General features: G+C 68.8%; 49 protein-coding genes, 1 tRNA gene and 1 pseudogene (1 of these 51 running past the window's edge). 25 read left to right on the top strand and 26 right to left on the bottom strand.

The genetic code is table 11. The features are described 5' to 3' along the window. The 3 genes from galA to ACS5PM_RS18100 form a co-directional block, all read left to right on the top strand. A protein-coding gene (galA, locus tag ACS5PM_RS18110; protein ID WP_439389072.1) for a beta-galactosidase GalA crosses the window boundary here: on the top strand, window positions 1-1,876 show its 3' portion. The gene continues 986 nt to the left of window position 1, outside the view; the window shows 1,876 of its 2,862 coding nt (coding positions 987-2,862); its start codon lies beyond the left edge, outside the window; its stop codon occupies window positions 1,874-1,876. Between the two features lie 84 nt (window positions 1,877-1,960). Then, window positions 1,961-2,653, top strand: coding sequence for a FadR/GntR family transcriptional regulator (locus ACS5PM_RS18105; protein WP_439389071.1), 693 nt, complete (start codon window positions 1,961-1,963; stop codon window positions 2,651-2,653). Window positions 2,654-2,721: 68 nt separating this feature from the next. After that, a complete protein-coding gene (locus tag ACS5PM_RS18100; protein ID WP_439389070.1) occupies window positions 2,722-3,651 on the top strand; it encodes an alpha/beta hydrolase in 930 nt (309 codons plus the stop codon). 66 nt (window positions 3,652-3,717) lie between these two features. Here the strand turns inward: ACS5PM_RS18100 and ACS5PM_RS18095 are convergent, their stop codons facing one another. The 6 genes from ACS5PM_RS18095 to ACS5PM_RS18070 all read right to left on the bottom strand — a co-directional run bounded on the left by ACS5PM_RS18095 (window position 3,718) and on the right by ACS5PM_RS18070 (window position 11,058). Continuing rightward, on the bottom strand, window positions 3,718-5,082 hold the full coding sequence (locus ACS5PM_RS18095; protein ID WP_439389069.1) for an alpha-L-fucosidase: 1,365 nt from the start codon (window positions 5,080-5,082) through the stop codon (window positions 3,718-3,720). Further along, window positions 5,079-6,608 carry an alpha-N-arabinofuranosidase gene (locus ACS5PM_RS18090; RefSeq protein WP_439389068.1) on the bottom strand — a complete coding sequence of 510 codons (1,530 nt, stop codon included), beginning with the start codon at window positions 6,606-6,608 and terminating at the stop codon, window positions 5,079-5,081. Before ACS5PM_RS18090 ends, ACS5PM_RS18095 begins: the two co-directional genes overlap by 4 nt. A 37-nt stretch (window positions 6,609-6,645) precedes the next feature. Beyond that, a complete protein-coding gene (locus ACS5PM_RS18085) occupies window positions 6,646-8,274 on the bottom strand; it encodes an alpha-L-fucosidase (RefSeq protein WP_439389067.1) in 1,629 nt (542 codons plus the stop codon). Between the two features lie 514 nt (window positions 8,275-8,788). Then, entirely contained in the window at window positions 8,789-10,102 is a 1,314-nt protein-coding gene (locus ACS5PM_RS18080; RefSeq protein ID WP_439389066.1) for a cytochrome-c peroxidase, read from the bottom strand. 28 nt (window positions 10,103-10,130) lie between these two features. Then, on the bottom strand, window positions 10,131-10,574 hold the full coding sequence (locus ACS5PM_RS18075) for a FixH family protein (RefSeq protein ID WP_439389065.1): 444 nt from the start codon (window positions 10,572-10,574) through the stop codon (window positions 10,131-10,133). A gap of 109 nt (window positions 10,575-10,683) precedes the next feature. Next, window positions 10,684-11,058 carry a DUF3703 domain-containing protein gene (locus ACS5PM_RS18070; protein WP_439389064.1) on the bottom strand — a complete coding sequence of 125 codons (375 nt, stop codon included), beginning with the start codon at window positions 11,056-11,058 and terminating at the stop codon, window positions 10,684-10,686. A gap of 98 nt (window positions 11,059-11,156) precedes the next feature. Between ACS5PM_RS18070 and ACS5PM_RS18065 the strand changes: the two genes are divergently transcribed. After that, complete coding sequence (locus ACS5PM_RS18065; protein ID WP_439389063.1) at window positions 11,157-11,984, top strand: helix-turn-helix domain-containing protein; 828 nt, start codon at window positions 11,157-11,159, stop codon at window positions 11,982-11,984. 16 nt (window positions 11,985-12,000) lie between these two features. On the opposite strand, the gene ACS5PM_RS18060 is transcribed toward ACS5PM_RS18065, so the two are convergent. Then, complete coding sequence (locus ACS5PM_RS18060) at window positions 12,001-12,861, bottom strand: histidine kinase (protein ID WP_439389062.1); 861 nt, start codon at window positions 12,859-12,861, stop codon at window positions 12,001-12,003. A 425-nt stretch (window positions 12,862-13,286) separates the two neighbouring features. Here ACS5PM_RS18060 and ACS5PM_RS18055 point away from each other — a divergent pair, with 425 nt between their 5' ends. Further along, window positions 13,287-13,772, top strand: a complete 486-nt coding sequence (locus tag ACS5PM_RS18055; protein WP_439389061.1) for a citrate synthase family protein — start codon at window positions 13,287-13,289, stop codon at window positions 13,770-13,772. 33 nt (window positions 13,773-13,805) lie between these two features. Here ACS5PM_RS18055 and ACS5PM_RS18050 read toward each other — a convergent pair whose 3' ends face one another. Beyond that, window positions 13,806-13,976, bottom strand: a complete 171-nt coding sequence (locus ACS5PM_RS18050; RefSeq protein WP_439389060.1) for a hypothetical protein — start codon at window positions 13,974-13,976, stop codon at window positions 13,806-13,808. A gap of 124 nt (window positions 13,977-14,100) precedes the next feature. On the opposite strand from ACS5PM_RS18050, the gene ACS5PM_RS18045 reads away from it, so the two are divergent. From ACS5PM_RS18045 to ACS5PM_RS18030, 4 genes are all read left to right on the top strand, one after another. Then, window positions 14,101-15,003, top strand: a complete 903-nt coding sequence (locus ACS5PM_RS18045) for a LysR substrate-binding domain-containing protein (RefSeq protein WP_439389059.1) — start codon at window positions 14,101-14,103, stop codon at window positions 15,001-15,003. 131 nt (window positions 15,004-15,134) lie between these two features. Beyond that, window positions 15,135-16,349 (top strand): CaiB/BaiF CoA transferase family protein, encoded by a 1,215-nt coding sequence (locus tag ACS5PM_RS18040; RefSeq protein ID WP_439389058.1) that lies wholly within the window; start codon window positions 15,135-15,137, stop codon window positions 16,347-16,349. Next, window positions 16,346-17,326: a hydroxymethylglutaryl-CoA lyase gene (locus tag ACS5PM_RS18035; protein WP_439389057.1), complete on the top strand. Its 981-nt coding sequence runs from the start codon at window positions 16,346-16,348 to the stop codon at window positions 17,324-17,326. The genes ACS5PM_RS18040 and ACS5PM_RS18035 overlap by 4 nt, the downstream gene beginning before the upstream one ends. 41 nt (window positions 17,327-17,367) lie before the next feature. Then, entirely contained in the window at window positions 17,368-18,342 is a 975-nt protein-coding gene (locus ACS5PM_RS18030) for a Bug family tripartite tricarboxylate transporter substrate binding protein (RefSeq protein ID WP_439389056.1), read from the top strand. A 27-nt stretch (window positions 18,343-18,369) separates the two neighbouring features. On the opposite strand, the gene ACS5PM_RS18025 is transcribed toward ACS5PM_RS18030, so the two are convergent. The 3 genes from ACS5PM_RS18025 to ACS5PM_RS18015 form a co-directional block, all read right to left on the bottom strand. Then, entirely contained in the window at window positions 18,370-19,227 is an 858-nt protein-coding gene (locus ACS5PM_RS18025) for a sensor histidine kinase (RefSeq protein ID WP_439389055.1), read from the bottom strand. Between the two features lie 97 nt (window positions 19,228-19,324). Continuing rightward, window positions 19,325-19,915: an excisionase family DNA-binding protein gene (locus ACS5PM_RS18020; RefSeq protein ID WP_439389054.1), complete on the bottom strand. Its 591-nt coding sequence runs from the start codon at window positions 19,913-19,915 to the stop codon at window positions 19,325-19,327. Between the two features lie 83 nt (window positions 19,916-19,998). Beyond that, the gene (locus ACS5PM_RS18015; RefSeq protein WP_439389053.1) at window positions 19,999-21,705 is read right to left on the bottom strand and encodes a methyl-accepting chemotaxis protein; all 1,707 of its coding nucleotides are present in this window, start codon (window positions 21,703-21,705) and stop codon (window positions 19,999-20,001) included. Window positions 21,706-22,255: 550 nt separating this feature from the next. Here ACS5PM_RS18015 and ACS5PM_RS18010 point away from each other — a divergent pair. The 5 genes from ACS5PM_RS18010 (at window position 22,256) to ACS5PM_RS17990 (ending at window position 28,343) form a co-directional block, all read left to right on the top strand. After that, on the top strand, window positions 22,256-24,481 hold the full coding sequence (locus tag ACS5PM_RS18010) for a M4 family metallopeptidase (protein ID WP_439389052.1): 2,226 nt from the start codon (window positions 22,256-22,258) through the stop codon (window positions 24,479-24,481). A 641-nt stretch (window positions 24,482-25,122) separates the two neighbouring features. Beyond that, a complete protein-coding gene (locus ACS5PM_RS18005; RefSeq protein WP_439389051.1) occupies window positions 25,123-25,788 on the top strand; it encodes a hypothetical protein in 666 nt (221 codons plus the stop codon). A 41-nt stretch (window positions 25,789-25,829) separates the two neighbouring features. Next, window positions 25,830-26,522 carry a hypothetical protein gene (locus ACS5PM_RS18000; RefSeq protein ID WP_439389050.1) on the top strand — a complete coding sequence of 231 codons (693 nt, stop codon included), beginning with the start codon at window positions 25,830-25,832 and terminating at the stop codon, window positions 26,520-26,522. Next, a complete protein-coding gene (locus tag ACS5PM_RS17995) occupies window positions 26,506-27,573 on the top strand; it encodes a sensor histidine kinase (protein ID WP_439389049.1) in 1,068 nt (355 codons plus the stop codon). Before ACS5PM_RS18000 ends, ACS5PM_RS17995 begins: the two co-directional genes overlap by 17 nt. Next, entirely contained in the window at window positions 27,570-28,343 is a 774-nt protein-coding gene (locus ACS5PM_RS17990) for a LytR/AlgR family response regulator transcription factor (RefSeq protein ID WP_439389048.1), read from the top strand. Before ACS5PM_RS17995 ends, ACS5PM_RS17990 begins: the two co-directional genes overlap by 4 nt. 361 nt (window positions 28,344-28,704) lie before the next feature. Here ACS5PM_RS17990 and ACS5PM_RS17985 read toward each other — a convergent pair whose 3' ends face one another. From ACS5PM_RS17985 to ACS5PM_RS17975, 3 genes are all read right to left on the bottom strand, one after another. Beyond that, a complete protein-coding gene (locus ACS5PM_RS17985) occupies window positions 28,705-29,364 on the bottom strand; it encodes a CE1 family esterase (protein WP_439389047.1) in 660 nt (219 codons plus the stop codon). Window positions 29,365-29,912: 548 nt separating this feature from the next. Beyond that, entirely contained in the window at window positions 29,913-32,417 is a 2,505-nt protein-coding gene (locus ACS5PM_RS17980) for a dockerin (protein ID WP_439389046.1), read from the bottom strand. A 273-nt stretch (window positions 32,418-32,690) separates the two neighbouring features. Further along, entirely contained in the window at window positions 32,691-33,614 is a 924-nt protein-coding gene (locus tag ACS5PM_RS17975; protein ID WP_439389045.1) for a LysR family transcriptional regulator, read from the bottom strand. Window positions 33,615-33,722: 108 nt separating this feature from the next. On the opposite strand from ACS5PM_RS17975, the gene ACS5PM_RS17970 reads away from it, so the two are divergent. The 4 genes and pseudogenes from ACS5PM_RS17970 to ACS5PM_RS17955 all read left to right on the top strand — a co-directional run bounded on the left by ACS5PM_RS17970 (window position 33,723) and on the right by ACS5PM_RS17955 (window position 36,543). Next, window positions 33,723-34,577 (top strand): NmrA family NAD(P)-binding protein, encoded by an 855-nt coding sequence (locus ACS5PM_RS17970; RefSeq protein WP_439389367.1) that lies wholly within the window; start codon window positions 33,723-33,725, stop codon window positions 34,575-34,577. A gap of 11 nt (window positions 34,578-34,588) precedes the next feature. Further along, window positions 34,589-35,041, top strand: a pseudogene (locus ACS5PM_RS17965) (transposase); the annotation flags it as partial. After that, window positions 35,038-36,189 carry a low temperature requirement protein A gene (locus ACS5PM_RS17960; protein ID WP_439389044.1) on the top strand — a complete coding sequence of 384 codons (1,152 nt, stop codon included), beginning with the start codon at window positions 35,038-35,040 and terminating at the stop codon, window positions 36,187-36,189. The pseudogene ACS5PM_RS17965 and the gene ACS5PM_RS17960, both read left to right, overlap by 4 nt. 162 nt (window positions 36,190-36,351) lie before the next feature. Then, window positions 36,352-36,543: an acyl-CoA dehydrogenase family protein gene (locus ACS5PM_RS17955; RefSeq protein ID WP_439389043.1), complete on the top strand. Its 192-nt coding sequence runs from the start codon at window positions 36,352-36,354 to the stop codon at window positions 36,541-36,543. A gap of 91 nt (window positions 36,544-36,634) precedes the next feature. Here ACS5PM_RS17955 and ACS5PM_RS17950 read toward each other — a convergent pair whose 3' ends face one another. Beyond that, window positions 36,635-36,910: a hypothetical protein gene (locus ACS5PM_RS17950; protein WP_439389042.1), complete on the bottom strand. Its 276-nt coding sequence runs from the start codon at window positions 36,908-36,910 to the stop codon at window positions 36,635-36,637. Window positions 36,911-37,175: 265 nt separating this feature from the next. Here ACS5PM_RS17950 and ACS5PM_RS17945 point away from each other — a divergent pair, with 265 nt between their 5' ends. Then, on the top strand, window positions 37,176-39,683 hold the full coding sequence (locus ACS5PM_RS17945) for an FG-GAP repeat domain-containing protein (RefSeq protein WP_439389366.1): 2,508 nt from the start codon (window positions 37,176-37,178) through the stop codon (window positions 39,681-39,683). Here ACS5PM_RS17945 and ACS5PM_RS17940 read toward each other — a convergent pair. Both ACS5PM_RS17940 and ACS5PM_RS17935 read right to left on the bottom strand, forming a co-directional pair. After that, a tRNA-Arg gene (locus tag ACS5PM_RS17940) sits at window positions 39,642-39,718 on the bottom strand. The two genes, ACS5PM_RS17945 and ACS5PM_RS17940, sit on opposite strands and share 42 nt — an antisense overlap. 33 nt (window positions 39,719-39,751) lie before the next feature. Continuing rightward, window positions 39,752-40,444, bottom strand: coding sequence for a glutathione S-transferase N-terminal domain-containing protein (locus ACS5PM_RS17935; RefSeq protein WP_439389041.1), 693 nt, complete (start codon window positions 40,442-40,444; stop codon window positions 39,752-39,754). 45 nt (window positions 40,445-40,489) lie between these two features. On the opposite strand from ACS5PM_RS17935, the gene ACS5PM_RS17930 reads away from it, so the two are divergent. After that, complete coding sequence (locus ACS5PM_RS17930) at window positions 40,490-41,179, top strand: hypothetical protein (protein ID WP_439389040.1); 690 nt, start codon at window positions 40,490-40,492, stop codon at window positions 41,177-41,179. 5 nt (window positions 41,180-41,184) lie between these two features. Here ACS5PM_RS17930 and ACS5PM_RS17925 read toward each other — a convergent pair whose 3' ends face one another. From ACS5PM_RS17925 to ACS5PM_RS17915, 3 genes are read right to left on the bottom strand one after another with little or no spacing between them, the layout of a single operon-like run. Further along, on the bottom strand, window positions 41,185-42,408 hold the full coding sequence (locus ACS5PM_RS17925) for an acyl-CoA dehydrogenase family protein (RefSeq protein ID WP_439389039.1): 1,224 nt from the start codon (window positions 42,406-42,408) through the stop codon (window positions 41,185-41,187). Window positions 42,409-42,435: 27 nt separating this feature from the next. Further along, window positions 42,436-43,512: a phosphotransferase family protein gene (locus ACS5PM_RS17920; RefSeq protein WP_439389038.1), complete on the bottom strand. Its 1,077-nt coding sequence runs from the start codon at window positions 43,510-43,512 to the stop codon at window positions 42,436-42,438. A gap of 36 nt (window positions 43,513-43,548) precedes the next feature. Beyond that, the gene (locus tag ACS5PM_RS17915; protein ID WP_439389037.1) at window positions 43,549-44,253 is read right to left on the bottom strand and encodes a Crp/Fnr family transcriptional regulator; all 705 of its coding nucleotides are present in this window, start codon (window positions 44,251-44,253) and stop codon (window positions 43,549-43,551) included. Window positions 44,254-44,408: 155 nt separating this feature from the next. Here ACS5PM_RS17915 and ACS5PM_RS17910 point away from each other — a divergent pair, with 155 nt between their 5' ends. Further along, entirely contained in the window at window positions 44,409-45,176 is a 768-nt protein-coding gene (locus ACS5PM_RS17910; protein ID WP_439389036.1) for a class II aldolase/adducin family protein, read from the top strand. 6 nt (window positions 45,177-45,182) lie between these two features. On the opposite strand, the gene ACS5PM_RS17905 is transcribed toward ACS5PM_RS17910, so the two are convergent. Next, window positions 45,183-45,962 (bottom strand): oxepin-CoA hydrolase, alternative type, encoded by a 780-nt coding sequence (locus ACS5PM_RS17905; protein ID WP_439389035.1) that lies wholly within the window; start codon window positions 45,960-45,962, stop codon window positions 45,183-45,185. Window positions 45,963-46,069: 107 nt separating this feature from the next. Here ACS5PM_RS17905 and ACS5PM_RS17900 point away from each other — a divergent pair, with 107 nt between their 5' ends. After that, window positions 46,070-47,896 carry a type IV pilus assembly protein FimV gene (locus ACS5PM_RS17900; RefSeq protein ID WP_439389034.1) on the top strand — a complete coding sequence of 609 codons (1,827 nt, stop codon included), beginning with the start codon at window positions 46,070-46,072 and terminating at the stop codon, window positions 47,894-47,896. Between the two features lie 7 nt (window positions 47,897-47,903). Here the strand turns inward: ACS5PM_RS17900 and ACS5PM_RS17895 are convergent, their stop codons facing one another. Genes ACS5PM_RS17895 through lptF form a run of 5 tightly spaced genes read right to left on the bottom strand, consistent with a single transcriptional unit; the run spans window position 47,904 to window position 52,667 of the window. After that, the gene (locus ACS5PM_RS17895; protein WP_439389033.1) at window positions 47,904-49,121 is read right to left on the bottom strand and encodes a pyridoxal phosphate-dependent aminotransferase; all 1,218 of its coding nucleotides are present in this window, start codon (window positions 49,119-49,121) and stop codon (window positions 47,904-47,906) included. Further along, the gene (locus ACS5PM_RS17890) at window positions 49,111-50,055 is read right to left on the bottom strand and encodes a CysB family HTH-type transcriptional regulator (protein ID WP_439389032.1); all 945 of its coding nucleotides are present in this window, start codon (window positions 50,053-50,055) and stop codon (window positions 49,111-49,113) included. Before ACS5PM_RS17890 ends, ACS5PM_RS17895 begins: the two co-directional genes overlap by 11 nt. Then, a complete protein-coding gene (locus tag ACS5PM_RS17885) occupies window positions 50,052-50,432 on the bottom strand; it encodes a sirohydrochlorin chelatase (RefSeq protein WP_439389031.1) in 381 nt (126 codons plus the stop codon). The genes ACS5PM_RS17890 and ACS5PM_RS17885 overlap by 4 nt, the downstream gene beginning before the upstream one ends. 4 nt (window positions 50,433-50,436) lie before the next feature. Continuing rightward, window positions 50,437-51,549: an LPS export ABC transporter permease LptG gene (lptG, locus tag ACS5PM_RS17880; RefSeq protein ID WP_439389030.1), complete on the bottom strand. Its 1,113-nt coding sequence runs from the start codon at window positions 51,547-51,549 to the stop codon at window positions 50,437-50,439. Then, a complete protein-coding gene (gene lptF, locus ACS5PM_RS17875) occupies window positions 51,546-52,667 on the bottom strand; it encodes an LPS export ABC transporter permease LptF (protein WP_439389029.1) in 1,122 nt (373 codons plus the stop codon). Before lptF ends, lptG begins: the two co-directional genes overlap by 4 nt. 29 nt (window positions 52,668-52,696) lie before the next feature. Between lptF and ACS5PM_RS17870 the strand changes: the two genes are divergently transcribed. The 3 genes from ACS5PM_RS17870 (at window position 52,697) to ACS5PM_RS17860 (ending at window position 55,951) form a co-directional block, all read left to right on the top strand. Further along, window positions 52,697-54,163: a leucyl aminopeptidase gene (locus tag ACS5PM_RS17870; protein ID WP_439389028.1), complete on the top strand. Its 1,467-nt coding sequence runs from the start codon at window positions 52,697-52,699 to the stop codon at window positions 54,161-54,163. 15 nt (window positions 54,164-54,178) lie between these two features. Continuing rightward, entirely contained in the window at window positions 54,179-54,613 is a 435-nt protein-coding gene (locus ACS5PM_RS17865) for a DNA polymerase III subunit chi (protein ID WP_439389027.1), read from the top strand. Window positions 54,614-54,808: 195 nt separating this feature from the next. Continuing rightward, window positions 54,809-55,951: a branched-chain amino acid ABC transporter substrate-binding protein gene (locus tag ACS5PM_RS17860; RefSeq protein WP_439389026.1), complete on the top strand. Its 1,143-nt coding sequence runs from the start codon at window positions 54,809-54,811 to the stop codon at window positions 55,949-55,951. Window positions 55,952-56,123: the final 172 nt, after the last annotated feature.

Genomic DNA, 56,123 nt, shown 5'->3' with positions numbered 1-56,123 from the left:
CAAGGGGTTCTTCCTCAACGGCCAGCACGTCAAGCTGCACGGCACGAACAACCACCAGGACCATGCCGGCATCGGCATCGCGCTGCCCGACGGCATGCACGAGGTGCGGCTGAAGATGCTCAAGGCGATGGGCGTGAACGCCATCCGCTCGGCCCACCATCCGGCCACGCCGGAACTGCTGCAGGCCTGCGACCGTCTCGGCGTGCTGGTCCTCGACGAGCACCGGATGATGGGGACGGCGCCGCAGATCCGCGACGAACTGGAGCGCATGGTGCGACGCGACCGCAACCATCCCTCCATCGTGCTGTGGTCGGTGGGCAACGAGGAGTGGGCGATCGAGAACACCGAGATCGGCACCCGACTGGCGCGCCAGATGCAGGCCATCGTCAAGCGCATGGACCCGACGCGCCCGGCGACGCTGGCGGCGTCGAGCTCGGGCCAGGCCGAGGGCACCTCCGTCGGCTCCGAGGTGCTGGGCTTCAACTACAAGGCGCAGCACGACATCGACGCGATGCATCGCCGCTTCCCCGACCGTGCGGTCGTCGTGACCGAGGAGGGCCTCACCCACGCCACGCGGGGGATCTACGCCGACGACCCGGCGCACGTGCACATCGCCGCCTACGACCGGCGCTCGGGCGGCGAATCGACCGCGTCGCTCGAGCAGGCGTGGCGCTTCAACGCCGAGCGCCCGTACATCGCCGGCATGTTCGTCTGGACGGGCTTCGACTACCGCGGCGAGACCACGCCCTTCGGCTGGCCCGCCATCTCGTCGCAGTTCGGCATGATGGACACGACCGGTGCCCTCAAGGACAGCGGCTACTACCTGAAGGCCGCGTGGACCGACCAGCCGATGGTGCACCTGCTGCCGCACTGGAACTGGCCGGGCCGCGAGGGCCAGCCGATCGACGTGCGCGCCTATGCCAACACCGAGGAGGTGGAGCTGCTGCTCAACGGGCGGCCGCTCGGCCGCAAGCGCATGGAACGCCATGGCCACCTGCAATGGAGCGTGCCGTACGAGCCGGGCAGCCTGACCGCGCGCGGCTTCCAGGCCGGCAAGGTGGTCGCCGAGGAGACGGTGGCCACCACGGGCGATGGCAAGGCGGTGAGGCTCACGGTGGACCGGTCGCGCATCCGGGCAGACGGCACGGACGTGGCGGTGGTCAGTGTGGAGGTCGTCGATGCCGAGGGCCGCGTGGTGCCCACTGCCCAGCAGCGCATCGCCTTCGAGGTCTCGGGCTCTGCACGGTTGATCGGGATGGGCAACGGTGACCCGGGCTCGCACGAGGCCGACAAGCCGGCCGAGATGCATCGCTACGCCGCCCCGGTCGGCTGGCGTCACCGGTCCGCTGCCGGAGCCGAGGAAGCAGCCGCCCTGGTGGCCGAGAAGAGCGCGGCCGGCTGGCGTGATGCGTTCGCCTGGGTGCCGCCCGAGCAGCTTCCCGCCGACGGTGCATGGAACGTGGTGCGCGCCACCTTCAAGCGCCCGGCAGCGCCGGCCGGCGAGCGCGTGGTGCTGTTCCTCGGCGACATCGCCCCCGGCCAGCAGGTCTTCGTCAACGGCCGCGCGGTGACGCCGCGGCGCGACGAGGGCCAGGGCGCCATCGACCTCGACCCGGCCCGGCTGGAGGAGAACAACGAGCTCGCCTTCGTCTTCGCGACGCCGCCAGCCGGCACGCGCAAGCTGTTCGACGAAGCGCAGGAGGGTCGCCGCTGGGCCACGCTTCGCATGACCACGCCTGCCGTGCCCTGGCAGCGCAGCGTGTTCAACGGGCATGCGCAGGTGATCCTGCAGTCCACGGGCGCGGGTGGCCCGGCCACGCTGCGCGCCACCAGCGATGGCCTGACCGCCGCCAGCATCAGGGTCGACGCCTACTGAACGGACCGGACACCGGGGCCGAGGCTCGGTTAAGCTTCGGCCGGATCTGGCCTGACCAATTTCCCGGGCCACGCAGGAGCCCCGATGCCCAACGCCAAGCAAGCCGAGCCGCGCCGGCTTTACCACCAGGTTGCCGACCAGATCCGTGTCGTGATCGAACAGGGAGGGTTCGGCCCCGGCACCCGGCTGCCGCCGGAGCGCGAACTGGCGCTGCAGCTCGGTGTCTCGCGCCCTTCGCTGCGGGAGGCGCTGCTGGCGCTCGAGATCCAGGGCCGGGTGGAGATCCGCATGGGGTCGGGCGTGTACGTCTGCGCGGCCCCCACCGCAAGCACCTCCGAGCCGATCGCCCTCGGCGACAGCCCCAGCGAGCTGATGCAGGCGCGTTCGGTGTTTGAAGGCTCGGTCATCAACCTGGCGCTGGCGCGGGTCACGAAGGCGGGCCTGGATCGGGTGAAGTCCTTCCTCGAGACGATGCGGCAGGACGTGCGGCGCGGGCAATCGTCGGTGGAGGCCGACCGGGGCTTTCACGTGGCGATCGCGGAGATGACGGGCAATTCGGTGCTGGTGCGCATCGTGGGCGAGTTGTACGACGGCCGGCATGGCCTGATCTCGTCGCGCATGACGGACCGTGCCGAGAGCGCACGGACCTGGGCCGCGGCGCTGCGTGAGCACGAAGCGATCTACCAGGCGCTCGAGGCTCGCGATCCGCAGGAGGCCGTGGCCGCCATGTTCTGGCACCTGACGGCGTCGCGCGAACGCTGGACCGACGAGGGCTAGACCGAAGGTTCGCCTCAAGTCGGGTGACGGCGTCGACGTCACTGGCCGCCACCCTGCGAATGCATTGAATGACCCGCCAGCTCCTCCTCGCCCGACACGCGGGCGCCGTCGCCCTGATCGCCCTGGCCAGCGCCACGCACGCGCAAGAGGGCGCTGCCGGCAATCCCGAGCGGCCGCGGGCGCCCGTCTCGGCGCCTCTGCCTCTGGCGCCCGATGACGTGCGTGCCCTGCCCGAGGCGCCTGCCGGCTTTGCCGACGTGCGGCCCGGCATAGCCCACGGTCGGGTCGAGGAGTTCAGCTACGACTCAGGCGTCACCGGCACGCGGCGCAAGGCTGCGGTGTACCTGCCGGCAGGCTATTCGGCGGACCGCCGGTACCCGGTGCTCTACCTGCTGCACGGCATCGCCGGCAACCACGACGAGTGGCGCGGCTACGTGCGCGCGAGCACGATCGTCGACAACCTCCTGGCCGACGGGCGGGCTCAGCCGATGATCATCGTGATGCCCAACGGCCGGGCGCTGCCCGACGACCGCCCGCCGCCGGCCGATCGCACCTTCACGCCCGAGCACGTGGCCGGCTTCGCCCACTTCGAGCGCGACCTGCTGGATTTCCTGCTCCCCGCCGTCGAGGCGAAGTACTCGAGCTTCGGCGACCGGCAGCACCGGGCCATCGCCGGGCTCTCGATGGGCGGAGGACAGGCGCTGAATTTCGGCTTGCGCCATCTCGAGCATTTCGCGTGGGTGGGCGGCTTCTCCGCCGCCCCCAACACCTTGCCTGCCGCCGAGCTGGTGCCTGATCCCGGCGCCACGCGGCGGCAGCTTGCCTTGCTCTACCTCTCGTGCGGCAGCCAGGACGGCCTGTTCGGCGTCTCGCAGACGCTGCACCGCGCCCTCAAGCAGCAGGGCGTCCCCCACGTCTGGAACGTCGATGGCCATGGCCACGACCGCGAAAGCTGGGCGGACAACCTCTACCAGTTCGCCCAGCTGATCTTCCGCTGAGCCGCCGCCCACACCTCGCCTGCACGCCCGGCGTGGCGGCGGTCTGCCGCCCGCCGGTCGGCAACCTCAGCCCGCGGCGGCCAGCGTGAGTTCGATCACCGTCACCGGGGCTCCGCGATCCTGCGGCGCCACCGTGATGGCCAGGCCGCGCTCGTGTTCGCGCCAGGCGAGGCTGGCGCCCGAAAGGTTTCGTGCCGCACGCACCGGGCGCGGCAGGGCAGGCAGTTGCAGCTCCTCGGTGGGCCAGCGCAGCACATGCACGTAGACGCGGTCCGCTCGCTGCGTCGTGCCCCAGATGCCGTCCACCGGCTGCAAAGGCCCGGCGCGCGTGCCTTGCACCGCCTCGCCGTACTGGCGCATCCATGCGCCGAGCTCGCGCAGCGTGCGCTGCTGCGGCGCGGGGATCCGGCCATCGGCATCGGGGCTCACGTTGGGCAGCAGGTTGCCGCCGCGCACGACGGTCTCGACGAGACGCACGATCACGTCGTCGCCGCTCAGCGTGTTCTCGCCCTGCGTGTAGCCCCATGCCGACCGGTTGATGGAGAAGCACTGCTCCCAGGCGCGCTCGCGGATGGGGCCGGTCACGATCCGGTCGCCCTCGGTGATGTCGAAGTCGCCCTGCCAGCCGGAGCGGGGGCTGATGACCACCTTCGGCTGGTGCTTGCGCACCATGCGGTTCAGGCGGTCGGATTCCCAGAACCATGCCGCGTCGGCGTCCGTGCCCTGGTGCGCCAGCCATCCGCCGTCGTACCAGAGGATGTCGATGCGGCCATAGCGGCTCATGAGCTCCTCGACCTGCCCGTAGCACTGGCGCTTCATGGCCGCGGCGTTGGCGGCCAGCTCGCGCGGGCGGAAGTAGCCGGGGAAGCGCCAGTCCATCGGCGAGTAGTACAGGCCGGCGTGCAGGCCCGCGCGCCGTACCGCCGCGGTGAAGGGCGCGACCAGGTCGCGCCGCGCCGCGGCGTGGCGGGCGTCGAAGCGGCCGAAGCTGGCCGGGCTGTCCCACAGCGCAAAGCCGTCGTGGTGACGTGCGGTGAGCACCATGTAGCGCGCACCGGCCTGCGCCGCGAGGGAGGCCCAGGCCTCGGGGTCGTAGTGCTTCGGGTCGAAGCGCCGCGCCAGTTGCGCATAGCGCTGCGCCGGCACCTTCTCGTTGAACATGTACCACTCGCCCCGGGCGGGAATGGCATACAGGCCCCAGTGGACGAAGACGCCGAGCTTGGCGTCGCGCCACCAGGCCAGGTCGGCTTCAGGCAGCAGAAGGTCGGGCGCGAGCGTCGGGTCGGCATTGGCCTGCTTGAGCGCCGAGCGCTGCTCGTCGCTGGGCGCCGGCGCCTGCGACAGGGCGCTCGCGCCCGCCAAGGCCAGGCCGGCGCCGATGGCGGCTCGGCGGGTGGTGCCCCCGTGAATGAGGTTGGACGGGCGGCTCATGGCGTCATCCTCACCACGATGACCGACTTCGGCGGCAGGTCGAGCGCCAGCGGCGCGCCGCTCTTGCCGGCCTTGTACGGGGCCGGCACCAGCGCATTCGGTTCGGCAAAGGTGTTGTGAGCATCCATCGCCCCGGCCGTCAGCACGCGGCCGGTCGCCTGGCCGCTGAGGTTGGTCTGCACCCGGGCGGCGCGCTTCGGATCGAGGTTGACAAGCGCGAGCACCGTGCTGCCGTCGGCCGCCCGCGCCACGGAGGCGTCCACGGCCGGCAGCTCGACCTCGCCCTCGCGCCAGCGCGGCGTCTGCAGGTCCGCCTTGAGCGGAGTGGCGCCGCGGAAGGGCTTGTAGAGGTCGAAGGCATGGTAGGTCGGCGTCAGCAGCATGCGCGGTCCGTCGGTGAGCGCCATGGCCTGCAGCACATTGACCATCTGCGCGATGTTGGCCATCTTCACGCGCTCGGTGTGGCGGTGGAAAGCATTGAAGGACAGCGCCGCGACCAGTGCATCCCGCAACGAGTTCTGCTGCTGCAGGAAGCCGGGGTTGGTGCCGGGTTCGCCGTCGTACCAGGTGCCCCACTCGTCCACGTACAGCGCGATGCGCTTCGCGGAATCGTGCTTGTCCATCAAGCGGATGACGCCCTCGATGCGGGGCCCGATGCCCATGGCGCTCTTCAGCGTCGTTGCCCACTCCTGCGTGTTGAAGCCGATGGCGCTCCCATGCTTCGACCAGTCGCCCGGTATGGTGTAGTAGTGCAGCGTCAAGGCATCCATGTGCGAGCCCGAGCGCTCCATCAGCACCTCGATGAGGTGGTCGTTGCCCTGGCCGTCGCCCGAGGCCACGCGCACCACCGGCGCGTGCAGGAAGGTCTCGTACTGGTTGTGCAGGTCGGCCTGGTACTCGGGCCGCATGTTGCCGCCGCAGCCCCAGCTCTCGTTGCCGATGCCGAAGTACTTGACCTTCCAAGGCTTGTCACGGCCGTTGCGGCGGCGTTCCTGGGCCAGGGCGGACTGGCTGTCGGAGGTCATGTACTCGAGCCACTGGCCCATCGCGCGCGGCGGCATCGAGCCCATGTTGCCGGCGAGGTAGGCCTCGCTGCCGAGCTGGTCCACCAGGTCCATGAACTCGTGCGTGCCCACGCTGTTGGGCTCGATCACGTTGCCCCAGATCTTGTTGAGCCGGGCAGGGCGCCTGGCCGGATCGCCGATGCCGTCGCGCCAGTCGTAGTCGTCGGCGAAGCAGCCGCCGGGCCAGCGTACGACGGGCACCTCCAGCTTGCGCAGAGCCTGCACCACGTCGTTGCGCCAGCCGCGCGTGTTGGGGATCTTCGAGTCCGGGCCGACCCACAGGCCGCCATAGATGCCGGTGCCGAGGTGCTCGGCGAAGTGGCCGTAGACCTCGGGCTCGATGCGCGGGCCGGCAGTGTCCTGGGCGATCGTCAGGCGCACTTGCGCCGGTTCGGCCGCGATCGCGGCCGTGCACACGGACCACGCCAGGGCGGCGGCTTGCAACAGGTGTTTTGTCTTCATCGTGGGTTCGAGTCGGTCATGGCCGGGGCGGTGGCCTTCACGCCAGGCCGTTGCCACGGATCTTCAGCGCCACGGCGATCGGGTTGGCGAGCCCCTGGGGCAGCCGCACCTCCAGCGCCTTGCGGCTGCGGGTGAACGGCAGCGGATCGGTCGACCCCAGCGCCTCGACACGTTCGATTGCGCCCGGTGCGAGCGCCGAGTCCTGCGCCAGGGCGGCGATGCGAAGCACTCCGCTCGAGGGCCAGCCCAGGGCGATTGCATAGAGCGCGCCGTCCTTGGTGGTGAAGCGGATGTCCTCGGCGGTGAAGGACTGCGCCTGGCCTTCGCTGAACATTCCGCTGGTCACGCGGGTCGGCCCTTCGCCGAAGCTGCGCCACGGCCGCGTGCCGTGGATGGCCTCGGCGTTGCGGCCCATCCAGCCGGCCAGGGTCTCGAGGAACTTGCGCTCGTCGGCATCGATGCTGCCGTCGCCGCGCACGGGGATCGACAGCAGCAGGTTGCCGTTCTTGGAGACGATGTCGGACAGCCGGTGGATCACGCTGGCCGCGGACTTGTAGGAGTGGTTGTCGAAGAGGCCGCGGTTGTAGTGCCAGTCTCCGATGCACGTGCAGGTTTGCCAGGGAAGGGGCTCGATGCTGTCGCGCTGCCCGCGCTCGACATCCTCGACCAGGCCGGCGCGGCGCTCGGGCGGGATGATCTTGCCGTTGACCACCGCCTCCAGCTTGCCGCCGTTCCAGGCCATGCTGGCGTTGTAGTAGTGGGCGGTGATGTCGAGCCCGGCCTGGCCGAGCGGCAGGCCGGTGTCGTCGAAGTAGACGAGATCGGGCTTGTAGCTGTCGATCAGGTCGCGGGCGCGCAGGAACCACTGGCGGGTGAAAGCGGGGTTGCCCGCCGGCGGCTTCTCGTCCCACGCGCCGGTGTTGCCGTCATGCCATTCGTTGGCCGTGCGAACGGTGGTGATGCCGTCGGGCATCACCATGTTGCGGCCGGTGTAGAGGTCCTGCGGGTCCAGGCCCTCCCACCAGGTGCCCTTGCCGTCGGCCTTGGTCAGGCGGAACGCGTCGTAGCGCTGGCCGGCCAGCGGGCCTTCGGGGTCGTAGCCATAGGCGGTCTGGAACCAGTGCCAGGCGTGCGCCGAATGGTTGCTGACGCCGAAGCGCAGGCCCTTGGCGCGGGCCACCTTGGCCCAGGTGCCGACGATGTCGCGCTTGGGGCCGATGCGAACCGAGTTCCAGGCGTGGTACTTGGAGTCGTAGGCATCGAAGTTGTCGTGGTGGTTGGCCAGCGCCACGAAGTACTTCGCGCCGGCCTTCGCGTACAGGTCCATCAGGGCCTCGGGCTCCCAGGCCTCGGCCTTCCAGCGGTTCTGCATCTCCATGAAGCCGACCTTCGTGGGGTGGCCGTAGGTCTTGAGGTGATGCTCGTACTGCCAGTTGCCCTGCCGGTACATGTTGCGCGCGTACCAGTCGCCCATCTCGGGCACGCACTGCGCGCTCCAATGCGCCCAGATGCCGAACTTGGCATCGCGGAACCAGTCCGGCGTGCGGTAGCCGTCGACCAGCGAGGCCCATGTCGGGGCGAAGGTCGCGGGCGCGGCCTCGGCGCGGGGCAGGGCGGCCGCTGCGGCGGCGGTGCCGAGGAAGGTGCGTCGGGTGAGGGAGCTCATCGGGTTGGTGATCGTGCTGGACGGGTTGGAGTGATGCCGGGTGAGTTGGAGCGGGGGGCCGATGAGGTCCTGGACCCGGCACAGGGTAGGCAGGCCGCGGCGCATGCGGCCCGTCAGAGGCTTCAGGCGGGGTGCTGCGAACCGCACGCCATCCGCACGGTGGTATGACCAATTCAGCACCAACTGGTCATGCCAGTTTCGCAAACACGCGAAAGAGGTCTAACCGGTGAAAACCCTCACACGCGGCGATTCTTCACTCGTGGAGTGTGGGGCGACAAGCGTCGCCGGGGGCTCCGCCGGTGATCGATTTGGTCTGACCGCCGTAGAAATCGACGCGAAGGCCGACCGCAAGACAAGCTGCGGCCCCCGGGGGATCGGAAGCCGCCATGAAGCACGACGCCGGGCCGTCCCGGCCCGGGGTCGGCTGAATCGCTGTGCGGCGTGCTCGGGCGCGCCGTCTGGGCCTGCCGGGGTCTGCGGGCCTTCCATGCCCGCAGACCCGGTTCCGGGAGCCTCAGTCGTGCTTGCCGGCGAGTTCCTCGACCGGCCCTGAAAGGCTGCGCAGGAAGGCGACGACGTCGCGCATCTCCTGCTCGCTCAGCCGGATCGGCTGGCGCCCGGCGTGTCCCTCGCCGGCGTGGGCCAGTTCGGAGTGGCCGACGGCGGCCCGGGGCGAGCGCACGTAATGCCCGAGCACGTCGTCCAGGGTCTCGAACTGCCCCGCGTGCATGTACGGCGCACGCAGTTCGACGTTGCGCAGGCTCGGTGTCTTGAACGCGCCTTCCAGGGCCGGGTCGTCGGTCGCCATGAAGGCGAGCTCCTGGCAAGCCTCGCGTGGTGCATCGCTGTAGCGGCCCAGGCAGTTGAACTCGTCGACCTTCGCCTGGCCGGCGCCCCGCCCGCGACCCCGGTCCGGGTGCGCCGGATCCCTGGCCGGAACGCCGGTGTTGTGGAAGGCCTGGTCGGTGAACAGCGGGCCGTTGTGGCAGGTGGCGCATTGGGCCTTGCCGATGAACAGGCGCAGTCCCTGGACTTCCTGGGCCGACAGCGCCGGCGGGCTGGAACGATCTGCCTGGGTGACGCCATCGACGTAGCGGTCGAAGCGCGACGGGCCGTAGGTGATCGTGCGCTCGTAGGCCGCGATGGCCTTGCCGAGGTTGGCGAAGAGGCGGTTGACCTGGTCCTGCTGCTCGCCGGTCATCCGGCCCCACGCCTGCTTCTCTTCGCTGGAGCCCAACGGGCTGGCGTCCCCGGGCAGGCCTTCGAGCCTGGGCATCGCACCGAACAGGGCCTCGTAGTCCTGCCGATAGTGGGCCTGCAGGACCCGCGCGAAGCGGACCCGGTTGCCGCCATGCTCGACGCCGTCTTCCAGCGGCCCGAGCGCCTGCGACCAGGGGCTGTCCTTGCGGCCGTCCCAGAACAGCCAGGGGCTGTACGCCGTCGCGGCGATGGGCATGGTCCGGCGCCTGCCGGTTCCGACGCCCTGGCCCACGGGCAGGCCGTCCTGGAACTGGCGGTCCGGCGCGTGGCAGCTGGCGCACGAGACGGCGCCGTTGCGGGACAGGCGTGGATCGGCGAAAAGGCGCTTCCCGAGCGACACAGCCTCCGGCCGCTCGGCCACCGCATTCGACGGATCGGTCGGCGGAGCCGGCAGTTTGCGGATGCTCATCGACGCCAGCACCGCGACCTCGTCCCTGGACCATGAATCGAACCGGGCCGCCGCCGTTTCGGCGCGACCGAAGCCCGTGAGCACGAGGGGTGACGCCAGCGCGGCCGCCAAGGCCAGCAGCGCCGCCGCCGTGCGAGTGCTGTTGCGCAGCTGAGGCATGAGATGTTCTCCCGTGGTCGCGGCTCGCTCAGCGCCGGATGCCGGCTTCGTTCAGGACGACGTTGAACACGGCGCCGTCGCTGACATCGCCCGCCCGGATGTCCAGGCGCATGTCCCACCAGCCGGTCATGCTGAACTTCATGCCCTCGAGCGCATAGACGCCCGGAGAAATCTCGCGGGTGATGCGAGGCTTGGTCGGGAAGCCGTGGCCGTGCTGGGGCATCCCGCCGTCGAAGGCGATGCTGGCCTGCGACACGGGAGCGCCGTCGGGCGTGGACAGGCGAACCTGCCAGGCATGCATCTGGTTGATGGCCGGCCCGGTCGGCGGAGGGTCCAGGCGGACCACGAATGCGCCGTGCGAGCTGGCGTGCTGCAGCGAGAGGTCGAGGTCCGTCGGGGGCGCGGCGCAGGCGGTCACCAGGCCGGCCAAAGTCGCTACGATGGCCAAGGAGGGCGAGAGGGATCGGAACATGGCTGAGGTCCTTTGCTTTGATGGGACGAAGACGTCCGCGGGCACCCCGAAGCGGGGACCCGAGGAGTCGCTGGAAGTCGTGTGGGCGCCTGCGAGGACGCCCGGCGTGCTAGTGCACCAGGCGGGCGGCGTCGATGAGCCTCTGCAGGTCCGCCGACACCGGCATCGGCCTGAAGCCGCTGACGTTGGAGCCGCCCGTGTTCCCGGTGGGCACCCAGCCGAGCCAGGTCTTCAGGCCGGCGGCCGCCAGGCGAAAGGCCTGGGCGAAGGCCTCGCCCATGACGTCGTTTCGCAGCGCCCAGCGAAACATGGCCCAGTGGACGCGCACATGCTCGACGGTCGAGTGCTGTCCCAGGACGTGGGCCCGCTCCAGATGAGTGAAGGCACTGGCGCGCTCGCCGCGGGCTTCACGTGCGGCGGCGGCATCGAGTTCGGCCTGGACATTCGGGCGGATTCGGGAAGCGAAGTGGGCAGAGCGGTTCATCCGGGACTCCTGACGTGGGGCTGCGTGATGGGCTCCATTCTTCGAGCGGGCCTCTCCGCCGGCTTGAACGAAACGGCTGACTTGCAAAAGCACTCACCATGACCAGCGTTCAAGCCGTTGCGCATCAGCCGACCCGGGAGCGCGAGCGCTTCTCCGCGGTCACTTCGACCGGCCGTGTCTACTTCTGGCAGGGCGGCAGCTTGTGGATAGGACAAGGCCAGGGTCGAACGCAGTGGCATGACCACCACGCCCATCAGCTGGCGCTGGCGCTGCAGGGCAGCTTCCGGTTCCGCACCGATGCGCAAGGCGCCTGGACGGCGTTCGAAGGGGCGCTGGTCCCGAGTCACCGCCCGCACCAGTTCGAGGTCGATGGTTCGGCCACCCTGGCGCATCTCTTCGTCGAGCCCGAGAGCCGGGCCGGCCGCGCGCTGATGGAGCGCTTCGGCCCCGGCGAGGTTTCGGCCCTGCCGCAGGCCGATGCGCGTGCGGCTGCCCGTGCGCTCGACGGCGTCCGGCAGGCCGCGGGTTCGGCCCCGCTGATGGTCGAGGCGGCGATGTCGGCCGTCGCTTTGCTCTGCGGGGACACGACCGAGCCGGACGTCGAGCTGGACCCCCGCCTCGCCAAGGCGCTGGAATACATCCGCTCGAACATCCGCCACCCCCTGTCGCTGGCCGATGTGGCGTCCACGGTCGCGCTGTCCGAGAGCCGCTTCCGACACCTGTTCGTGGCCGGGACGGGCAGCTCCTTCCGGGCTTACGTGCTGTGGATGCGCATCAACCTCGCCATCCAGGCGGTCATGTCCGGGGCCTCCTGGACCGAGGCGGCGCACGAGACCGGGTTCGCGGACTCCGCGCACCTGACGCGAACGCACAAGCGGATGTTCGGCATCGAGCCGACGGCTCTGCGACCGCAGGCCCTGACGTAGGCGCGTGGCGGCGGGCTCAGCGGGCCGCGGCGGACGGCGGCCACCAGAGCTCGACGCACAGGCCCGGGCCGCCGCCCGGAGCGTCCATCAGCTGGATCGAGATGCCGTGCCGCGCGCAGATCTCCTTCGCGATGGCCAGGCCCAGCCGCTGCCCGGAACGTTCGATTCGGCGATGCGATGGGAGCGCTCCAGGGCCTGGGCCATCTCCGACATTCCCGCCGCGCTCACGGCGGTGATGGCGGCCAACGGCCAGAAGCCGGATTTCGCCCCCGAGGGGACGATGGAGCTCAAGCCCTGGTTCAGCTCCAGCATGGGCGTGAAGCTGCCGCCGGAACTGAACCTGCCGCCCGTGCGCGCAGTCGCGCCGTACGACCTCCAGGTCGAGGCACTGGGAGCGGCACGTCGGCGCGGTGTTCGCCCGCGAGGCGATGAAGGACGCTTCGGCCGTGTCGCAGATGGATTCGAAGACGCAGGTCACGCGCCTGAACGGCGTGTCGGTGCTCGAAGCGGCCCAGTACACGCTCGAGGCGAACGTCGGCCTGGCCTTGCTGAAAGAGCCGGGCGGCGAGAACGACCGCCGGCTGGTCAGCGTCGCGGTGGGAGCCTTCCTGAACCTGCATGGGGACACGGCGCTCGCTGCCGCGCAGGCCTCGCGGCAGGAGGGCAACGCGCCCAACGCAGTGCTGGCCGCGGCGCTGGCCATCGTCGGGCCGCGCCGCACCGAAGGCGCCCGCGCGATGGCCCGCCAGTTGATCGAGCGCTTCTCGGCCGCCGGGCTGAAGGACGCGCTCGACGAGGGCTTCGATCTCGCGCCACTGCGCGACGCCGATGCGTCCTCCATGCTGGGCAAGCGCCCCGACCCGCTGGCCGAGGCCATGCTCGCCGGACTGCGCGCGCGAGGCGCCCGTTCCATCTTCGTGCTCTACCTGCAAAGCCTGCGCGGCCATCCGACGGCCGACGCGGTGCTGGCAGCCATCACCACCACCCTGGGCTGGGGGCCGTTGATACGCAGGCGCGTCTCGCGCATGACGGTCGAATGCCTGCCGGCGTGGATGCGACTGTTCGGCACGTCCATAGGAGCGTCCGTCGAGGCCTCACGCCACGAGCCGACACGTTTCTGCGGCATCGACGAAGCCGACCTGCTGGGCCGCCGCTCGCTCACCGAAGTGGCCTGCATCGCCTTGCTGAACGAAGAGCCGCGCGACAGCGACCTGTTCGCCTTCCAGACCCTCGTCGGCCTGCTGCTGAGCAACGGGCCCGGCACGATCTCGGGGCCAAGGGGGCCGAAACCCGGCGCACGGGGTGGACGTGCAGGCGCTGGCGGCGCGCTACGTTGCCGACTACGCGAGCTACAAGGCCGGCAAGAAGAACACCGGCGACGTCGACAGCCAGAAGACCCCGGGCGTCAACCCCCCGGTGTTCAAGGGCAAGCCGGTGAACGTGGATCCGCGCGTAGTGTTCATCGCCGAGCTCATGCAAAAGCGTGGCGAGCACAACGTCTTCCACGACTTCTACAAGGCAGTGGTGCAGAAGCTTTTCGACGAAGGCGTATCGCGCAACGTCTACTGCGTGAACATCGATGCGGTGATCGCCGCGCTGCTGCTGAAGACCGTCTGGCCAGCCTACCGCGCGGGCACGATCCGGGCCGACGCGCTGGAGACGGCGGCGTTCACGATCTTCCTGTATGCCCGCATGCTGGGCCGCGCCGCAGAGTTCGACGACCACATGAATCGCGGACGGAACATGGACACGCGCACGGCCGCCTCGGCCTGCCGCTTCGTGGCTTGACGAGCCACGCGTCAGGGCCAGCCGCCCTGGCGTTCAGGCGCGTCGTCGCCAGAGGATGCGGACGGTCGCGGCGGTCTGCATGACCGTTGCGGCGGCGCCGAGCGCCAGGGGCACCAGGGAGCCGGTGGCTTCCAGGCCCCAGGCACCGAGAAACGTGCAGGACAGCCCGAGCAGGTAGTGGATGACGAGGCGGCGGCGAGACATGGGGTGTCCTGAAAAGCTCTCGCGAGTCTGCCGGCAGGGCAGGGTCCGGATGTGGCGAAAAGAAGGCCTGCTCCGGTGCATTTCATGGTCGAGAATGCGGCAGGACCTGGATGCCGCATCGGACGTGAACCTTCACCGCCTCGACCTCGTGTCGCTCTCGCTGTTCAGCCTGGTGGCCCGCACCGGCAGCATCAGCAAAGGCGCCGAGCTGGCGCTGCTGGCCGTCGGTGCCGCGAGCAAGCGGATTTCGGATCTCGAGGCCGCCGTGGGGGCGGAGCTGCTGGAGCGCCATTCCCGCGGGGTCACGCTGACGGTCGCGGGCCAGGCCCTGCAACGCCATGCCGCCCGCATCCTGAGTGATGTGGACCAGCTGGCCGCCGAGCTCTCCGACTACGCATCGGGCCTCGTGGGCGTGGTCCGCCTGTGGGCCAACACCTCGGCGGTGACGCAGTTCCTGCCGCTCGACATCTCGACCTTCTCGCACGCGAGTCCCGGCATTCGGATCGAACTCGAGGAGAAGGACAGCAGCGAGGTCGTGCTGGCCGTGCTGGACGGGCGGGCCGACGTGGGCATCTTCGCCGACCGCACGCCGGCCCTGGGCCTGCAGGTGCTGGACTACCGGCAGGACCGGCTGGTCCTCGTCGTGCCGCGTGGCCACGCCCTCGCGCGGCGCCGTGCCGTGCGCTTCGAGGAGGCGGTCGAATTTGACTTCGTCTGTCTTTCCAAGGGGACTTCGCTGGCGAACAGGCTGCAGGCCGAGACCGAGGCGCTGGGGCGTCGGCTGAAGATGCGCATCCAGGTTCGCAGCTTCGACGCGATATGCCAGATGGTGGCGGCCGGGATGGGGGTGGCGATCCTGCCGGGCGAGGCCATCCAGCCGCACGTGCGCTCGATGAACCTGCGGCAGATCGCGCTCGAGGACGCGTGGGCGAGCCGAAGCCTGCTGATCGGGCTGCGCGACGCCAAGGTCGTGCCTCGGCACGTGCGCCTGCTGATCGACCACCTCTGCCAGTCCCGCGGGCGCTGAGGCACCGGCTCTCGCCGTCATGGGCCAAGACCCGGCCGCTGCTTTCTCCATCCGCGAAAGCAGCGGCCGCGCCTTTGGCATTCACCCGCGGAGCGTTTGCTTCAAGAATGCCTTCAAACGAGGAACCATCGATGAATCCTTCCACTGGTGCCCTGCCTGCCAGCGCGCTGCAAGGCCTGCGAGTGATCGAAATGGGCCAGTTGATCGCCGGGCCCTTCGCCGGCAAGACGCTGGGCGAGTTCGGCGCCGACGTGATCAAGATCGAGGCCCCCGGCAGCGGAGACCCGCTGCGCAACTGGCGGCTGATCAAGGACGGCACCTCCGTGTGGTGGCAGGTGCAGTCGCGCAACAAGCGCTCGATCGCGCTCGACCTGCGCAGCCCCGAGGGGCAGGACATCGCGCGGCGCCTGATCCAGGAAGCCGACGTCCTGATCGAGAACTTCCGCCCGGGGACGCTCGAAGGCTGGGGCATGGGCTACGAGGCCCTGTCAGCGGCCAACCCCGGCCTGGTGATGCTGCGCATCTCGGGCTACGGACAGACGGGGCCGTACCGCGACCTGCCGGGCTTCGGCGCCATCGGGGAGGCCATGGGCGGCCTTCGCCACCTCACCGGCGAGCCGGGCCGGGTGCCGGTGCGCTGCGGCATCTCGATAGGCGACACGCTGGCCGCCCTGCACGGCACCATCGGTGTCCTCACGGCGCTCTATCACCGCAAGGTCTATGGCGGGCGAGGCCAGGTGATCGACGTGGCGCTGAACGAAGCCGTGTTCAACGTGATGGAAAGCCTGATCCCCGAGTACAGCGCATTCGGTGCGGTGCGCGAGGCCGCCGGCAGCGCGCTGCCGGGCATCGCTCCGTCCAACGCGTACCGCTGCACCGATGGCTATGTGCTGGTCGCGGGCAATGGCGACAGCATCTTCAAGCGGCTGATGCAGACGATAGGTCGAGGCGACCTGGGGGCCGATCCGGAACTGGGCAACAACGCCGGACGCGTGGCCCGCGTGGCCGAGATCGATGCCGCGATCGAGCACTGGACGGTCTCGCAACCGGTCGAGCAGGTGCTGGAGCGCCTGGCCGCGGCCGGCGTTCCGGCCGGCAAGGTCTACACCGCCAAGGACATCGTCGAGGACCCGCACTACCGGGCGCGCGACATGATCCTGCGCCAGCAGACCCGCGACGGCTACGAGCTCGACGTGCCAGGCGTCGTGCCCAAGCTGCTCGGCACTCCGGGCACGGTGCGTTCATCCGCACCGGGGCTGGGCGACGACACCGACGCGGTGCTGGCCGAGCTCGGCTTGTCCGGCCAGGAAATCGCCGCTTTGCGCGGCAAGAAGGTGGTGGCATGAACAAGATCTGGAACGGCGCCGGCCGGCGCATCCACATGCAGGAGGTCGGCACGCGCGATGGGCTGCAGGCCGAGCAGGCCTTCGTGCCGACCGATGAGAAGGTGGCGCTCGTCAATGCGCTGTCCGAGGCCGGCATGGCCAAGATCGAGGTCACCTCCTTCGTCTCGCCGAAGGCGATCCCGGCGCTGCGCGATGGTGAGATCGTCCTGCGCGAGATCACGCGCCAGCCGGGCGTGGTCTACAGCGCGCTGGTACCCAACGTGCGTGGCGCCGAGAGGGCGGTGGATGCCCGGACCGACGAATTCAACCTGGTGATGTCGGCCAGCGAAACCCACAACCTCGCCAACCTGCGCATGACACGTGGGCAGTCGTATGCGGCTTTGAGGGAGGTGAACGAGCTGGCCGGGCAGGCGGGCGCCACCGTCAATGTGTCCTTGTCGTGCTCGTTCGGTTGTCCGATGGAAGGCGACGTGCCGGCCGCGACCGTGCTGGACTGGTGTGCCCGCTTCGTCGACGAGATGGGCGCGCACGGCGTCACCCTGTGCGACACCACCGGCATGGCCTACCCCGGCCAGGTGGCGGAGTTGACCGCGGCCTTTCGCGAACGCTGGCCGGCGACCGAACTGACGCTGCACTTCCACAACACGCGCGGCCTCGGCCTGGCGAACGTGCTGGCGGCCATGGACGCAGGAGCCGACCGCTTCGATGCCTCGCTCGGCGGCATCGGCGGCTGCCCCTATGCACCGGGCGCCACCGGCAACGTGTGCAGCGAAGAGATCGTCCACGCCCTGGAGCTGATGGGCTACCGCACGGGCGTCGACCTGCAGCGCCTGATCGAAGCCGCGAAGCGCCTGCCGGCGCTGATCGGCCATGACATCCCGAGCCAGATCGTCAAGGCCGGCCGACGGCTCGACCTGCACGCCGTGCCGGCCGACTTCGAGGCGATCCGCGAGCGCGCGCTGGCCCGCGATCTTTGAGCTCCCCGCTTCCTTCCAGCCTCCATCGCAGGAACCCGACCATGTCGAATCTCCATCGCCGCCAGATCGTTCTGCTCCTGCTGGCCAGCTTCGCCGGTGGTGCCAACGCCCAAGCGGCCTATCCAAGCAAGCCGATCACCCTCATCGTGCCTACTGCACCCGGAGGCACGACGGACATCGCCGCCCGCATGCTGGCCGAGCCGCTCGGCAAGGCGCTCGGGCAGTCCGTGGTCGTCGACAACCGCGGTGGCGCCAGCGGCGGTCTGGCCGCCGTCGCCGTCAAGCGCGCCGAGCCCGACGGCTACACGCTGCTGATGCAGTACTCCGGCTACCACGTCATCACGCCGCACGTGGTCAAGCAGGCGGCGCAGTGGGAGGCCAGGGACCTGCAGGCCGTGGCCAACGTGCTGAGCGCACCGCAGGTCATCGTGGTTCGCGAAGGCCTGCCTGTGAAGACACTCGCTGAACTGGTGGCCTACGCCAAGGCCAACCCCGGCAAGCTGAGCTACGCGTCGTCGGGCAACGGTTCCCTGCAGCACGTGACCGGGGCCATGCTCGAGCAGCAGGCCGGCATCACGATGACCCACGTGCCATACAAGGGCACCGGCCCGGCGCTGCAGGACCTGCTCGGCGGCCAGGTGGACCTGACCTTCGGCACGCCGCCGCCCTACATCCCCTTCATCCAATCGGGGAAGCTGCGCGCCCTGGCGGTCACCGGCAGCTCGCACGTGGCCTCGCTGGCGAACGTGCCCACCGCCGCCGAGGCGGGGCTGCCCAAGCTCGACGCCACCTCCTGGTTCGGCGTGTTCGCACCCGCAAAGACGCCGAAGCCCATCATCGACAAGCTCACGGCCGAGATCGCCAAGGTGATGGCCACGCCGGCTTTCAAGCAGAAGGCCACCGAGCTGGGCGCCACGGCGGACTACATGAGCCCGCAGCAGTTGAACGACTACAGCACGTCGGAACTGGCCCGCTGGGCGCAGGTCGTCAAGGCCGCCAAGATCGAGGCGGACTGATATCCCGGAGCCAGGGGAGGGCGCTGGTCATACCCGCGTGGCCTGCACCCTGTCCATCACCAGGAAGAAGGCCGTGCCCGCGCCCGGAGCACTGCGCATGCCGACCTCGCCGCCCTGCGCCTCGACCAGTCGCCGGGTGAGCGCGAAGCTCAGGCCGATGCTCTGCGCCCGTTCCGACATCGAGCCACCGGCCTGCGTCAAGCCGGCGAACACGTGGACCGCCTCCTCCGGCGGGATGGCCGGCCCGGGGTCTTCCACCTCGAGGCGATAGCGCTCCGCGTCCTGCGGCCAGGCCCGCACACCGATGCGGCCGCCTTCGGGCGTGAACTGCACGGCATGGCCGAGGTAGCCCATCAGCGCCTGCTTGAGCCGCACCGGGTCGGCCACGATGCCGCTGAGCCGGCCGTCCACATCCACGGCGATCTCGAGGCTCTTGCGCACGATGCGCGTGTGCAGCAGGTCGATGACCTGGGCGATGAGATCCTCCAGGTCGACGGGCCGCGGGAGGAACTCGTAGCGGCCGGCATCCAGCCTGGACATTTCCAGCGCGTCGTCCAGGAGCTGCAGAAGATGCTGTCCGCTGGCCTGGATGTTCCTGAGAAAGTGCTCGCCCTTGGGTGACGCCGGGGGCACCGTTCCCGATACCAGCACGTCGGCGAATCCGATGATGGAGTTGAGCGGCGCGCGCAGCTCGTGCGAGAGGTTCGCCAGGAAGAGGTTGCGGTCGTCGACCTCTTGCAGCAGGAGCCGGTGCTGGGCGCTCAGCGTTTCAAGCATGGCTCGGGCCGCGGCGAGTTCTTCCAGGGCGGACTGCCGGCTGGCCTCGGCGTCCGGCCCGTCCCGCCCGCCCAGGGCTGCCTGCGGCCGCCGGATCCACGGTGTCAAACGAGTCAAACTGCTCCTCACTTGAACGGCGCCGGTTCCGTCTGCGCTCGACTGTACTGCCGGCAGGCGGCATTCACCAGCCGGGCGCGCCAGCGCGTCAAGCCCGCCGCAGGGCGGCCGCGAAGGCCTCGCGCTCCAGCGGCTTGCGCAGCAGCAGGACCTCGGCCGGCAACTGGCCGAAATCCTTGAGTTCCGCGGCTGACTTGGCCGACACGGCGATCATCAGCCGGGGCCGCGTCTGCGCATCCGCCAGCACGTTGCGGATCATCTCGAAGCCGTCCATGTGAGGCATGTGGACGTCGGTCACCACGATCTCGGGGGCGAACCTGGCGATCATGACGAGGCCCTGGAAGCCGTTGCCGGCCACCTGCAACTGGGCCGTTGGCAAGGCGGCTTGGACGAGCGCCGAGATCAGCTCACGGTCCATGGCGTCATCGTCGACGATCACCACCCGCACCGGCCGCGTCGGAGTCGCCAGGGACGGACTGGAAGGCGTGTCCGCGCCCAGGCTCTGTTCATACTCGACGAAGAGCTTCTCGGCACTGGCCGCATCGATGCGGCGGTGGCCGCCCGGCGTCTTCCAGGCTTTCAGGCGCCCGGAATCCACCCAGCGTTGCACCGTCTGCAGCGAGATGCCGAGCCGCTTGGCCACTTCGATGGTCGAGTAGGAGCGGGTGCCTTCGTTCATCCGGCCATATTAGGCGACGGCCGCTGGTGGGCGGTCCAGTCGCCTCCTGAAGCGTCTGCTGCTTCAGCCGACCCCGTCGGCGCTCAGAAGGACGCCCACTCTTCCTGGGCGTGGGCCGCCGGAGCGGGCGCCGGAGCAGCCGCCGGCTTGCGGGCCGTCTGGGGCTTGGCCGGGCGTGCGACAGCCGCGCGGGGTGCCGCGGCGGCGGGGCTTCCCTGGCTGCGCTGCGCCGTGTCCAGCGTGAAGATGCCCACTGCTTCGACCAGGCGTGCGGCCTGCTGGCTGAGGCTGTCCGCAGCGGCCGCGCTTTCTTCTACCAGGGCCGCGTTCTGCTGGGTGACCTGATCGAGCTGGCTCACGGCGGTGCCGATCTGGCTGATGCCTTGCGTCTGCTCGTGCGTGGCCGAACCGATCTCGCCGATCAGGTCGCTCACCCGCTGGACCTGCGTCACGATGTCGTCCATCGCGCGGCCCGCTTCGCCCACCTGCTGGCTGCCGGCCTCGACCTTCTCCACGCTCTCGGTGATGAGGCCCTTGATTTCCTTGGCGGCCGCGGCCGAGCGTTGTGCCAGCGTGCGCACCTCGCTCGCGACGACGGCGAAGCCCCGGCCCTGCTCGCCGGCACGGGCCGCTTCCACGGCCGCGTTCAGCGCGAGGATGTTGGTCTGGAAGGCGATGCCGTCGATGACGCCGATGATGTCGGCGATCTTCTTGCTCGAGGCGGTGATGCCCTCCATGGTGCGCACCACCTGGCCCACGACGACACCCCCTTGTCCGGCTGCTGCCGTGGCCGATCCCGCGAGTTGAGTGGCCTGGCGGGCGGTGTCGGCATTGGTCTTGACCGTGGCCGTGAGCTGCTCCATCGAGGCGGCCGTCTGTTGCAGGTTGCTGGCCTGCTCTTCGGTGCGTTGGCTGAGGTCGGCGTTGCCGGTCGCGATCTGCGAAGAGCCGGTCGCAATGCTGTCACTGCTGGCGCGCACCTGGCTTACCACCTTGCGCAACGACTGCTGCATGTGGTCCATGGCGGCCACGACGCTGCCCGGGGCAGCACGGGACGTGTCTATGTGCGTGGTCAGGTTGCCGGCCGCCACGGCGTTGGCGACCGTGGCCACGTCGCCTGGCTCGCCGCCCAGGGCGCGGGTGATGCCGCGAGTGATGAGCATGCCGATCACCACGCCTCCGATCGCGCTGGCGGCCGTCAGGACTCCCATGACGAGGCTGACGAATCGGAACAGCTCGGTGCCTTCCTTGGAGGCGGTCGCACCGTTTTCCTCCTTCAGCTTGGTGAGCACGGTGAGCTGGTCATCGACCACCTTGTTCGACTGCTTCACCGCGAGGTCGAGCTTGGCCAGTTCGGCGTCCGCCGCCAACAGCGGCTTTCCGCTGGCCGCGGCGAGGTAGGCGTCGGCGGCCGGAAGCCACACCTTGATCATGCCCTCCAGCTTGTCGAACTGCTCCTGGCCCTGCGCCGAATGGAACAGGGGGCGGGACTTGTCGAGCCACATGCGCATCGTGTCGACCGACTCCTTGAAGGTCTCGCGCGCGGCCCGCCGCTCGGCATCGCTGGTGGCCAGCGCGAACTGCCCTCGTGCGCGGGCGGCGTAGATCAGATTGATGTTGGCTTCCTTGACGTAGGAGATGCCCAGCAGCTCCTTCTCGTAGAGGCTGTCGTTCACGTCGTTGAGACTCATCAGCCCGTGGATGCCGAAGGCAGCCACCAGGGCGCCCATGACGACCAGGCTGGCGAAGGCGAGCAAGAGTCGCGCGCCGAGACGAAGGCTTTTGAACACGTTGGACTCCGGTGGAAGGGCGGCAGACTGCAGCCGCTGGCAGGGTTTCGGGCCAAGGTCGCCCGCACCTGAGGAAGAACTACCGATTTGGTCAGTTTGGATGTTTTACTGGCGGACCAGTCGCCGAAAGTGGCGCCCAAACACTCGTCAGGCGCGCGCTTTGGACAGCCGGGCGGATGGCCGCCAGGACGGGGCAGCTGAGGCCAGGAAGTCGGCTCGTTGTCCGCAGGGTGAGGCAGCGAGGGGCCGGAAAGCGATTTCGAGGCGGGATCAGGAAGCCAGCGGGACTTCCCCCATCGGGTCGATGACGCCATGGCCACCCAGGCCGTCGAAGTGCAGCTCGGGCGGCCACGCGGAATGGGCGGTGATGAGCTTCTCGCGATTGCGTCCGCTGGTCGGCGGGTCTGCACGGGCAGCGATTTGCGGGGATTGACACACCTCAACACGCGAGCCCAGCATGCCGCGGCGCGACGAACGTGCGCGTGAGGACGACATGGCATCACGCGTTGCCACGCGTGAACTCGAAGTTGACTCTACTTTGGGAGACGCAATGAGTTCATTGATCTCGGGCTGGGCCAAGAGACGGCTGATCGCCACCCTGGCATTCGGTCTGGCGCTGACCACCAGTGCCCTGGCCGCCATTCCAGGCAACACGCCGGCAGATGTCGCTCGTGCCCTCGGTGCGCTGAATTCTGTCGACGTGATCCAGGCGGCGCCCGACGGGGTGCCGACCTTCCTGCGCGGGGACCTGGGGCAAGCGCCGAAGCTGAACGTGACAGCGCTGGGCGCCACTGAATCAACGATGCGCCCGGTCCTGTCGCGGGTGCTGGCCGCCCTGCGCCTGCGCCCGGCCGACCTGCACCTGCGCAAGGTCAACATCGATGCCATGGGCAACCAGCACCTGCGGTACGTCCTGACGCACCGCGGCATCGACGTGGTCGGGGGCGACCTGGTCGTCCACGTGGACGGCAAGGGCCGGGTGTTTGCCATCAACGGTTCGGCCCGTGGCGACATCGCGGCCAGCCTGGGCTCCAACGACATCGGCGAAAGCGCCGTCCACCCGGTGGTGATGGCCGATGCGCGCTTCGCCGGCATGGCCACCACGCCGCCGCGCCGGGTGTACTTCGTGTCACCGCAAGGCCTCATCCACATGGCGTACGAGACCGTGGCCACCGGGCTGCGCGGGCAGGATCCCGTTCGCGACAAGGTGTACGTCGACGTCGACAGCGGTGCCATCGTGGGCGTCCATCCGCAGATCCACTTCGCGGAGAACCGCAGGGTCTACAGCGCCAACAACGGCACCAGCCTTCCGGGCACGCTCAAGCGCTCCGAAGGTCAGGGGGCCAACAGTGACATCGACGTGAACGCCGCCTACGACGGCACCGGCGCCACCTACGAGGCCTACAAGGCGTTCTGGAATCGAGACTCCTACAACAACGCCGGCGCCGCCTTGATCAGCTCAGTGCACTACAGCACCAACTACTGCAACGCCTTCTGGAACGGCACCCAGATGGTCTACGGCGACGGCAATTCGGGCCAGGGCTGCCTGCCCTTGGCGCGGGCCCAGGACGTCACCGCGCACGAGCTGACCCACGCCGTGACCGAGAACGAGTCCGGCCTGGTCTACTCGGGTGAATCGGGCGGCATGAACGAAGCCATGTCCGACATCTTCGGCGCCTTCACCGAGGCGTATGTAGACGGTGGCAAGACCGGCACGCTGACCGTGTCGACAGACACCTGGAAGATCGGCGAGGACATCCTTCCGCCCGCGCTTCGCTACATGAATGACCCGGCGGCGGATGGCGCGTCCAAGGACTACTGGTACAGCGGGGTGGGCAATGTCGACGTCCACTACAGCTCCGGTATCGCCAACCTGGCGTTCTACCTGCTCTCGCAGGGTGGCACCCATCCGCGCGGCAAGTCCGCCATCAACGTGACCGGGCTCGGCATGGACAAGGCCATCCGGATCTTCTATGAGGCCAATGTCAACGTCCTGACCTCCAACGCCAACTTCCTGGCGGCGGGCAACGCCACGGTACAGGCCGCCGTCAACCTGGGCTATACGCTCGCCGAGCAGACCTCGGTAGCCAATGCCTGGCAGGCCGTCGGTGTGCCGGTGCCCAACCCCGGCGGTGGTGGCGGCGGTGGCGATACGGTGCTGACCAACGGCACGCCGGTCTCCGGCCTGAGCGGCGCGAGCGGGTCGCAGGCGTTCTTCAAGATCGACGTGCCGGCCGGACAGACCACTTTGACCATCACCATCACGGGCGGGACGGGTGACGCAGACCTGTACACCAGGCGCGGCTCGCGGCCGACCTTGTCGACCTACGACTGCCGCCCTTACAAGACGGGCAATGCCGAAACCTGCACCTATACCGCACCCGCCGCAGGGACCTACTATGTGCTGCTCAACGGCTACTCGGCCTACAGCGGCGTCACGCTGACGGCGACCTACTCCGTCGGCGGCGGCGACCCGTACCTGACCAACGGCCAGCCCGTCACGGGGATATCGGGAGCCACCGGCAGCCAGCAGTACTGGCGGATCAACACCCCGGCCGGCAAGACGCTCACGATCAGCATCTCGGGTGGCACCGGTGACGCGGATCTCTACACGCGCTTCGGGTCTCGGCCGACCACCAGCACCTACCTGTGCCGCCCCTACAAGACCGGTAACGCCGAGACTTGCACCGTCACCGCCACCTCCGCGGGCGACTACTACATCATGCTTCGCGGCTACTCCACCTTCTCGGGTGTCAGCCTGGTCGCCAGCTATTGACGCCCGGTCGATCAACGCAGCGGCCATCGCGGCCGCTGCGTTCCAGCCGGAGCCGCGACCATCGCCCGTTGCTGGGCTTTCGCCAGCGCAGGACCTGTAGCGCATCCGCATGACGCTTCCGTTCGGCCGCGGCAGGACTTGGCGCGGTTGGCGGCTTCGTCATCGCAAGTCGGCGGGCGCGGCGTCGAGTTCGGTGACGGTTCGCGATCGAATCCCGCATGGAGGGGCCACGCCACCGGGGTCATGAGCCCCACGGAACAGGCTCGGATCGAAGAGAGGATGTCCTCCGCGTGGCGTGGCGTGGCGTGGCATGGCATCGGCAGCGATGCTTCGAACAGAAAGGTTCGCGCCACGATGGGGTCGACCTGCGTCGCGCGCCTGGCGTTCGCGCGCGAGGCCGCGCGGGCCGCGCATGGGATCGATCGCCTCTCGCGGATCTCCCGGGATCGGGCACCATGGGAAAGGTGAGGGGGGGAGACTGATTGCCAAGCCCTGACGCGGCCGGGAGCCGGCCCGGCGCTCGTCGGCTGCCAGCGTGCCTTGTCGACGCTGGCTGTGCATAGTCGCAAGTCGTTGGCCGCGCCCCAGGTGCTGAATCCACACTGCGCCCCGTTCCCACTTCATCCGAAAGGATTCTCATCATGGATTACCGCATCCTGCTGGCAGCACCGCTGGCCGCTGTTGCCGTCACCGCGAGCGGGGCAGGTGCCTTGCGTCAGCCCGAAGGCTGGATGGCCATGGCCTCCTATGCCTGGCCGCAAGGCCAGACGCACGAGGCCGGCGTCGCTCCCGAGACCGAAGCCAGCGGCCAACGTGCGCTCACCGTCAAGGCGCTGGGCCAGCGCCAACCCACCGAAATCGGCAGCATCAGCCAGTACGCCTTCGGCTATGCAGGCAAGCGCGTGCGCCTGACGGCCCAGGTGAAGACGGACGGCATCGATGGCTGGGGCGGCCTGGTGGTGAGCCAGGGCTTCGACCCGCTGCCGTTCCTGGCATTCACGAACGCCTACACCACCACGCCGCCGCTGGGGGCTGCGGGCTGCCCCGAGTGGTGCGAGGTGAGCGTGGTGGCCGACGTACCGGCCGACGGCGAAGGCAGTGGCGTGGTCAACGTCGGCCTGGCGTTGGTGGGCAGCGGTCAAGCCTGGGCCCGGAGCCTGCGCCTGGAGGCCGTGGGTGCCGACGTGCCGGTGACCACCGATGTCTTCGCGGCCAAGGCGGCCGGGCAGCTCCGAGAGAGCGCCTTGCAGGGCAAGCAGCTGATGGCTGGGCAGAAGAAGACGCCGGCGAACTTGTCGCTGCGCTGAGCGCGCCCCATCCCCGACACCAACCCATCAAGGAAATCCACATGGACTACCGAGCCCTATTCGTCACCCCACTCGCCGCGCTGGTCTTGAGCGTCGGCGCCACCGGCCTGCAGATGCCCGCCGGCTGGCAGGCCGGCAAATCTCCACGGGCGGATGCGGCGGCCATCGGCGCACCCGTCGACCAGTACGAGATCGGCATCGACGCGGCCCTTCCCGGCAGCTCGCCCAGCCTCACCGTGCGCTCCGTTGCCAAGTTGAACCCTGGGATCCTCAGCGTTGGGCACGCCTACCAAAGCGTCAGCGGCTATTCCGGCCAGCGCGTGCGCTTCAGCGGCCAGGCGCGCGCCGAGGCGGGGGGCGGCTGGGGCGGCCTTTACCTCGGCCTGGGCGAGATGGACCACGATCTGCTCACGCCGGTGGCAATGGGCCAGGCGGGGGTGGAGAAGCGCCTGCCCGTGGGCGCCGTGCCAGCCGCCGATGACCAGTGGCACGAGGTGAGCGTGGTGCTGGACGTGCCCGCCAATGCGCCCTGGCTCACCCTGGGCGTGGCCCAGGTGGGCGAAGGCCAGGTCTGGGTGCGCGACCTGAAATTCGAGGTGGTGGGCCCGGATGTGCCGGCCACCACCACGCCCATCGGCATCGACTGGGCACAGGCCCGGCGCAACCGTGTCCAGCAGCGCGAGACCTTGGCTGCCATGCCGCCGCAGCCGCTGCGCAATGCCGCGCTGGACTGAACGGCGCGAGCCGCCGGTGGCCCCCTCCATGGCCCCGGCCTGGCGCCCACCCTTGCGCAGCGCCTTGCTGCCCGCCCTGCTGTTCTGGGCCGCCTGGGCGCTGGCGCGTTGGCAATGGCCGCACGCGCGCTGGGTGGGCGTGTCGGCCCAGCTGTGGCTGGCCTACAGCGCCGCCTGGCTGGTGCTGCCCGCGCGCTGGTGGGGCCTGTTCGTGCCGCTGGCGGCCGCCGCCGGCGCCGTGCTCGGCGTCGCCTTCTCGCCCGGAGGCTGGCTGTCCTGGCTGCCGCCCCAGGGCCCTGCAACGGCGCTGCGCGCCGCCTTGCCTGCCCTTGCCTTTGCGTTGCTGCTGCACCTGCCGCTGCGCTGGTGGCGTTGGCGCGAGGAGCAGAAGCTGCGCTGGCAGCTGGCCCGTGCCGAGCAGGCCGCCGAGATGGCCGAGCTCGCGCGCCAAATGAGTGTGACCGAGCTGAAGGCCATGCAGGCCCAGGTGGAGCCGCATTTCCTGTTCAACGCGCTGGCCAGCCTGCAGCAGCTCATCCGCAGCCAGCCTGCCACGGCTGAGCGTTTCCTGGGCGAGTTGCACGACTACCTGCGCATGGCCCTGCCCTCACTGCGCGAGCCGATGTCCAGCGTCGGGCGCGAGCTCGCGCTGGCGCGGGCTTACCTCACGGTCATGGCCACGCGGCTGGGCGATCGCCTGCAGTTTGCGGTGCAGACCGAACCCGGCTGCGAGACCCACGCACTGGCCCCGATGATGCTGTTGACACTGGTGGAGAACGCCGTGCGCCACGGCATCGAGCCGCTGCCGCGAGGTGGCCGCATCGACATCGAGGCCCGCCACGAAGGGCCGCGGCTGGTGCTGCAGGTGCGCGACAACGGTGCCGGCCTGCTCGCCCCCTCACCCGGCAAGGGCCAGGGCCTGGGCCTGGCCAACGTGCGCGACCGCCTGGCCGGCCTCTATGGCGACACGGCACACTTGAGCATCCAGCAACTCGCCGAAGGCGGCGTGTGCGCCCGCATCGAACTCCCCTGGACCGAGCCCCCGCCTTGAACCCCACCGCCCCCCGCGCCCTCCTCATCGAAGACGAAGCCCTGCCGCGCCAGCGCCTGCGCGAGGGGCTCGCCCTGCTGTGGCCCCAGTTGCAGGTGGTCGCCGAAGCCGAAGACGGTGAACAGGGCCTGGCCCTGGCATTGCAGCATCGTCCGGACATCGTGTTCGTGGACATCCGCATGCCGGGCCTGGATGGCCTGCAGCTGGCGCAGCGGATCAAGGGCCTGGCGCACATCGTCTTCGTCACCGCCTACGACGCGCATGCGCTGGCTGCCTTCGAGCAGGGGGCGGTGGACTATCTGCTCAAGCCGCTCGCCACCGAGCGCCTGGCCGAAACGGTGCAGCGGCTGCAGCAGCGCCTGCAGCTGCCCCCGGCCGAACTGGCGCGCTGGCTGCAGCAGTGGCAGCCGCCCCAGATGCCGGCCGCACCCGGACCCAGCGCCGCCGTCCCGCTGCGCTGGCTGCAGGCCTCGCAGGGTGATCGCCTGCATCTGGTGATGGTGGCCGACGTGAGCCACTTCCGCAGCGACAACAAGTACACCTGCGCCGTCACGCGCGAAGGCGAGTTCCTGCTCCGCCTGTCGCTTCGCGAGCTGCTGGACCAGCTGGACCCGGAGCAGTTCTGGCAGATCCACCGGGCCATCGTCGTCAACCTGGCGCAGGTGGCGCGCGTGGAGCGCCGACTGGGCAGCATGGACGTGTTGCTCAAGGACGGCCAGACCCGGCTGCCGGTCAGCCAGAGTTTCCAGCCGCGCTTCAAGCCGATGTGAGCCAGGCCGCTTCGGAAGAAATCGGGGCCACCGGGCCCGCGCCGCTCTCAAGCAGATGTGGCTCTGCCACTTTGCTTGAACCCCCGCGGGGCGCGGGCTGGGCGCAGCCCGGCCCTGGGGGCACTCTCAAGCAAATGTGGCTCTGCCACTTGGCTTGAACCCCCACGGGGGGCGGGCTGGGCGCAGCCCGGCCCTGGGGGCACTCTCAAGCAAATGTGGCTCTGCCACTTTGCTTGAACCCCCACGGGGGGCGGACTGGGCGCAGCCCGGCCCTGGGGGCACTCTCAAGCCAATGTGGCTCTGCCACTTGGCTTGAACCCCCACGGGGGGCGGGCTGGGCGCAGCCCGGCCCTGGGGGCACTCAGAACCGGTCGAAGAAGGTCTTCGTTTCCTTGGCAGAGAAGCCCGGATACCAGTGGCCGCCGGTCGGGGTACCGCACCAGACGACCGGCTTGTCGGCGCTGCAGCCCTGGTACTCGACGCATCCGTTGATGCCCACCGGCGCGGTGCTGTCGCTGCACTGGTTGCGTGCGGTGAAGACGTTGCGCGCCTCCTCGCCCTCCGAGTAGGGGACGACGTTGTCGTCCTGTGCGTGGATGAACAAGGCCGCGACGCGGTGCTGCGACTCGGCGCATCCGCTCCAGAGCGAGCCCGCCATGGGCGCGATGGCCCGCACCACGTCGCCCATCTGGCAGCCGATGGCGTTGGACATCATGCCGCCGAAGCTGAAGCCGGTGGAGAAGACGCGCTGCGTATCGGTGCAGGCGCCTTGCTGCAACTGGCTGATCATCGAGCGCATGAACCGGATGTCGCGGTCATTGGTGTTGGCCCAGCCGGCATCCAGGCCCTGGGGGGCGACGAAGATGGCCGTGTTGCCGTACTCGTTCTTCAGGCCGTAGAAGCCGCTCCAGCCGCGGACGTCGTCCGCGCTGCCGTCGCGCCAGTGCAGCCCGATGATGACGGGGTAGGGCGTGGCGGGGTCGTAGCCGGCCGGCATCTCCACCCAGTAGCTGCGCTGCACGCCATCGGAAGTGATCGACTGGTAGCCGGTGCTGAACTTCGCCGCGCTGCCGCAGCCCGCGCTCGCGTGCGTGTCGGGCGGGGGAGGCGGGGGAGGCAGAGGAGGCGGAGGCGGAGGCGGAGGAGGAGGCGGAGGAGGCGGAGGAGGCGGGGGCGCTGTCGAGACGGGCGGCGTGTCCGACGGGGCCGGGGCACCGCCGCCGCTGCCGCAGCCCGCGACGAGGCTGAGCAAGGCCGCGGCGCACGCAGCTTGCCGGAGCCACCGAAGATCAGCCTGCCGTGGCGCGGCGCTGTGAGGTTGAGCGGTTTCAGGGAGTGCGATCAGAGGCATGGGAAGGCGAGCGTTGGACGCGGGTGGGTTCGCGGAGTGTAGGAATGGGCGCTGGACAGGCGTCCCCTGGCCAGGCCCGGAGCTTGGCGTCGGGTTGGCGCCGGAGCGTTGTGCTCAGAAGGGCGGCGGGTCCGCATGCCCGGTGACCAGCAGCTTCAGCATTCGTCCGGTGACGGCGGCGCGCGGCGCCGCCGTTCCGGTGGTCAGGGCCCGTGCGGTCAGTTGCTGTACAGCACCCCTCGGCCGCTGCCGCTGACGTAGACGCGCCCATGGATGTTCTGGTCGGCCGCGATCATGCCGATGCCGCCGAACCGGGAGGCGTCGTCGTTGATGCGGGTCCACGAGGCACCGGCGTCGTCCGAGCGGTAGACGCCCCAGACGCCGTTGATGGCGCCCACCACGTAGACCGCGGCCGAGTACGACGAGCCGGGCGCCGGCTTGCCCAGCGCCACGGCACTGGCGCCGTGCACCTCGGGCCACTGCCATGGCTCGCGGTCGCCCCAGAGCGACGCGAAGTTGTCGAACCGGGCCCAGGTCGCGCCGGAATCCACCGAGCGGTAGACGGTGTTGCCGTCGGCCAGCCACAGGTCGCCCTCGGCGTTGGGGTTGACCGCCAGCGAAGTGGACCCGAAGGCGTTGGCCCGCAGGCCGGCCGCCACCGAGCCCTGGCTCAGCGTGAAGGTCTGGCCGCCGTTGGTCGAGACGTAGACCCGGCCCGGCGAACCCCACCAGGCGCCGCCCGAATCGTAGGCATAGACCTTGTTCGGGTTGCGGCGGTCGGCCACCATGCGGTAGCTGCGATTGGCGTTGATGTTCGCCAGCGCCGGCAGGTTGGTCGACACCCAGCTTGCTCCGTTGTTCGTGGTGTACGACGGCACCGCGTTCGCTGGCGCCCAGATGGCGCGGTTGCGGGCCGTGACGGCGATGTTCGCTTCGGTGCCCGCGCCGGCCGCGGCGCCGCTGGGCAGCGTCGCGAACCCAGCCCAGGTCTTTCCGCCGTCGCCCGACCAGTGGCCCCGGCCGCTGTTGGTGTCGGGCGAGTAGCCGACGGTGGCGATGTACTGCGGATCGGACCACGCCATGTCGGCCGAGTTGCCGTTGCCCCACCCGCCGGGCGACATCGTCGGCTTCTTGGTCAGGTCGGTGTAGACCCAGGTGCCGATGTCGCCGGCGCTGTCGATCAGCGTGTAGGTCGCCCCGGCCGGCGGCGTGGCCAGGCCCAGAGTGGCGGTCTCCTCCAGGTTGTCGACCCGCTCGGTCCAGCTCGGCGTGGCGGCCGAGGCGTCGCGGGTTTCCCAGATGCCTCCGCCGTGCACGTGCAGCACGCGGTCCCGGTTGAACGGGTCGATCTCGACGTCGTCGATCCAGCCGGAGAACCCGTCGCTCGGCGGCGTGTGGGGCATGGTGGACGCGATTTCGCGCCAGGTCCTGCCCGCGTCGTCGGAAAGCTGGACGACCGGCTGCCCGCTCCAGTTGCCCCAGGAGTTGGTGACGCCCAGCGCGATGCGCGTCGTGGCGCCGCTGCCGGAGACGGACAAGCCGCCATAGCCGAAGCTGGTCCACTGGGTGGGGTCGACACTGGCAAGCAAGGTCCAGGTCGTGCCGTCGAACTTGTAGAGGCGGCCGGGCCCCGTGGCGCCCGGGCCGGCGCCCTGGGTGAACACGACGTAGAACATGCCGTCGGCCGCGCGCACCATGTGCGGGATGTGGAAGCCGGTCACCGGCGTCGCCAACGGGCTCCACGAGGCACCGCCGTTGGTCGAGCGGTAGAGGTTCGAGGTGAGCCCGGCCACGCTGGCGTAGTCGGGCGCGACAGCGGCGTAGATCGTCTGCGTGGCCGCGCCGGTACCCCGGGTGGACGTGTCGTACACCACCAGTTCGACGCCCATGGCGCTGCCACCGACGGCGTTGATCTGCTCCGCAGTCATCTTGGCCGACGACAGCGCGGTGACCTGTGCCCAGTTGCGGCCCGAGTCCGTGCTCTTCCACAGGCCGGCGGTGCGCGAGCCGTAGAGCAGCGTCGAAGGCCGGTTCGGATCGACCATCAGGCGCTCGCCGATGGCCCGGCCGCCGTTGTTGGAGCCGGCCGAGAAGGGCAGGTTGACCGAAGTCCAGCTGGCGCCCCGGTTGCTCGAGATGTACAGGCGGGCTGTGGCGTCAGCCGAGTTGTACAAGCCGGTGACCATGTACACCAGCTGATCGTTGTTCGGGTCCAGCGCGATGCTCTCGACGCCGTGGTGGAAGCTCTCGGCCGGACCGAAGCCGTCGGTGATGGCCAGCCAGGACGAGGTCGCGGCGTTCCAGCGGTAGGCGCCGCCGATGTCGGTCCGCGCATACAGCACCTCGCGCTTCTTCGGGTGGAAGACCAACCCGGTGACGTAGCCGCCACCGCCCCACTTCACGCTGCTCCAGGCGCCCAGCTTGATCGTGAAGGGCTGCTTGCTCTTGGCGCCGCAGGAGTTGGTGTAGGTGGCCGTGGCCTTGCAGGACGCGGTCGGCTGGATGGTCTGCTCGCGCGAGTCGCCCGAGGTGCCGCAGCCGCTCCAGCTCCACGTGCCACCGGTGGCGGGCTGCGGGCCGAGGATGGCCGACTGACCGGCCTTCAGCGTGGCGGAGGCCGTCTGCATCCATTGCCCGCCGATGTTGATGTAGGGCGTGATGGTCGTGGGCTCGCACGTCTGGGCCAAGGCCGGCAGGCCGGCGCCGGCTCCCAATGCAACCATCAAGGTTCCCAACTGCAATCTCATGTTCTGCCTTTCGGACGAGGACCCTGCCGGTTGCCTCCGGATGCGGGTGCCAGGGGGTAAGAAGAAGCGCGCGTCGAGAGATATAGCGCTATATCCATAACGGCTAGTTTCCCTGACCTGGGGTGTGTATCCAGGTGGAATGTGAAACCGCGTGTAGAGCCGCCGTGCAGCGGGCCGCTCCTCTTTCAGGTGATCTTCAACGTCCGACGTCGCGGCTAGGCAAGTCGCGCCGGTGGTGATCTCTGTCGACTATCGGCAGGCGAGAGGATGGACGACCCCTACGACGAACTCCAGGAACGCCCGGACCTTCGCCGGCACCTGATGCCGCGACGGATAGATCGCATGCAGGGGAAAGCGCTCGTCGGCCCAGTCGGGGAAGAGTTCAACGAGCTGCCCCTGATCCAGCAACCCTCGTGTGCCGAAGTCCATCACCTGTGCCAGGCCGTAGCCGGCCAAGCACGTGCTGAGCAGCGTGCCCGCGTCGTTGACGATCAATCGACCGTCCGTCGGCACGATCACACGGCGTCGCTTGCGATGGAACTCCCAGGGGAAGGGCCGGCCCGTCGCCGGATCGCGGAAGTCGATGCAGGCGTGGGCGTCGCGCTCGATGTCCCTGGGCGAGGCCGGGCGCCCGCGACGAGCCAGATAGGCCGGCGCGGCCACGGTGAGGATGCGGGTGTCCAGCAGTTTGCGCGCGATCAGATTCGACGCCGGCAGGTGCCCGAAGCGCACTGCGAGATCGAACCCGTCGGCGATCATGTCGCCCAGTTGGTCCCGGGTCACCAGGTCCAGCGTCAGCGCGGGATGGGCGGCGAGGAAATCGCCAATGCGCGGCCCCAGCGCCATGCGCGAGAAGAAGGGATCCAGCTGGACACGCAGCCGACCACGCACGGCGGAGCGGCCGGCTGCGACCTCGGCGGTCGCTTCCTCCAGACCTGCCAGCAGCGGGCCCACCTGCGCCCGCAGGCGCCGACCTTCGTCTGTGAGGCGGACCGACCGGGTCGTGCGGTCGAAGAGCCGAGCGCCCAAGCGCTGCTCCAGACGAGAGACCGCGCGGCTCACGCCTGGTTGGGACATGTCGAGCTGCCGTCCCGCCTCCGCGAAGCTGCCGGCATCGGCGATCGCCAGGAACACGCCCAGTCCGCCAAGCAGGCGTTCATCGAAACTGTTCATGCGCCACCCGCATCAATCTCATGCCAGCCATGCTATCGGTGAAATGAGGCGATATTCCCAGAATCCGGTTCCGAGCGGCATGGGGCCGCGCAACGATGGAGTCGGATGATGTTCGCTATCACGGGAATCACGGGACAGGTGGGCAGCGCGCTGGCGCGGGCGCTGTTGGCAAAGGGGCAGCCGGTGCGGGCGGTGGTGCGCGATGCGGCCAAGGCCGCGCAATGGCGGGAGCGCGGCTGCGATTTGGCGCAGGCCAATGTCGACGATGCGGGCGCGATGGCCGAGGCCTTCCGCGGCTGCGAGGGGGTGTTCGTGATGCTGCCGCCGACCTTCGATCCCTCGCCGGGCTTCCCCGAGTCAACGGCGCGCATCGCCGCGATCCGGGCGGCCTTGTTCTCGGCGCGCCCGAGGCGGGTGGTGGTGTTGTCGACCATCGGCGCGCAAGCGGCGCAGGAGAACCTGCTGTCGCAACTCGGCGCGTTGGAGCGGGCGGTGGCGGAGCTGCCGATGCCCGTCACCGTGCTGCGACCGAGCTGGTTCATCGAGAACCTGCAGTGGGATGTCGAGGCGGCGCGGGCAACGGGGGAGATCGCGTCCTTCCTTCAGCCACTGGATCGCGCGGTGCCGATGGTAGCGACCGAGGACGTCGGCCGTGTGGCGGCGGAGTTGCTGATGCAAGGCGCCGAGGGACATCACATCGTGGAGTTGACCGGCGCGCGGCCGGTGTCGCCGAATGATTTGGCGCAGGTGCTGGGGCGAGCACTTGGGCGCGGAGTGAGAGCGGTCGCGGTGCCTCGGGAGGAATGGGAGAGCCGCCTCGAGGCGCAGGGCATGCGCCATCCGACGCCCCGGATGCGAATGCTGGACGGCTTCAACGATGGATGGATCGCCTTCGAGGGTGCGCCGTGTGAAGGGGTGGTGACACTCGATGAGGTGGTGGCGAAGCTGGTCGGGCGTGCTTGAGGTGGCCGGCATACGGACAGCTGTTCGATGTGGCCACCGAGGTCCTGCAGACCGTCGCCGCCGATCCCAAGCATCTGGGTGCACGCATCGGCGCGAACACTGGTGCCGCACACCTGGGATCGGCGCTGACGCACCACCCGCGCGTGCAGGGCATCGTGCCCGGCGGCGGGATCTCACCCGATGGCACCGGCCGAGGTCTGCACGGACGCGTTCAGCACGCTGCACGCCACGTTGGCCCGGCCGCAAGGCAGCGCGCTGGCGCACATCTGCGCAGGAAACTGCTGAAGAGCAGCGACAGGGAAGCCACGCCGCGCGAGGTGCCGAGCGCGGCGCACCTCGCTCGCTCCGAACCTTGCTCTTCATGGCACACACTTGCTGCGACCTGTGATGGCGAAGGATTGCCCATGGCCGAGTGGCCTCGACAGGCGCATGGCTGGGATCCAAACCCTACCATCGGCCTGTGAAGGACTTGAGATATCTTGACCCGCACCGCCGCGCGACCTGGCTGGAGCTGTTCTTCGACCTGATATTCGTCGTCGCCTTGGGCGACGCCAGCGAGATCCTGAACGATGCGCACGGTGGCCACATCCCGCCGCACGAGTTCGTGCGTTTCGTGCTGGTGTTCCTGCCGCTGTGGTGGATCTGGGTGGGCCACACGATCTATGCCAATCGGTTCGACACCGACAGCCGCCAGCACCGCCTGTCGACCCTGGTGATCATGTTCCTGCTGATCGTGATCTCCGCGCAGGCCTCGGCCGTTGCCCAGGACCGATACGCGCTGGCCGTGGCCTGCTACTGCGGCGCGCGGATGATCATCGCCGGGATGTACTTCGTGTCGAAGCGCAAGCACCACGACCGGCATGGCTTTTCGACAACGGTGGGCACTGTGTTCGCCGTCGGCGCCGCGATCAGCCTGTCCTCAATCCTGCTTCAGCCGCCATGGAGCTACCTTGTCTTCTACGCCGGGATCCTGTTCGACATGGCCGCCCTGGTGCTGCTGGACCGGCGCCTTCATGTCGTGCCCGCGCACACGCCGCACCTGGTCGAGCGGGTCGGCCTGCTGACCCTCATCATGCTCGGCGAATCGGTGATCAGCATCTCCGCCGCCCTGGCGAACATCGCCTGGAACCGTTCCAACGTCATCGCCGCCGTCAGCGGATTCGTCATGGTGTCGGCGATCTGGTGGATCTACTACGACAGCTTCCACCTGCTGGAGCGGCGCAAGTTGAGGACTGGACATTCGATCCTCTACTCGCATCTCTTCCTGCTCATCGGCCTGGCGATTCTGGCCTCGCTGATCCGGCACGCGATCCTGGGCAGCCTCGACCCGCGCGATTTCCGCCAACTCGCCGTCGCCGGTACCGTGCTGTTCTTCCTGGGCAAGCAGTACGGCTACTACAAGGAAGTGCCGGAGCTGCGGCCTTACCTGCTGTCCAACACCGCGGCGGTGTTCGTCCTGACGGCACTCGTGCTGATGTTGCCGCTCGGGCTCGAAGCCACGCTGGTGGGCCTTACGGCGACGATGATCTGCTATGTACTGCTCAACCTGCGCTACCGCCATCTGGTGCGCATCACGGCCGCGGCCGCCAGCGCCACAAGTCAAGGGTCTTAGCGTCTCGATTCCTGGGGCTGACGCAACGATCGTTCGCGTAAGCCGGTGTCCGGGAGGTGACGGTGATCGCGACTAGCGCATTGACCGGCGACCGACCGGGACCGCTGCAGAACCGCCGCTGACTTACAAAGTCAGGCCAAGACTGGTCTGTGACGGGCGGCCTTGATCCGTCTCAAGGCGTCCTACGCACTGACGGAGCGCAACCACGGTAGCGATATGCGCTCGCTGAATACGCGCGTCGTACGCGATGGGGAGCATTGGGTGCTGGACGGCCAGAAGGCCTTCATCACCTCGGGCACCTCGGGCCGGCGTGATGGTCCTGACCGTGTGCGCGCGCTGTCAACGCGCTTCTAGCGCAGCTGATGGAGCGGCTGCCGCGAAGCGGTCGACGTCGGCAACTGGTCGTCATCCGAGGAACGAGGTTCACTTCGACAACCGAACGCCTTCAGCGTGTAGGCCTCTTGCTGGCCAGCTTGGCCTGCCCCGTCGCGCCTTTGGCACTGGCAACCTTCGCACTTGCAAGATCCCCTGAGAGCGATGCGTTCAGTGCAACTGCAAGTGCGGCTTCGCCGCTCAGCAGATCGCTCCAACGCAACTCCACCTCTGGCCGCCGCTTTCCCTTCCCGACCAGCCGCATCCCTTGGGGATCGAGAACGACGGTGTAGGCCGCACCATTGACGGTAATCTGTCGCTTGAGTTCCCGGTCCAAAGCAGTGGCCATGTGGCGCTCCCAGTGGGTCTTCGACATTCTGGTGGACGCCCGCATTGAGCGGGCTCGTTCATCCCTCGCGGAAGGGCAAAGGACCGCAGACGCAAGTGTCTGCCCTCACGGCGAAAGGCGCGCGAGACCGCGTTTCCGTTGAGCACCCAGGCACCGATGCGGCATTCCGTGCCTGTGGCTCAGGCCCAACCAGTCGAAGCCGGATTGAGGCACGCGAATTGCCGCAGCCCGCCGCGATCAACTGCCAACCGACTGGAGGCGTGCCATGCGCCAGCAGACATTCGTGGTGGGCGCACTTGCCGCCCTGACCTTCGCCTTCAGCCCGGCCAGCCACGCTGCGGGTCCGCGGTTCGTCGTTCCCGACCTGGCGACCACGACTGGCGTCCTGCCCCAGAGCCTGACGACTGCCGACTTCAACAATGACGGCAAGAACGACGTCGCTGTCGCCAACCTCGGGCCGGACGCCTTTCTCGGCGGCGTGGATGTGCTGCCGGGCGACGGAGCCGGCCAGCTCGGCAAGCCGATCCGCACCCCGCTGGGCGCGCAGGACGGCGCTTACGAGGTGGCAGCCGGCGACTTCGACGGCGACGGCAGGCAGGACCTCGCCGTCCTCACCGGCACGACAGGCGGCTACGGGCCGATCAAGGTCCTGCTCGGTCATGGCGACGGCAGCTTCACGGTGACGGCGCCGGCCCTGGAAGGCGGTGCAGGCCACATCGCCGTCGCCGAGCTCACCGGCGACGGCAAGATCGACATCGTCTTCGTCGCGCGCGACACCGCGCGGATCGAGCTGTTCGCCGGCAACGGCGACGGCACCTTCGATCCCCCCACCATCTTCGACCGCGATTTCGGCGCCTACGACATCAAGCTCGCCGACGTGAACGGCGACGGCAAGCTCGACATCGTCGGCGCGGCCGGCGGGCCGATCTGGTCGATGCTCAACCTCGGTGGCGGGCAGTTCGGGGCGCAGGTGTTCGAGTTCTCGCAGGAACTTTCCGGCTTGCGGCTTGCACTCGCGGACTTCAATGGCGACGGCAGGCTCGATGTCGCCGTGGTGAACGCCTCGGGAGGCGATGTGCAGATCGGCCTGGGCAACGGCAACGGCACCTTCCCGGCGTTCAAGGTCTACGAGGACGTTTCCTTCGCCACATCCTGGATAGCGGCCGCCGATTGGACCGGCGACGGCAAGGCGGACCTCGTCGTCAACAACGAGTACGCCAGCGAGAGCAACACGCTCGTCCTGCTGGAGGGTCGCGGTGACGGCACGTTCGGCTCATTCAGCTACTGGGTGACCGGCCATGACCATCCCACGCCGGTGCATCTCGATGGTGATGGCCGCATCGACCTGGTCACGCTCTCGGCCGACGCCGGGCGGGTCTACGCCACCCTCAATGCCGGCAAAGGCCGCTTGAAGGCTCCGGAGAGCCAGCCGGTGGCCGGTGTCGGAGCGCCGGCCAAGGCCGACGTCAACGGCGACGGCCATCTCGATCTCGTGATGATGGGCGTCGTGCTGCCCAAGCCCGGCGTGCTCACCGTGCGCGTCTTCACCTACCTCAACAAGGGCAATGGCCACTTCAGCAAGGCGGTCCTGTCCCGGACGATGGATGTGGAGGCGGGAGACGGCATCGGCCAGATCGTGCTCGCCGACGTGAACGAGGACGGCCAGCTCGACCTCGTCGCCGGCTTCGTCCATCTCTTCCCGAAAGTCGGCAACGTCTGGGTGCTGCTCGGCGATGGCACCGGCAAGTTCCGAGATCTCGCGGTCTACTCGACCGGCGAGGTGCATGCCTCCAACGACACGGTGGCGGTGGCCGACGTCACCGGCGACGGCCACCTGGACATCATCGCTCACACCCTCTCGCAGCTCGCGGTGCTTCCGGGCAATGGCCAAGGCAGCTTCGGTGCCCCCATCGTCTCGGGCAACAGCACCACATCCCAGATCAAGCTGCTCATCGCCGACTTCACGCTCGACGGCATTCCGGACGCGCTGGCCGTCATCCGCACCGGCGGGCCGGACTTCGGCTCCGGAGACTTCCGATTGCAGAAGGGCCTCGGCGACGGCCGCTTCCAGCTCATCCAGACGCTCGGCTACGACGGCAATCCCAACGACGCCGTGCTCGCCGATTTCAACGGCGATGGCCAGCCGGACGTCGGCGCCAGCTCGAGACGCGGCTCCAACGGCGGCCGAAGCGGCCTTCGCATCTCGCTCAACCAGGGCGGCCTGCTCGGCCCGGTCGCGTTCTGTCCGACCCCGCCCTTCCCAGGTGGTGTCATTCAGGCGGCCGACTTTGACCTCGACGGCGACATCGACATCGCCGGCAGCGGATTCAACGCCACGATCGCGATTGCACTGAACAACGGCGCGGGTGTCTTCAACGCCCCGTTCGAGATGATCGACTCGACCTCCGGCGCCCGCATCGCCGGTGACTTCACCGGCGATGGTCGGCCCGACCTGGTGGTGGCCAACGTCACGAACATCCCGCAGCTGGCACTCTTCGTGAATGCCACCAGGCTCAGGACTTCGGAGCGCTCGTTGCGGCAGGCAGCATCCGTGAGCGACATGGGGGGCAAACCGGACTTGCCGCCGCCATATGTGCCTGTTCCCGCGCAGCTGCCCCCCACTCGGGATGGGAAGTTACGAATCCGTTTGAACCGGCCTCAGTCGAGACCCTCGGTTTTGCCGGGATTCCGGCGCTTCCAGGGATGCTTGGGACCGCTTGGAACGGTCAGGTGGCCTGCCCGGAGGGACTCGAACCCCCGACCTGCTGCTTAGAAGGCAGCTGCTCTATCCAGTTGAGCTACGGGCAGTGCGGGGGCGGATTCTAGGCGCGTCGGGCGGCTTCAGTGGCGGGCATACTGCCGCTGGCCGAAGAGGACCTCGCGCGACTGCTCATCGGTGATCGAGCGGCGGCGGTCCGACAGCACCTCGACGCCGCGCATCACCGCCGGGCGTTTGCCGATCTCGTCGAACCAGCCCTTGAGGTGCGGGAAATCGTTCCAGTCGATGCCCTGGTTCTTCCAGCTTCTAAGCCAGGGGTAGATGGCCATGTCGGCGATGCCGTAGTCCTTGCCGCCGAAGTAGCGCGATTGCGCCAGGCGGCCGTTCATCACGGCATACAGCCGCCGGGCTTCGTTGGTGTAGCGGTCGATCGCATAGGCGATCCTCTCGGGCGCATAGACGCGAAAGTGGTGGGCCTGCCCGAGCATCGGCCCGACATGGCCGACCTGGAACATCAGCCACTGGAGCATCTCGAACTTGCCGGAGGTGGATTCGGGCAGGAATCTGCCGGTCTTGGAGGCCAGGTAGAGCAGGATGGCTCCGGACTCGAACAGGGAGATGGAGCGGCCGTCGGGGCCTTCAGGGTCGACGATGGCCGGAATCTTGTTGTTGGGGCTGATCGCGAGGAAGGCAGGCTTGAACTGGTCACCCGCGCCTATGTCCACCGGGATGGTCCGATAAGCCAGGCCGCACTCCTCCAGCATGATGTGAACCTTGTGTCCGTTCGGCGTGGCCCACGAATACACTTCGATCATGACCTCGGCTCCTCAGCTGGTTTCTGGTGCGACTCTAATCCAACCATGCTGAAGTTCATCAGGCAGCATTTGTTCAGAGCGAGCAGCTTCGAGGGCCGCGAGGCGCTCCAGGCCTGGGCCGAGTCCGCGGGCTGGACGATGCGCGGCATCCGCGAGCGAGAAGGCTTCGTCATCGATACCCGTTCGGGTGCGCTCGAAGGCCGCATCGAATGGGGGCCTTCGCAGCGCCACTACCTCGGCTCGCACGAGCTGAGGCTGCGTGGCGAGCTGGCGCTGGGTCCCGAGGCGCACGCGCTCGTCATGCCGCGCGCCTTGCTGGAAGCCGTCGAGAGCGAGCTTTTCAGCCGGTTTGTGGGCGGCGTGCAGACCCGGCTCGACGAAGAGACACCCGAAGAGATGCGCTGGCTAGCGCTCTCGCCCAAGCTCAGCCCGGCCCTGCTGGGTGATCTCAAGACCCACTACGCAGCAGTCAGCAACCGTACGCCGTGGCTGGCGCATTGGGTGCAGGGCCCGCTGGGCGACGTGCTGCTGCAGCGCGCCCAGGGCGCTCCGGAGACCGCGCCTGCCTTCGCGCTCGTCGTGCAGCGTTCACGACTGACCTTGCGTGTGGCCATGCCCGACCCCGACGTGACCCTGGTGAGGGCGAGCCAGGAGCTGTTCGAAGTCGCGCTGGCCCAGGCCCGCCTGACCGCCGAGGAGGCGGCCGACGCGGATCCGGGCGACTCCGTCGGCTGACGGCCTCAGGCCGCGGCCGGGCGCTTGCCGAGTTCGAGCTTGGCGATCGCGTTGCGGTGCACTTCGTCCGGCCCGTCCGCGAAGCGCAGGGTGCGCGCCAGGGTGTAGAAGTAGGCCAGCGGGAAGTCCTGGCTCATGCCGCCACCGCCGTGGACCTGGATCGCCCAGTCGATCACCTTACAGGCCATCTGCGGCGCCACGACCTTGATCATCGCGATCTCGGCCTGCGCGCTTTTGTTGCCGGCCACGTCCATCATCCAGGCGGCCTTCAAGGTCAGCAGGCGCGACTGCTCGATCATGCAGCGCGCCTCCGCGATGCGCTCCTGCGTGACCGTCTGCTGGGACACAGGCTTGCCGAAGGCCACGCGCTTGAGCGCGCGATCGCACATGAGCTCGAGCGAGCGTTCCGCCAGGCCGATCAGGCGCATGCAATGGTGGATGCGGCCGGGGCCGAGGCGGCCCTGCGCGATCTCGAAGCCGCGGCCTTCACCGAGCAGGATGTTCGAGGTGGGCACGCGGACGTCGGTGAAGTCGACCTCCATGTGGCCGTGCGGCGCATCGTCGTAACCCATCACCGTCAGCGGCCGCAGCACCTTCACGCCCGGCGCGTCCATGGGCACCAGCACCATGGACTGCTGCGAGTGGCGCGCCGCGTTCGGGTCGGTCTTGCCCATGAAGATCATCACCGCGCAGCGCGGGTCGCCGGCGCCGCTGGTCCACCACTTGCGGCCGTTGATCACGTACTCGTCGCCCTGGCGCTCGATGCGTGCCTCGATGTTGGTCGCGTCCGATGACGCGACGGCCGGCTCCGTCATCGCGAAGGCGGAACGGATCTCGCCTCGCAGCAGGGGCTCCAGCCAGCGCTTCTTGTGCTCGGCCGTGCCGTAGCGGACCAGCACCTCCATGTTGCCGGTGTCCGGCGCGGAGCAGTTGAAGACCTCGCTGGCCCAGGGCGTGCGGCCCATGATCTCGGCCAGGGGCGCGTACTCCTGGTTGCACAGGCCGGCACCGAGCTCGCTGTCGGGCAGGAACAGGTTCCACAGCTTCGCGGCGCGCGCCTTGGCCTTGAGCTCCTCGATCAGCGGCAACGGCGTCCAGCGCTTGCCCGCTTCGGTGTGGGCCTGCAGCTCGGCCCAGTAGCGGCCCTCGTTGGGATAGACGTGCTCGTCCATGAAGGCCGAGACGGCGGCGCGCAGCTCCTGCGTGCGGGGAGAGTAGCCGAAGTCCATGAGGATTCCTCGTGGTGGGGGAGGGGATCAGGCCTGTTGGGCGAACTGCCAGCCGAGGCGGGCCAGCTCCGGCGCGGCATCGCCGGTCGCGCGGGCGGAGGCGCTGGCCGCGGTGCCGTCGACCACGCGCTTGGCGATGCCTTGCGCGATGGCCGAGAGGCGGAACAGGTTGTAGGCGAGATAGAAGTTCCAGTCCGCCATGACCGCGTCGACATCGGCGCGGCCGGTGCGTTCGCAGTAGCGGCGCACGTAGTCGCGCTCGCCCGGGATGCCCAGGGCGGCATGGTCCAGCCCGGCGATGCCCCTGAAGACGCCGGAGGGGATGTGCCAGCTCATGCAGTGGTAGCTGAAGTCGGCCAGCGGGTGCCCTATGGTCGAGAGTTCCCAGTCCAGCACGGCGCTGATGCGCGGCTCGACGGGGTGGAAGATCAGGTTGTCGAGCCGATAGTCGCCATGCACGACGCTGGCCTGGGTGCTGTCGCGCGCGCTGGCGGGGATGTGGGTGGGCAGCCAGTCGAGGAGCTGGTCCATCGCGGGATTCGCGCCCGTGACCGAGGCCAGGTACTGCTTGCTCCAGCGGCCGATCTGGCGCTCGAAGTAGTTGCCCGGCTTGCCGTAGTCGGCCAGGCCGGCCGCGGCGACATCCACGCTGTGCAGCGCCGCGATGACGCGGTTCATTTCGTCGTAGAGGGCGCCACGCTCGGACGGCTGCATGCCCGGCATCGACTGGTCCCAGAGAACCCGGCCGCCGACGAACTCCATCACGTAGAAGGCTCTTCCGATGATGGATTCGTCCTCGCACAGCAGGTGCATGCGGGCCACCGGGACGCCTGTGCCCTGCAGGGCCGACATCACGCGGTACTCGCGCTCGATGGCATGCGCCGAGGGCAGCAACCTGGCCACCGGTGCCGGCTTGGTGCGCATCACGTAGGACGCGCCCGGCGTGACGAGCTTGTAGGTGGGGTTGGACTGCCCGCCCTTGAATTGCTCGATGCTCAGCGGGCCGGCGAAACCTTCGAGCCTGTCCTGCAGGCAGGCTTCGAGCGCCGCCACGTCGAAGGCGTGGCTGGCCGCCACGGGCTTGGTCCCGGTGTACTGTTCCATCGGCTCATCCTTCGAGCCGGCAGACCCGGCTCATTGCTAGCGCTCTGCCGCCGCCATCAGCTTCTCGCGCGAAAGCACGACGAGCCGCGCCGGCTCGACGCGAAGCACGCCGTCGCGCTCGAATTCCTTCAGCTCCTGGTTGACCCGCTGGCGCGAGGCGCCCAGCAGCTGGGCCAGGTCTTCCTGGGCCAGTTGCAGCCCGATGCGGATCTCTTCGCCCTGCTCGATGCCGTAGCTCTTGGCCAGCAGCAGCAACTGCTTGGCCAAGCGCGCGGCCAGCGGCTTGGTGTTCAGGTCCTCGATGAGGTTGAACATGAGGCGCAGCCGCCTGCAGTTCAGGCGCAGCAGGGCATCGTAGAGCTCCACGTGCTGCGACAGCAGCTCCCTGAAGTCGCCCTTGCGCACGATGAGCAAGGTGGTGGCGCCATGGGCACTCGCGTCGTGAGTGCGCGGCAGCCCATCGAACAGGGCGATGTCGCCGAACCAGGTGCCCGGCTCCACATAGGTCAGCGAGACCTGCTTGCCCGACAAAGAGACCGAGCTGACGCGCACCGCGCCCTTGGCCACGCCGACCCAGTCCTCGGCCGGAGTGCCCCTGGCGGCCAGCGACGCCCCATCGGCCAGGCGCCTCACCGTGGCCCGTGCCAGGATGGCGGCCCGAAGCGTCGGGGACAGCGAAGAAAACCATGCACCGGCATCAATGTTGTGTCGCTCGTCGATTGTAAGAATGGGGGTATTCATGATTTGTCCCTGATGCGACAAACAGCGCATCATCGCCGGCGGTATTGTCCATAGCCGTGTATCGACGTCGCCCGAGTTGCCGCCGTGTCGCCCCCGGTGACGACAGCCCTTTGGGGCGACGCCGAACGTGATCTCGGGGGCCCAGGAGACAGACCATGCCCAACGACTTCCGCACCCCGCCGCCGCCCGGATGCTCGCCCGAAGAGTGGCAGACGCGAATTGACCTGGCCGCGGCCTACCGGCTGGTCGCCCTGTTCAAGTGGGACGACCTCGTCTACACCCACATCAGCGCCCGTGTGCCGGGTGATGGCCATGCCTTTCTCATCAACCCCTACGGGATGATGTTCGAGGAGATCACGGCCTCCAGCCTGGTCAAGATTGACACCGAGGGCCGCAAGCTCGACGACTCGCCGCACCCGGTCAACCCGGCAGGCTTCACGATCCACAGCGCCGTGCACGCGGCGCGGCCGGATGCCCAATGCGTCCTGCACACGCACACGCTCAATGGGGTGGCCGTCTCGGCCCAGCGTGATGGCCTGCTGCCGATCTCGCAGCATTCGATCTTCGTGCTGGCCAGCCTCGGCTATCACGACTACGAAGGCGTGGCCCTGCGAGATGAAGAGAAGCCCCGGCTGGTGAACGACCTCGGCGAGAAGACCTACCTGATGCTGCGCAACCACGGCCTGCTGACCGTCGGGCCGACGATCGCCGATGCCTTCCAGGCGATGTACTTCTTCGAGGCCTCGTGCACGATCCAGGTCCGCGCGCAGGCCGGCGGCGGCAGCCTCACCACCATCCACCCGGAAATCATCGCGACGGCGCGCGCACAGGCCGCGCAGGTGACGCGCGGGCAGGGGGGCAACCTGGCCTGGCCGGGCCTCAAGCGCCGGCTCGATCGGCAGATGCCGGGCTACGACACCTGACCCCCGCTATCTGAAGACCGGCCGCCGCTTGGCGAAGAAGGCGGCCAGGCCTTCACCACCGTTGTCGTGGAAGAGGTTGGCGACGAAGGCGTCGCGTTCCTCGTCCAGATGCTGTGGCAACGGCCGGTTGGGTGCGGCCTGGATCAGCTCCTTGGCGCATGCCACGGCATTCGGCGCCATGGCCGAAAGCTGGCGAGCCAGCTGCAGCGCCATCGCCAGGGCCTGCCCCGGCTCGGCCAGCCGGTTGACCAGCCCGAGCGACCACAGCCGCTCGGCAGTCTGCGGCTCCGCCAGCCATACCCACTCGAGGGCGAGGGCACGCGGAAGCGCGCGCCCCAGGTGCCACGTCGAACCGCCATCTGGCGAAAAGCCGACCTTGGCGTACGACATGACGAAGCGGGCATCGCTGGCCGCCACGATCAGGTCGCAGGCCAGCGCCAGCGACATCCCCCCACCCGCGGCGAATCCCTCCACGGCTGCGATGACCGGCTTGGGGAAGCTGCGCATGGCATCGACGAGCGTGTGAAAGTTTTCGATCGACGCCGCCTGGGCTTCAGGGGGCCGCTCGCGAGCGCCACCGATGCGGTTGAGGTCGCCGCCCGCACAGAAGTGGGCCCCGTCGCCGCGAAGGATGACGGCGCGCACGTCGGGATTCTGGTCGGCCTGGTTGAGGGCCTCGATGGCGGCCGAGACCGCCTGGGGCGACAGCGAGTTGCGGGTGGCCGGGTCGGACAAGGTCAGGATGAGCGTCTGCTCTTCCTGTGACGTGAGCAGTTCGGAGGGCATCGTGGACCTCTGTGTGAAAAGGCATGCTGGGTTCGATTCTTGCATCTGCTGACGTAAGACTTGGTGATAGAGTGGCCCGCCACTTCAACGGATGAATGCCTTCCGGCATGCCACCAAGAGCGACCGCGCTGATCCTCGCCTGTGCCGCATCGGCCACCACCCCCGTGGCCCAGGCCATCGGCTTCGGTCGAGTCTCGGGCTCCGTGGTCCTCGGGCAGTCACTCGACCTTCCCGTCCCCTTGCACCTGGACCCCGGTGAACGCCTGGGTCCCGAGTGCGTCTCGGCAGAAGTCGCCGCCGGGGAAAGCCGCTTCGGGCAAGACCAGGTCCGGGTGAGGCTGGAGCCCTCGAAGGCCACCGGAGCCACCGAGTCCGACTGGATTGCCCGCATCACCACCCGCTCCGCCATCGTCGAGCCGGTGATCGAAGTCTCCCTCACGGTCGGTTGCGAGCGCCGCTTTTCGCGCCGCTTCACCGCGTTTGCCGATCCCCCTTCGTCCAACGCGCCGGCGGTTGCGACGCAGCCTTCCCGTGCGCCGGGCGCGGTTCCGCTGGTAGCCGCGGAAGGCGGTGAGACCGCGGAGGCGCCGGCCTTGGCACGCGCTCCCCGGAATGCCACGCCAGCGTCACAACGCCGACCAGCGCGCACGGCAGCGGCGCCATCGACGCCGTCTGCCCCGCGCGCACGCGCACGGGCTGCGGCCCAGTCGCCGGTGGTGGGCCGGCAAGCCCCAGCGGCGGGCAACCGGCTGCTGCTGGAGCCGAGTGCGCCGCGCCTGAAGCTCGACCTCGAGGATCCGGTCTTCATGCCGCCGGTCCGCGTGGGCGATCCCGAGGCGACCGCCTCGGCGGCCGGCGGGTCAGCCGAATCACCCGCGGCAGCCGCGGATGCCGGCCGCGTGCAGGCGCTGGAGAAATCCCTGGCCGACCTGCGACGCGAAGGCGCCGCCGATCGCGAGCGCGCCGCTGCACTGCAGGTCCGCCTGGGTGAAGCCGAACGCCGCGAGCGGGCGGTGCCGTGGCTGGCCAGCGTGCTCGCGCTGGCCCTGCTGGTGGCCGGCTGGCTGACGCTGCGCCTTCGTCGCCAGCAGGCGGCGGATTCCGCGCGGTGGTGGACGCCTGAGGCCATCCCCTCGCCGGCACCGGTATCGTCGAACCCTCCCGACCTGCAGTCGCCGCATGATTGGCGCCCGGCCGAGGCCCCCGCGCCGTCGGGCTTCGCCGACCTGGTGTCCGAAGCCACGGCGCCCTTGCCGGTTGCCCTGTCCATCGAGCGTGATGGCAGCCCGCAGGCGAAGACCCCGGCGGAAAAGCCGTACGAGCGGACGACGGCATTCGGCGGTCCGCCGGTGATGGTGCTGGATCCGTCGGCGGATGGCGCGGCTGTGCGCGAGGTGTCCGTCGAAGAACTGCTGGACCTGGAGCAGCAGGCCGACTTCTTCATTGCACTGGGCCAGGAGGACGCGGCGATCGACCTGCTGATGTCGCACCTGCGCAGCACGGGTGGCCTTAGCCCCCTGCCGTACACCAAGCTGCTCGAGATCTATCGCCGCCAGGGCGACCGCGATGCCTTCGAGCGCATCCGCGCCCGCTTCAACCGGCGCTTCAACGCCTATGCGCCGGACTGGGAGGCCGGGCCGATGAGCGGCCGCGTGCTCGAGGAGTATCCGCAGGCCGTCCAGGAGCTGCAGGCCCGATGGGCCGAGCCGCTGGATGCCATGGCGGTGCTCGAAGCCATGCTCTTCCGCAAGGATCCCGCTTACGAGCTGTTCGACCTGCCCGCCTACAAGGACGTGCTGCTGCTGTACGCCATTGCGCGAGACCTGTGGCAGCAAGGCGGCGCCCTCCTGCCGGCCGTCGACGTGCTGCTGCCCTTGGGCGACGAGCCCGCGGCGCACGCCGTGGGGCCCGATACGCAGCACGGGCTCGCCTGAGGCGGAACTACAGTCGTCTCAGTCTTCTAAGCGCTTCGTCCAGCGTCGCCTCGGTCTTGGCGAAACAGAAGCGGGCCAGCGGCCGCTGCGGCGGATCGGCATAGAAGGCCGACAAGGGGATCGCCGCCACGCCGACCTCTTTCGTCAGCCAATCGCAGAACGCGTGGTCCGGCAGGCTGCTGATGCGGCTGTAGTCCACGCACTGAAAGTAGCTGCCGGCACAGGGCAGGAGCTCGAATCGCGTCCCGGCCAGGCCTTCACGGAAACGGTCGCGCTTGCGCTGGTAAAAGCCGGAGAGGCCTTCGTATCGCGAAGGCTCCGCCAGCCATGCCGCCAGTCCGTGCTGCATCGGCGAGTTGACGGTGAAGACGTTGAACTGGTGCACCTTGCGGAACTCGGCCATGAGCGCCGCCGGCGCCGCCACGTGACCGACCTTCCAGCCGGTCACGTGGTAGGTCTTTCCGAAGCTCGAGATCACCATGCTCCGCTCGGCCAGGCCGGGCTCGCTGCTCACGCTGACGTGCCGCTGGCCATCGAAGACCATGTGCTCGTAGACCTCGTCCGAGATCACCAGCAGCTTGGTCGGCCGCAGCAGTTCAGCCAGGGCCCTGAGGTCCGCCGCGGGCCAGACGGTGCCCGTCGGGTTGTGCGGCGTGTTGACGATCAGCGCCCGCGTTCGCGGCGTGATGGCCTCCTGCAGTCGGGCGAAATCGATCCGGAAGTCGGCCGGGTTCAGGGGCACCCTCACGATCCGTCCACCCGCCAACGTGATGGCCGGGCCGTAGCTGTCGTAGCAGGGCTCGAGCACGATCACTTCGTCGCCCGGATGCACGAAGGCCAGCACCGCCGTCAGGATCGCCTGCGTGGCGCCGGCGGTGACGGTGATCTCGCTGTCGGGGTCATAGCGGCGACCGTAGATGCGCTCGATCTTGGCGGAAAGCGCCTGACGCAGCGCCGGCACGCCGGGCATCGGGGGGTATTGGTTGTGACCCGCGCGCATGGCCGCCGTCACCGCGTCGACCAGGCCCGGGTCGCAGTCGAAGTCCGGGAATCCCTGCCCGAGGTTGACGGCCGCGTGCTTCGCCGCCAAGGCCGACATGACACTGAAGATGGTCGTGCCGACCTCGGGCAATCGGCTCGTCAGGGCCGGCGGTTCGGTGGCTCCAGTGACTGCCTGGAGGCCCGGTGTCGAAGACGTCTCGGGGGGCGTCGTTCTAAAGCTCATAGTCTTCTCCAGCGCCGCCCATGGCGCGTTCGATCAGCGTGCGGGAAAGGCGGTCCGACAGCAGCTCGGCGAAGGTCAGGACGAAGCTGCGCAGGTAGGCGCCGCGCCGGAAGGCAACGCGGGCGGTGTTGCTGCCGAACAGGTGGCCGGCGGGTTTCCACACCAGGTCGGCGTCATTGCCGCCTTCCCTCATCGCCATCTCGGCGATGATGCCCACGCCCAGGCCGCTGCGGACGTAAGTCTTGATGACGTCCGAATCGATGGCTTCGAGGGCGATGTTGGGCTTGAGGTGGCGCAGGGCGAAGGCCTGGTCGACGCGTCGGCGCCCGGCGAAGGCGGGCTGGTACGAGATCAGCGGCTCCTCGGCCAGCTGCTCCAGCGTGGGCCGGTCGACCAGGGCCAGGGGATGGTCCGCCGACACCACGATCACGTGCTGCCACTCGTAGCAGGGCAGGGTGACCAGCTCGTCGTAGTCGGCGAGCGATTCGGTGGCCAGCCCGATGTCCGCGGTGTCGGCCAGCAGCATCTGCGCCACCTGCTCGGGCGTGCCCTGGTGGAGGCTGACCTGAACCTTGGGGAAACGCTTGCGCAGCATGGCGACCGGGCCAGGCAGCACGTATCGCGCCTGCGTGTGCGTGGTGGCGATGGACAGCCGGCCCGAATCCTGTTTGGAGAACTCCTCGCCGATGCGCTTGAGGTTCGCCACTTCGCGCAGGATGACCTCCACCGAGCGCAGGACTTGCTGGCCCGGCTCGGTGACGCGCTTCAGGCGCTTGCCGTGGCGCACGAAGATGTCGACGCCGAGCTCTTCCTCCAGTTCGAGGATGGCCTTGGAGATGCCCGGTTGGGAGGTGTAGAGGGCCTTGGCGGTCTCGGTGAGGTTCAGGTTGCGGCGGACGGCTTCCTGCACGAAACGGAACTGGTGCAGGTTCATCCCCGCTCCTCCATCGTTTGCACGGCCAGCCGTGCGAGGGCTTCGATCAGGATGTCGGATTCGCCGGCGGCCGGGCGCAGCGTCCATCGGACCGCAGGGTGCGTGGCGCGCAGTCTTTCGACGCGATCGGGCAGGTCTTTGCGGACATGCCCGCCGGCGCCCAGGAACAGGGGCAGGATCTCCACTTCGCGGCAGCCGCCGGTGGCGAGCGCAGCGCCGGCGGCATCGAGGTCGGGCGAGAGGAACTCGAGGTAGGCCGGCGAAACCGCCCAATCCGGCCTCAGCGCACGCACGCGTGCGGCCACGCGCTCGAAGGGCTCGGCCCAGCGAGGGTCGCGTGCACCGTGGGCGAAAAGAATCAGTCCTTGGCTCGGCATGGGCTCAACGGTAGCGCACCAGCCAGCCGAACGCCGCCAGAGACATCAGCAGGTACAGCAGGCTGGGCAGCGCCGAGGCCAGCCAGGGGGTCCAGTCACGCAGCAGGCCCAGGTGCCCGACCACGTTGTTCAGCAGGACGAAGCTGATGCCCAGCATGATGCCGCCGAAGACCTTCAGGCTGATGCCACCGGCGCGGGCATGCAGGTAGGCGAAGGGCAGGGCGAGGGCCACCATCACTATGCAGGCGAAAGGATAGAAGGCGCGGCGCCAGAACTGCAGCTCGTAGCGCTGGGCCGCCTGCTCCTGGTGCTGCAGATGCCGGCTGTAGCGCCACAGGTCCACGGTCGACATGCTGCGGATGGGCGAGATGGCGGCGGCGACGACGTTCTCCTGCAGTGTCGTCGGCCAGTCGAGGCGGTCGACGTGGCGTTCGACGATGGCGCCCTGGCCCTCGGCCGGCCAGTCGGTGACCCGCACGTCCTGCAGCCTCCAGACGGACTGACCGTCCGCACGGACGGCGCGCGCGGTGGCGGCCTGCAGGCGCCGCACGAGCACGCCGTCGGCATCGTGCTCGAAGACGCGTATGCCGCGCATCTCGCCCTTCGCGTCCGTGCCCTGGACGTTGATCGAGAGGCTGCGCTCTTCGGCGCCTTCGCCACGCCTTTCCTTCAGCCAGGCCCCTGTGCGGCCCAGGGCCTGGCCCCCTCGAAACCGGGCCTTGAGCGACGTCGCCTGCTGTTCACCCAGCGGCGCGACGTACTCGCCGACCAGATAGGTGATCACCCCCATGGCCACGCCGAGCGTCAACAACAGCTGCAGCGCTCGACCCGGCCCCAGGCCGCCGGTGCGCAGGATCGTGAACTCCGACGACTGCGCCAGGCGCGCCATGGCGTAGATGGTGCCGATGAGGACCGCGATCGGGAACAATTCGTAGAAGCGCCCGGGCAGTTCGAGCAGCGCCGAGAGCACCGCGAACCAGACCGTGTAGCCCTGGCGGCCGACGCTCTCGAGCTCCTCCAGGAAATCGATGAAGAAGAACAGCGACAGGAAGGCGATCGCCACGAAGACGACCGACCAGATCACATCCCGGTAGAGCAGGCGCCGGACGGTCCTCATGCCTTGGCTCCGGCGGCTTCGGCCGGGCGGCGCGCAGCCCCTGGGCGAGGGATGGACGTGGCATGGTCGCGCCACCAGATCAGCATCAGTGCCACGCCGAACGCCATGCCGTGCAAGCCGACCAGCGCCGCGCCCATGCCCAGCCGGCCGGCGGCGACCCATGCCTGGCTCAGGTTGATGAGGTTGTAGTAGACGACGAAGGCGAGCAGCGCGAACAGCAGGTTCCAGTTGCTGGCACGCCGCGGGTTGCTGGCCGACAGGCCTATGCCCAGCAACACCAGGTTGGCGGCGCCGAACAGCAGGCCGAGGCGCCAGGTCAGCTCGGCCTGGTTTCGAGGCTGCGGATCGTTCAGCAGCGCGGTCGTCGTCATCGCCTTCGGCGGCGCGACGTCCGTCACCCGGGCCTTGCCGGGGTCGACGAGCATGCGCAGGTGCTCGAAGCTCAGCCGTGCGTGTTCGCCGGTCTCGTTGTTCTGCTCGCTGCGGTGGCCGGTGTCGAGCACGAGCAGACGGTCGTCACCTTCGGTCTCGATGCGGCCGGCGCGGGCGGTGGTCACGCTCTCGCGGGCCTGGCTGCGGGCCAGCAGGAACACATTGCGGCCCACCCCCGGCTCGGTTTCGTTGCCGGCCCGCTCGATGAAGAAGACCCGGCTGCCATCGGCCGAAGACTGGAAGCTCCCCGGCGCCACCCGGGACAGGTCCGAGCGCTGCTCGTAGGCCACCCTCAGCTCGGTGGTCTTCTGGTTGCCCCAGGGCCAGACCAGCAGCGCGAGCAGCCCCACCACCAGCAGCACGGGCGAGCCCGCGCGCAGCACCGGCCGCACGAAGCGCGCTAGGCCGACACCGCTGCTGAACCAGATCGCCATCTCGCTGTCGCGGTACATGCGGCCCAGGCTGATCACGGTGGCGATGAACAGGGACAGTGCCAGCATCATCGGCAACTGGCCGAGCGCGGTGTACCCGAGCAGCAGCACCACGTCCTGCGGTGCCACGGCGCCATTGGCTGCAAGCCCCAGCGTGCGGATCAGCATCATCGTGAGCACGATGGTCAGGATCACGACGAGGGTCGCACCAAAACTGCGCGCCAACTCCTTGCGGACAGTCGAATCGAATAACATCAAACGTTCACATCCAAGAGAGACGGATTATGAACTTTCAAGCTCTTGCGACCCCGGCCGGCGGCCTTGGCAGCGTGGTGGCGGATGCGCTCGTGGTGGTGGTGCCCGCGGATGGCCAGGCCGCGGTGGGCGACCAGGCGCTGGATGCGGCGGTCTCCGGTGCGGTCAAGAGCGGCGACTTCGAGCGCAAGGCCGGACGCACGCTCTACCTGCACGGGGTCGAGGGCTTGAAGAGCGCGCGTGTCGTGCTTTCCGCCTCCAAGGATGGCTCCGCCAAGGCCTTCAGGTCTGCGGTATCGCAGGCCCTGGCGCTGCTCAAGGGCCGCTCCGTCAAGCATCTCGCCGTCGCCCTGGCAGGCGACGCCTGGACCGCTGCCCATGCCGAGGCCCTCGCGCTGGCCGTCGAGCAGGCGGGCTACGTCTATCGCCACACCAAGCCGAGCGCCGAGGCGGTCGCCATGCCCGCGAAAGTCTCGCTGGTGACCGACAAGTCGGGCCTGGCCCAGGCGCGCCAGGGCCTGGCGCAGGGACAGGCCATCGCCTCCGGCGTCGGGTTCGCCCGCGAGCTTGCCAACCGGCCCGCCAATGTCTGCACGCCCACGTTCCTGGGCGACGAGGCCAAGCGGCTCGGCAAGGAATTCGGTCTCGACGTGCAGGTGCTGGACCGGAAGGCCATCGAGAAGCTCGGCATGGGCTCGTTCCTGTCCGTGACCAACGGCTCCGAAGAGCCGCCGCGCTTCATCGTCATGCAGTACCGCGGCGCCGGCAAGAAGGACGCGCCGGTGGTGCTGGTCGGCAAGGGCATCACCTTCGACACCGGCGGCATCTCGATCAAGCCGGCGGCCGAAATGGACGAGATGAAGTTCGACATGGGCGGCGCGGCCAGCGTCTTCGGCACCATGCGCGCCGTGGGCGAGATCAAGCCCAAGGTCAACGTCGTGGGCATCGTGCCTGCTTGCGAGAACATGCCCAGCGGCCGGGCCACCAAGCCGGGCGATGTCGTCACCAGCATGTCCGGCCAGACCATCGAGATCCTGAACACCGACGCCGAGGGGCGGCTGATCCTGTGCGATGCGCTGACCTACGCCGAGCGCTTCAAGCCGGCGGCCGTGGTGGACATCGCGACCCTGACCGGCGCCTGCGTCATCGCGCTCGGCCATCACCATGCAGGCTTGTTCTCGCCGGATGACGCCCTCGCCGACGAGCTGATAGCCGCCTCGCGCCGCGCCGACGATCCCTGCTGGCGCATGCCGCTGGACGAGGAGTACGACGAGGCCCTGAAGAGCAACTTCGCCGACATGGCCAACGTGGGCTCGCGTGCCGGCGGTGCCATCACCGCAGCCAAGTTCCTGCAGCGCTACACGAAGGCTTTCCCCTGGGCGCACCTGGACGTGGCGGGCGTGGCCTACAAGGGCGGCGCCAACAAGGGGTCCACCGGCCGGCCTGTCGGACTGTTGACGCACTTCGTGCTGTCGCGCGCCGGGCGCAAGGCCTGACGGCACGCCTGGCCCGTGGCGGAGGTCGTCTTCTTCACCGGTGTGGTCGACCTGCTCGACTTCACTGGCCGGCTGCTGCGCAAGAAGCAGCGAGAAGGCGAGCGCGTCGCGGTCTACGGGCCGATGCCGCTGCTGCAGCGGCTGGATCAATCGCTCTGGGTCGCCGATCCGCAGGACTTCACACCGCACGTGCTACTGCGTCCCGGCGGCTCGTTGCCCCCAGCGCAGGTGCGTGAGCGCACCTTGCTCTGGCTCCTGGCCGAGCAGCAGCCCGCCCTGGGCTGCGACACCGCCATCAACCTGGGCCGAGACGACCTGGACCTTGCTGGCGTTCATCAACGAGTGGCCGAGGTGGTCTCCACCGATCCGGTCGGGACGGCCGAGGGCCGTGCGCGCTGGAAGCGCTACGAAGCCGCCGGCCATCGCCTGCAGCATCACCCGCAGCGCTGAGCGGGGCCGGTCATCCGCCACTCGCCTTGCGACGTTCAAGGCGGGCAGTCCCGCGTCCCGACACGACGCGGGCTCGGGTTGTCCCGGGGCCCGTTCTCGATAGGGGCGCGCATTGTTTTGGAGTATCGTGTCTCGCCCGTTGAGAGCACTTCAACCCATGTTTTCTCAACACATCCATACCGGAGGTTCTTACCTATGCAAGTCAAACTGAATGTGGTCGTTGCGGCTGCGGCTGCCTTGTTGGCCGGCTCGCTCCACGCACAGGAGCTGGTGGTCAAGATCGGCCACGTCGGCCCGACCAGCGGCCCGATCGCGCACTTGGGCAAGGACAACGAGAACGGCGCGCGCATGGCCATCGACGAGCTGAACGCCAAGGGCGTGACGATCGGCGGCAAGAAGGCCAAGTTCGAGCTGCTGGCCGAAGACGATGCGGGGGACCCCAAGCAAGGCACGGCCGCGGCGCAGAAGCTGGTGGACTCCAAGGTCAACGGCGTGGTGGGCCACCTGAACTCGGGCACCTCCATCCCGGCCTCCAAGGTGTACTCCGACGCGGGCATCCCGCAGATCAGCCCCTCGGCCACGAACCCCAAGTTCACCCGCCAGGGCTTCAAGACCACCTTCCGGGTGGTGGCTGACGACGTGCACCTGGGCGGCACGCTCGGCAAGTACGCGGTCACCGAGCTCAAGGGCAAGACGATCGCCGTGATCGACGACCGCACCGCTTACGGCCAGGGTGTGGCCGACGAGTTCGAGAAGGGTGTCAAGGGTGCCGGCGGCTCGGTCGCCAAGCGCGAGTTCACCAACGACAAGGCGACGGACTTCACCGCCATCCTGACCAGCATCAAGGCCGCCAAGCCCGACGTGGTCTTCTACGGCGGCATGGACGCGGTGGCTGGCCCGATGATCCGCCAGATGAAGCAGCTGGGCATCACGGCCAAGTTCATGGGCGGCGACGGCATCTGCTCGGGCGAGCTGCCCAAGCTGGCCGCTGGCGCCATGGCCGACGGCCAGGTGGTGTGCGCCGAGGCCGGTGGCGTCGAAGGTGCGCAGAAGACGGCGATGGACAAGTTCAAGGTCGACTTCAAGAAGAAGTTCAACGCCGACGTGCAGATCTACGCCCCGTATGTCTACGACGCCACGATGGTGATGGTCGACGCGATGGTCAAGGCCGGTTCGGCTGACCCCAAGGTCTACCTGCCTGCCCTGGCCAAGACCTCCGGCTACAAGGGCGTGACCGGGACCATCTCGTTCGACGAGAAGGGCGACATCAAGAACGGCGCCCTGACCCTGTACACGTACAAGGGCGGCAACCGCGAGCAGATCGCCGTGGTGCGCTGACCCGGGCGATACCCCGATCGAAAGGCCCTGCGATGCAGGGCCTTTTTTTTGGGTGCGCCCGGCAGGGCGCACTTACTTGGAGGTGCAAGTCCTCTCCTCACCCGGCAAGGGGAAGAGGTAGCCGAACGGCAAGGGTGTTGCGGGTGACTGCAAATCCGAAGGAAGCCGAAGG

Origin of the sequence: Ideonella flava, from assembly GCF_051857595.1 — a bacterium.
Lineage (GTDB): Bacteria > Pseudomonadota > Gammaproteobacteria > Burkholderiales > Burkholderiaceae_C > Ideonella.
This window is presented reverse-complemented; position numbering and strand designations above follow the sequence as displayed.

Bases quoted from the DNA above. Each gene is read 5' to 3' on its own strand.
- ACS5PM_RS18035 (WP_439389057.1), top strand. From the start codon at position 16,346: ATGAACAAGATCTGGAACGGCGCCGGCCGGCGCATCCACATGCAGGAG.
- ACS5PM_RS18095 (WP_439389069.1), bottom strand. From the start codon at position 5,082: ATGAGCCGCCCGTCCAACCTCATTCACGGGGGCACCACCCGCCGAGCC.
- ACS5PM_RS17920 (WP_439389038.1), bottom strand. From the start codon at position 43,512: ATGGAACAGTACACCGGGACCAAGCCCGTGGCGGCCAGCCACGCCTTC.
- ACS5PM_RS18020 (WP_439389054.1), bottom strand. From the start codon at position 19,915: ATGAACGAAGGCACCCGCTCCTACTCGACCATCGAAGTGGCCAAGCGG.
- ACS5PM_RS18065 (WP_439389063.1), top strand. From the start codon at position 11,157: ATGACCAGCGTTCAAGCCGTTGCGCATCAGCCGACCCGGGAGCGCGAG.
- ACS5PM_RS18040 (WP_439389058.1), top strand. From the start codon at position 15,135: ATGAATCCTTCCACTGGTGCCCTGCCTGCCAGCGCGCTGCAAGGCCTG.
- ACS5PM_RS17915 (WP_439389037.1), bottom strand. From the start codon at position 44,253: ATGAATACCCCCATTCTTACAATCGACGAGCGACACAACATTGATGCC.
- ACS5PM_RS17945 (WP_439389366.1), top strand. From the start codon at position 37,176: ATGCGCCAGCAGACATTCGTGGTGGGCGCACTTGCCGCCCTGACCTTC.
- ACS5PM_RS17890 (WP_439389032.1), bottom strand. From the start codon at position 50,055: ATGAACCTGCACCAGTTCCGTTTCGTGCAGGAAGCCGTCCGCCGCAAC.
- ACS5PM_RS17970 (WP_439389367.1), top strand. From the start codon at position 33,723: ATGTTCGCTATCACGGGAATCACGGGACAGGTGGGCAGCGCGCTGGCG.
- ACS5PM_RS18005 (WP_439389051.1), top strand. From the start codon at position 25,123: ATGGATTACCGCATCCTGCTGGCAGCACCGCTGGCCGCTGTTGCCGTC.
- ACS5PM_RS18050 (WP_439389060.1), bottom strand. From the start codon at position 13,976: ATGTCTCGCCGCCGCCTCGTCATCCACTACCTGCTCGGGCTGTCCTGC.
- ACS5PM_RS18010 (WP_439389052.1), top strand. From the start codon at position 22,256: ATGAGTTCATTGATCTCGGGCTGGGCCAAGAGACGGCTGATCGCCACC.
- ACS5PM_RS17870 (WP_439389028.1), top strand. From the start codon at position 52,697: ATGAACTTTCAAGCTCTTGCGACCCCGGCCGGCGGCCTTGGCAGCGTG.
- ACS5PM_RS17905 (WP_439389035.1), bottom strand. From the start codon at position 45,962: ATGCCCTCCGAACTGCTCACGTCACAGGAAGAGCAGACGCTCATCCTG.
- ACS5PM_RS18080 (WP_439389066.1), bottom strand. From the start codon at position 10,102: ATGCCTCAGCTGCGCAACAGCACTCGCACGGCGGCGGCGCTGCTGGCC.
- ACS5PM_RS17860 (WP_439389026.1), top strand. From the start codon at position 54,809: ATGCAAGTCAAACTGAATGTGGTCGTTGCGGCTGCGGCTGCCTTGTTG.
- ACS5PM_RS18030 (WP_439389056.1), top strand. From the start codon at position 17,368: ATGTCGAATCTCCATCGCCGCCAGATCGTTCTGCTCCTGCTGGCCAGC.
- ACS5PM_RS18085 (WP_439389067.1), bottom strand. From the start codon at position 8,274: ATGAGCTCCCTCACCCGACGCACCTTCCTCGGCACCGCCGCCGCAGCG.
- lptF (WP_439389029.1), bottom strand. From the start codon at position 52,667: ATGTTATTCGATTCGACTGTCCGCAAGGAGTTGGCGCGCAGTTTTGGT.
- ACS5PM_RS17885 (WP_439389031.1), bottom strand. From the start codon at position 50,432: ATGCCGAGCCAAGGACTGATTCTTTTCGCCCACGGTGCACGCGACCCT.
- ACS5PM_RS18070 (WP_439389064.1), bottom strand. From the start codon at position 11,058: ATGAACCGCTCTGCCCACTTCGCTTCCCGAATCCGCCCGAATGTCCAG.
- ACS5PM_RS18105 (WP_439389071.1), top strand. From the start codon at position 1,961: ATGCCCAACGCCAAGCAAGCCGAGCCGCGCCGGCTTTACCACCAGGTT.
- ACS5PM_RS17995 (WP_439389049.1), top strand. From the start codon at position 26,506: ATGCCGCGCTGGACTGAACGGCGCGAGCCGCCGGTGGCCCCCTCCATG.
- ACS5PM_RS18075 (WP_439389065.1), bottom strand. From the start codon at position 10,574: ATGTTCCGATCCCTCTCGCCCTCCTTGGCCATCGTAGCGACTTTGGCC.
- ACS5PM_RS18100 (WP_439389070.1), top strand. From the start codon at position 2,722: ATGACCCGCCAGCTCCTCCTCGCCCGACACGCGGGCGCCGTCGCCCTG.
- ACS5PM_RS17980 (WP_439389046.1), bottom strand. From the start codon at position 32,417: ATGGTTGCATTGGGAGCCGGCGCCGGCCTGCCGGCCTTGGCCCAGACG.
- ACS5PM_RS18060 (WP_439389062.1), bottom strand. From the start codon at position 12,861: ATGGCCTCGGCCAGCGGGTCGGGGCGCTTGCCCAGCATGGAGGACGCA.
- ACS5PM_RS17975 (WP_439389045.1), bottom strand. From the start codon at position 33,614: ATGAACAGTTTCGATGAACGCCTGCTTGGCGGACTGGGCGTGTTCCTG.
- ACS5PM_RS17935 (WP_439389041.1), bottom strand. From the start codon at position 40,444: ATGATCGAAGTGTATTCGTGGGCCACGCCGAACGGACACAAGGTTCAC.
- ACS5PM_RS17930 (WP_439389040.1), top strand. From the start codon at position 40,490: ATGCTGAAGTTCATCAGGCAGCATTTGTTCAGAGCGAGCAGCTTCGAG.
- ACS5PM_RS18000 (WP_439389050.1), top strand. From the start codon at position 25,830: ATGGACTACCGAGCCCTATTCGTCACCCCACTCGCCGCGCTGGTCTTG.
- ACS5PM_RS17895 (WP_439389033.1), bottom strand. From the start codon at position 49,121: ATGAGCTTTAGAACGACGCCCCCCGAGACGTCTTCGACACCGGGCCTC.
- ACS5PM_RS18090 (WP_439389068.1), bottom strand. From the start codon at position 6,608: ATGAAGACAAAACACCTGTTGCAAGCCGCCGCCCTGGCGTGGTCCGTG.
- ACS5PM_RS17910 (WP_439389036.1), top strand. From the start codon at position 44,409: ATGCCCAACGACTTCCGCACCCCGCCGCCGCCCGGATGCTCGCCCGAA.
- ACS5PM_RS17925 (WP_439389039.1), bottom strand. From the start codon at position 42,408: ATGGACTTCGGCTACTCTCCCCGCACGCAGGAGCTGCGCGCCGCCGTC.
- lptG (WP_439389030.1), bottom strand. From the start codon at position 51,549: ATGAGGACCGTCCGGCGCCTGCTCTACCGGGATGTGATCTGGTCGGTC.
- ACS5PM_RS17900 (WP_439389034.1), top strand. From the start codon at position 46,070: ATGCCACCAAGAGCGACCGCGCTGATCCTCGCCTGTGCCGCATCGGCC.
- ACS5PM_RS17950 (WP_439389042.1), bottom strand. From the start codon at position 36,910: ATGGCCACTGCTTTGGACCGGGAACTCAAGCGACAGATTACCGTCAAT.